This window comes from Streptomyces sp. MGP-P1 (assembly GCF_057766565.1).
The window spans coordinates 2,560,296-2,616,902 of sequence record NZ_JBYMEM010000007.1; the positions used below are offsets into that span (position 1 = coordinate 2,560,296).

Consider the following 56,607-nt stretch of genomic DNA (forward strand, 5'->3'; position numbering starts at 1 on the left):
CTCATCCAGGCGCTCACCCGCAATCCGCTCGCCGACCCCGGAGTCCTCGGCGTCAACGCCGGCGCGAGTTTCGCCGTCACCCTGGCCGTGGCCGTCTTCGGCGTCACGCGCATCGACCAGTACCTGCCCTTCGCCTTCGTCGGCGCCGTCGTCGGCTCGGCGGTGGTCTACCTCGCCGCGAGCGGCGGCCGGGGCGGGCCCACACCGCTGCGCCTCACCCTCGTCGGGGTCGCCTTCACGGCGGTCCTGCTCGGCGTCTCCCAGACCCTCGCCCTGATCGACACGGAGACCTTCGACCGTATGCGGTTCTGGGGAGCGGGCACCATCACCGACCGCCCGACGGGCACCGCCGCCGACATCGCGCCCTTCGTCCTGGCCGGCCTGCTGGCCGCCGCCTTCTGCGCGCGCCCGCTCAACGCGATCGCGCTCGGCGACGACGCGGGGCGGGCCGTCGGGCTGCGGGTCGGCGCGACCCGGTGCGGTGTGGTGATCGCGGTGGCCCTGCTGTGCGGTTCGGCGACGGCCGCGGCGGGACCGCTGATGTTCGTCGGCCTCATGGTGCCGCACGCCGTGCGCTGGCTCACCGGCCCCGACTGGCGCTGGATCCTCGCCTACTCCGCCGTCCTCGCCCCGGCGATCGTGCTGTTCGCCGACGTCCTGGGCCGTCTGATCGTGATCCCGTCCGAACTCCAGGTCGGCGTCATGATGCCGCTCATCGGCGCGCCCGTACTGATCCTGCTGGTGCGCGGAAGCCGGGTGAGGGAGCTGTGAGCGGGGCCTTCGTCCTCAGGGCGGGTTCCCTGAGCCTGCGGGCGACACGCCGCGGGGTCGTGGTGTGCGGACTGCTGTCGGCCGCGCTGCTCGCCCTGTCCCTCTGGGCCTTCACCCTCGGCAGCTACTCGCTGAGCCTCGGCGACCTGGCCGCGGTCATGTCCGGCGACGCCAGGAACAGCGTCCGCACCGTCGTCCTGGAGTGGCGGGCGCCGCGCATCGTCGCCGCCGTACTGTTCGGGGCCGCCCTCGCGATGGGCGGCGCGGTCTTCCAGTCCCTGACCCGCAACCCGCTCGGCAGCCCCGACGTCATCGGCTTCACCACCGGCTCCTACACCGGAGTCGTCCTCACGCTGCTCGCGGGCGCGAGCAGCTACTCGGCGCTCGCGGCGGGCGCGCTGGCCGGTGGCCTCGTCACCGCGCTGGCCGTGTATCTGCTGGCGTTCCGGCGGGGTGTGCGGGGCTTCCGGCTCATCATCGTGGGGATCGCGGTCGGCGCGCTGCTGTCCTCGGTCAACACGTGGTTCTCGGTCAAGGCGGACGTGGACACCGCGCTGAGGGCCGCGGTGTGGGGCGCCGGTTCGCTCAGCGCCATCGGCCGGCCCGCCGTGCTGACGGCCGCCGTCCTGCTGGCGCTGGTCGCCCTGGCGGCCCCGGTGGCGCAACGCCGGATGCGCTGGCTCGAACTGGGCGACGACACGGCCGCGATGCTGGGCGTACGCGTCGAGCGCACGAAACTGCTGCTGGTCGTCCTCGGCGTGGCCGCCACGGCCGCGGTGACCGCCGCGGCGGGCCCCATCGCCTTCGTGGCGCTGGCTGCGCCCCAGATCGCCCGCCGTCTCACCGGCCGCGGAACCTCCGTCGACCTCACCGGTTCGGCGCTCGTCGGCGCGCTGCTGCTGCTCGGCGCCGACATCGCGGCGCAGCACGCGATCGAGGGCGTGGTGCTGCCGACCGGCGCGGTCACCGTGTGCGTCGGCGGGGCGTATCTCCTGGTGCTGCTGGTGCGGGAGTCCCGGCGGGGGTGGTAGCGCTCCGGCCCGCGCGGAGGGCGGAAAAGGGACGGCGGCAAGAACCCGTCGCCCACGGATCCGCGCGGCGACCCGTCGCCCACGGATCCGCGCGGCGTCGTCCTCGCGCGCGTGCCGGTCACGCCGGGGGGACGGCCCGGCCGTGCACATCCATGGCCGACACGGGTACTCCTGGAGTCCGGGGGTGGTCGACGCCCGGCGCCGCCGGTCGGCCGCCGCGGTCTGTCGCGGTCGTCCAAGGACGGCGGAGCGTGAACCCACTATGCTTCCCGGGCGCGCGCAGGCGCACGGAAGTAGGGACGGGGAATGCGACGGCTCGGAGAGCTCGAAGCCGAAATCATGGACTGCCTGTGGAAGTGGGACAGGCCGGCGACGGTCCGTGAGGTGGTCGACGACATCAACCTCCGCCGCCCGGCCGCCTACACGACGGTGATGACCGTGGCCACCATCCTCTACAACAAGGGCTGGCTGACCCGGCAGAAGCAGGGGCAGGCGTGGCTCTACACGCCGGTCCGCAGTCGCGAGGCCTACTCCGCCGCCCTGATGGAGGACGCCCTGGGAACGAGCCGGGACCGCTCGGCGGCGCTCGTGCACTTCGTGGAGCGGATGACGGAGGAGGAAGTCGCCGCGCTCCGCGAGGCGCTCCGTGCCACGGGCCGCGGCGGCGAGCTGTGAACGCCGCGCCCTTCTTCCTCGGATACGCGGCGGCCGTCGGCGTCCTGGCCCCGCGCGCGCTGCTCCGCAGCGGCTGGCCCCAGCGGTCACCGCTGCTGGCGGTCGCCGCGTGGTTCGCGCTGGCCGCGTCCTTCTCCGTCTGCGTCGCCCTGGCCGCCCTGCACCTCACCACCCCGGGCGCACACCTGCACGGAATCCTCTACTCCTGCCGATCGGCCCTGGGCCTCGGCCCGTCCGACGGAGGCTTCCTGCCGGGCCTGGGGCTCGCCGCGGTCGCCGTCCTGGCCGCCGCCCATCTCGCGGGCTTCGCCGACCACGCCGGGCGGGCGTACGCCGCCCGCTCCCGGCACCGCGAGGTCCTGGACAAGGTCGGCCGCCGGTCAGCCTGTTCGCGGGCCACCGTGGTGGAACACACCGAGCCCGCCGCCTACTGCCTGCCCGGCCGCCACCCGAGGATCGTCCTCAGCAGCGGGGCCGTCGGCCTCCTGTCCGGCGGCGAACTCGACGCCGTCGTCGCACACGAGCGGGCCCACATCCGAGGCCGCCACCACCTCGTCCTCGCGGCGGCCCACGCCTTCACCCGCGTCTTCCCCGGTGTGCCGCTCGCCCGCCATCTCCAGCAGCAGATACCCCTGTTGCTGGAGATGGCGGCCGACGACCACGCGCTGCGCCGCTGCCCGCGCGGCGCGCTGGCCGCCGCCATGTTCACCCTGGCCGCGGGCGAGGCGCCGAACGGCACCCTCGCCGCGGGCGGCCGGACGGTGCTGGTCCGCCTCCGGCGCGTGCTGGCTCCGGCGCGCCGCGCACATCCCGCCCTGCGCTGCGCGGTCGGCACGGGCGCCCTGATCACGCCCGTGCTCCCGGTACTGCTGACCTGCCACGCCGGACTGGGGTGACCTCCGCCGGCCGCCGCGAACCGGCCGACGGCCTCAGATCCGTACGCCCCACATGAACGGCATCCCGCTGCGGGCCATCGACTCGTACCGCACCTGGGCGCCGGGCTTCGGCGCGTGGAGTATCTGGCCGTTCCCGGCGTAGAAGCCCACATGGCTCAGGTCGGTGCGCATGATGACGAGGTCCCCGGGCTTGAGCGCGCCGATCGAATTGATCCGGGTGCCGGCGCCTGCCTGGGCCTGCGACGTACGGGGCAGCGAGACGTCGGCCTGCTGGAACGCCCAGGAGGTCAGGCCGGAGCAGTCGAAGGACCCAGGACCGGTGGCGCCCCACACGTACGGCATGCCGACCCGGCTCTTCGCCGCGTCGAACGCCGTGGCGGTGCGGCCGGACGCGCTGGCCTCGTTGCCCGGCTCGCCCTGCAGGCTCGCCAGTTCGGTCCGCTCGCTCGCCCGGTTGGCCCGCTCCTCCTTGGCGACCCGCTCGGCCCGCTCCTCGGCCGTGAGGGTGTTGAGGAGCCGCTGCGCCTCCGCCAGCTTGCCCTGGATCTCCTTCTTCTTGCTGCCCAGCTCGTTGCGGGTCTCCTCGAGGCTGCCGAGCTTCTTCGCGGCCTGGGCGCGCTGCTGTTGCAGAGCACGCTGCTGGGAGAGGAACCGCTGGAGCGTGTCCGACTGCCGGGCGCTGAGCCGGTCGAGGCCCGACGCCTGGTCCAGGTAGGCGTCGGGGTCGGCGGAGAGCAGCAGTTGGAGGGAGGGGTCGAGACCACCGCTGCGGTACTGGGCCGTGGCCGCCGAACCGAGTTGGTGCCGCAGCTCGTTGAGCGCCGCCTGCTTGCGGACGACCTCCTCGTGGAGGTTGTCCGCCTCCTTCTGCAGCTTCCCGGCCGATTCCTTCGCCCCGTTGTACTTCTCGGTGGCCTGGGTGGCCTGCTCGTACAGCCGGTCGATCTGCGCCTGGACACCCTTCTTGTTCGGGTCCGGCAGCGGATCGGCCGAGGCCGACTGCGCCGACAGGGCGACCGTCACCGCCGCGGTCGCGGTGAGCACGGACGTGTATCCGTGGCGGGGCTGCTTGGGACGACGGTGGGACGCCACTGAGGCGGGCTCCTTCTTCCTCGGCCGCTGTCCGACGGTCCATGGGCCGTCAAGTACCGCCGGGGGAAAGCGGCTTCAGCGACACCTCCGCCGGTGACCCGGGCGGGCGACCGGCTGTTCGGAGGCCGAGCCACGCATACTAATCAAGTTAGTGGCCCACATCCAAGCGCGGCCCCAGGAGCGCTCCTCGCCACCTGATCATGCTGTGGCCTGCTCAGTCGCCGAGGATCCGCTCCCACAGCAGCCCGTCCCGCCAGCTCCCGTCGAGGAAGATCGCCGAGTGCGCGACGCCGTACGGGGTGAACCCGTTGCGACGCAGCACCCGTTGCGACGGCAGGTTCTCCAGATTGGTGGACGCCTCGGCGCGGTGCAGGCCGAGTTCGTCCGTCATCACCCGGAGCGCGAGCCCGACGGCGTTCCCGGCATGTCCCTGATTCTGGGCGACGGAGGCGATCCAGTAGCCGACGGAGCCGCGGCGCAGATGCGGCTGCGGCAGGATGCCGCCCACGGTGACCTGCCCGATCACCTGGTCGTCGGCGAACACCACGCCCGGCCAGACGGTGCCGGCCCGGTATCCGGCGAGCAGGCCCTCGATCCGCTCGGCCTGGCCCTCAGGGGTGAAGTAGTCGGCCGGCTGGGCCGGTTCCCACGGTCGGAAGGCCTCGGCGTCCCGCACCCGGTGCGCGGCGATCGGGGCGGCGTCGGTGGGCTCTATCAGGCGGATCCTGGTACTGCTGCGCATGGGGGCGGTCCTCGTCGCGGTGCGTCGGATGGGACGGCCAACCTATGCGAGGGCGTCCGGCCGCCACTCTGTGGCGGGGGACCGGTGGCGGGGGACCGGTGGCGGTCAGGGGACCTTCACCCAGTCGAGGGTGCGTTCCACCGCCCTCTTCCAGCCGGCGTAGCCCTCCGCGCGCTGCTCCTCGGACCACTGGGGCGACCAGCGCTTCGACTCGTGCCACTGGGTGCGCAGCTCGTCGGTGTTCTGCCAGAAGCCGGTGGCGAGCCCCGCCGCGTAGGCCGCGCCGAGAGCGGTCGTCTCGGCGACGACGGGACGGCTGACCGGGACGCCGAGGACGTCGGACTGGATCTGCATGCAGAGGTCGTTGGCGGTGACCCCGCCGTCGACCCTGAGCACGTCGAGATGGACCCCGGAGTCCTGCTCCATGGCCTCGACCACATCGCGGCTCTGGTAGCAGATGGCTTCCAGGGTGGCCCGTGCCAGGTGGGCGTTGTCGTTGTACCGGGCCAGGCCGACGATCGCGCCGCGGGCGTCGGACCGCCAGTACGGCGCGAACAGGCCGGAGAACGCGGGCACGAAATACATGCCGCCGTTGTCCTCGACGCTCCGGGCCAGCTCCTCGCTCTCGGGCGCCGACTTGATGATCTTCATCTGGTCGCGCAGCCACTGCACCGCCGACCCGGTGACGGCGATGGAGCCCTCCAGCGCGTAGACCACCGGACTGTCGCCGAACTGGTAGGCCACCGTGGTGAGGAGCCCGTGCTCCGAGCGGACCAGCTCGGTGCCGGTGTTGAGCAGCAGGAAGTTGCCGGTCCCGTAGGTGTTCTTGGCCTCGCCCGGGGCGAAGCAGACCTGGCCGACGGTGGCCGCCTGCTGGTCGCCGAGGACGCCCCCGATGGGAATCGCGGCGCCCAGCGGCCGGGAGGTGCGGGTGGAGCCGTAGGCCTCCGGATGCGACGAGGGGTTGATCTTCGGGAGCATCGCCCGGGGGACGCCGAAGAAGCCCAGGAGTTCCTCGTCCCAGTCGAGGGTCTCCAGGTCCATCAGCATGGTGCGGCTCGCGTTGGTCACATCGGTGGCGTGGATACCGCCGTTCGGGCCGCCGGTCAGGTTCCACAGGACCCAGGCGTCCGTGTTGCCGAAGAGCGCGTGACCGGCCTCGGCCGCTTCCCGTACGCCGTCGACGTTCTCCAGGATCCACTGGATCTTGCCGCCGGAGAAGTACGTCGCCGGCGGCAGCCCGGCCTTGCGGCGGATGACCTCTCCCTGCCCCGAGCGTTCGAGGTTCGCCGCGATGGCGTCGGTACGGGTGTCCTGCCACACGATGGCGTTGTAGTAGGGCCGCCCGTTGCGCGGGTCCCAGACCACCGTGGTCTCGCGCTGGTTGGTGATCCCGATGGCCTTCAGGTCCGTCGGCGAGAGACCGCCGTGCCGCAGGGCGTTCTGGATCACCGAGTTGGTGCGCTCCCAGATCTCCACCGGGTCGTGCTCCACCCAGCCGGAGCGGGGCAGGATCTGCTCGTGCTCCAGCTGGTGCTTGGCGACCTCGTTGCCGCCGTGATCGAAGATCATGAACCGGGTGCTGGTGGTCCCCTGGTCCACCGCGCCGATGAAGTCAGCCATGATGTGTGTCGCCTCTCCGGCCGGTGTCGTCAGTCCTTGGAAGTCGTCAGCCCTGGGAAGTCGTCAGTCCTTGGAAGGCGCCGGGACGCGTCCGGGCGGTTCGGGTGCGGCGGACGGCAGGAAGCGTCCGATGAAGGCCTTGTAGAGACCCGCGCCGAGCAGGCCGCCGATCAGCGGGCCGAGGATGGGAACCCAGAAGTAGAGATTCCCGTACTGGTCCCGCCACGCGCCCCCGTAACCGGTGAGGAAGCTCGCCAGCCGGGGGCCGAAGTCACGCGCCGGGTTGATCGCGTAACCCGCGTTGGTACCCCAGGCCATGCCGATGGCGACCACGATCAGACCGATGATGAACGGGCCCAGGTTCGAGCCCGGCGGGGTGTTCAGCAGGTCCGTGACGGCCATGATCAGCAGCAGGAGCAGGGCGGTGCCGATGATCTGGTCGCGGAACGCGCCCCACTCGTGGACCGGCAGTGCCGGGTTGCCGTTGGCCGGCAGGGTGGAGAACACGGACTGCGTCTTGATGGTGTGCCCGGGGTCGGCCTTCGCCAGCGCCTCGCTGTAGTTCCACCGGACGAGGAGCGCGGCCACGAAAGCGCCGGCCGTCTGCGCCAGCGCGTACGGAGCCACCTTGCTCCACGGGAACCCCTTGAACGCGGCCAGGGAGAGCGTCACCGCGGGATTGAGATGCGCCCCGCTCAGCCGCGCCGCCACATAGACGCCGAGCGTGACGCCCAGCCCCCACGCCCAGGCGATGCTGTCGTGGTCCCCGAGCCCGCCGGCCGGATCCGTGAGGGCTCCGCCCGCCGCCACCTGGGCGACGACGCCGCACCCGAAGAGGATGAGGATCATCGTGCCCGCGAACTCGGCGGACAACTCGCCGAGCAGTCCGGACTTCCTGCGTAGTTCAGCCATGGGGGCTCGCCCTCCGCCGACGGCGCCGGCTGTCGACTATCCGAGCAGTGTCAGCAGGCTAAGACGATTCACGAGATCAGGCATATCGGGATGTTCGGGGCGTCCGAGTGAAGTGACCCTGGGTGTTCGCTCGCATCATTCGCAACCGAACCTTTCGAATGATGGCTAGAAGTGTCGTCCTCGGTCATCCGGTTTCGTTCGGAGGCATGTCAGCATGCAGGCACGTCGACCGCCGCGGGCACTGCATCGAGCGATGTCGTACGGCCGCCTGGCAGGAGGCGCCCTGTGGACGTACTGCCCGAGGACGGGCAGGAAGGCCTTCTACGTCACGCTACTGCGCGGGAGAAGAGTTCGCCCACGCGGTGACCCGCGCGGCCCTGACCACCTCGGCCTGATCCCCGGAGAACCGGAGTGACCGCATGCCCCTGACCGGCCACCTGTCGGACGTCCTCGTCTACACCCGTACGACGGGCTACCGGCACGACTCCATTCCCGCCGCGCGCACCGCCCTGCGCGAACTGGGCGAGGAGGAGGGTTTCACGGTGGAGGCCTCCGAGGACCCCACGGTCTTCACCGAAGCCTCCCCTGGCGGGACGCGGCGCGGTGGTCCTCCTGTCCACGAGCGGCGACGTCCTCACCGAGGAGGGACGGGCGGCGCTCCAGCGATAGGTCGCGGACGGCGGCGGCTTCATGGGCGTCCGCTCCGCCGCGTGCACCGAGTACGACTGGCCGTACTACGGCGAACTGCTCGGTGCCCGCTTCGGGGGCCACCCCGCCTTCCAGCCCGGCACCGTGCTGGTGGAGGACCGGAGCCATCTCGCGACGGCGGTGGCCCACCGGTCGCGCCCCACCCCGCCTCGGGGGCGCGACCACCGGTCTGAGACGCTGTCCGGCACCTGACCAGGTGTTACGCCCGGCCGTCCCCCGCACCTGACCACCAGGTGTCCCGTCCGTCCGGCGCCCACCGCACCTGACCAGATGTTCCACCCGCCCGGCGCCCACCGCACCTGATCCACCCGCAAGGAAGACATGCAGGGAGTCCTCACCGGCTTCACGGTGATCGCCACCGTCATCGCCGTCGGGTACGTCATAGGCCGCCGCGGATATCTGGGACAGGACGGCCGCACCGTGCTGACCCGGCTGGCCTTCAACGTGGCGACCCCGGCCCTGCTCTTCACCATGCTCGCGGGCGCGGACCTGTCCGTCGTCCTGTCGACACGCCTGCTGGTCACGGCGACGGCCACGGCCGCCGCGGCCGGAGTCTTCGTCGTGGTGGCCGGGCTCTTCCTGCGCTGGGACGCCGGACGGATCACCATCGGCGCTCTGTGCTCCAGTTACGTCAACGCCGGGAATCTGGGCATCCCCATCGCCGTCTACGTCCTCGGAGACGCCTCGCTCGTCGCCCCGGTGCTGCTCCTCCAGCAGATCGTGGTGACCCCGCTGGCCCTGACCGTCCTCGACCTCGGCCGCCCCGGAGAACCGGTCTCGGTCCTCCGGCGGCTGACCACCCCGCTGCGTAACCCGATGGCGATCGGATCGCTGGCCGGTGTCGCCGTGGCCGCGTCCGGCCGGACCCTGCCCGGGCCCCTGCTGGAGCCGCTCGTCCTCATCGGCAACATGTCGGTCCCCGCGGTCCTCCTCGCCTTCGGGATATCCCTGTACGGCGGCGAGCGGCCGGGCCGGGGCGAGGACCGGGGCGCGCTGTACCTGTCCGCCCTGCTGAAGACGGTCGCCCAGCCGGTCGTCGCATGGGCCGTCGGCGCGGGACTGTTCGGGCTGCGGGGCGAGGCGCTACTGGCCGTGGTCGTGATCGCGGCTCTCCCGGCCGCCCAGAACCTCTTCACGTACGCCTCGCACTACGGGATCGCCGAGCGGTTCGCCAGGGAGTCGATCCTGCTGTCCACCCTGCTCTCCGTCCCGGTGCTGATCACCGTCGCCGCGCTGCTCGGGCGGTAGCCCCGCCCGTTGCGTGGGGTCGCGTCCACGGTCGTTCCACCGGCGTGGGGGCGAACCGGAAGGGGGCCGTGCCCACCCGGCTCGTCGCGGGAGGCCTCGGTCCGGTCCCGGCCGGGGCCGGGGGCTCACCCGAAAGTGAAGGCATAGGCCTGGAGGCCCTCGTCCACGCGGAGTTCGAGGCGTGCGGTGCGCGGGTCCCGGTCGTCGGTGAGCCGGTGGAGCGTCGGCGCGCCGCTCACCCGGAGGGTCTTGGTGACCTCGCCGTTCACCAGAACGGTGACCTCGCCGGTGCCGGCGAGGACGATGTTGGCGTTCTTCGCCCGGTAGGTGAAGGCCAGCCGGGCCTCGCGCCCCGCCGTGAACTCCTCGTACCCGGCGGTCCACGTGCCGTCCAACGACAGCTTGCCGAGCGGCAGATCGCCCTTCGGGAAGCGGTAGACGGCCGGCCGGTCGTCCACCAGGGGCGTGCCGACGTAACCGCGGATGCGCAGGTTGCTCAGATAGGTCTCAGGAGTCCGTTCGGAGGCCAGATCGTCCATGGCCCGGTCCGTGGGCTCCGGAAGGACGACGGTGGGATCCGCCTGCCGGAGCAGCTCACGGATCATGTTCTCCGTCCGGTCGTACTGGCCCTCACCGAACTTGAAGTAGCGGACCGTGCCCTCGGCGTCGATCAGATACTTGGCGGGCCAGAAGCGGTTGCGGTAGTTGTCCCAGGTGGCGAGGTCGTTGTCGAGGGCGACGGGCCAGTCCACTCCGAGCTTCTCGGCGCCGGCGACGACGTTGCTCCGCTTCTTCTCGAAGGCGAACTCGGGGGAGTGCACACCGATGACACGCAGCCCGGCGTCCCGGTAGGCACGCTCCCAGTCGCGGATGTGCGGCACAGCGCGCTGGCAGTTGATGCAGGAGTACGTCCAGAAGTCGATCAGCGTGACCTTGCCGCGCAGGCCCTCGAGGTCGACGGGGCGGTCGCCGGGGGTGTTGAACCAGGAGTCGATGCCCTCCAGCGCGGGGGCCGGCCCGCACGAGCGCAGTTCGTCGGCGCCGTCCTCGCAGCGGGAGAGCGCCTTGTTGGAGTTGTCGTACAGGCCGGACAACTGCTGCCGGGCGGCGTCGCTGTCCTCGATCTTCCGCTGGACGCCGGAGGTGTAGTCGGGCAGCGACCGCTGGATGGCGGCGGTGACGTCGAGGGCCAGGGCCAGCGCGAGGACGATCATCAGCGACCCGGCGGCGATGCGCAGCCCCCGGGCACGCCTGCGGAACGCGGCGACGCGGTCGGCCACCCTCCGCCCGGCCAGCGCGAACACGAGCAGCGGCACGGCGGTGCCGACGGCGAAGGACAGGGTCAGCACCACGATGTCGGAACTGATCTCGCCCCGGGCTCCCGCGATGGTGATCGCGGCGAGCACGGGCCCCGCGCACGGCACGTACAGCAGGCCGAGGCCCAGACCGAGGACGAAGGCGCTGCCCTCCTTGTTCACCTGGCGCTGCGGGATACGGGCGAAGGGCTTCTCCAGCAGGCGTTCGACGGGCGGGAAGATCAGACCCAGGCCGATGAGGACGAGCAGTCCCAGGCCCACGTACCGCAGGATGTCCTGCGGCAGACCGAGGGCGGAGATGATCGTCACGCCGAGCAGGGTGAAGAACGCGAAGCTGACGACGAGGCCCGCGACGACGGCGTAGGGACGGCGGTTGCGCGGCGGACGTCCGGGCGCCCCGGGGGAGCGGTCGCGACAGCGCCACCGCCCCCTGTCGTCCCACCGCCACCGCCACCGTCGCCTTCGGTGCCCGGGGGCCGCGCCGGCTTGCCGGCGGCATCGCCGTCCTCGCCCCGCCCGGAGCCGCCGGCCAGGAACACCACCGGCAGGACGGGCAGGATGCAGGGCGACACCGCGGTGATCAGCCCGCCCAGCAATCCGATCAGCATCAGCGTGATCATGACGTACCGCCTCTCGCGGGAGAGAGCGGCGGTGTCCGCGACCCTCACCACGTATTCGGCGCCGGGCGATCACCGGATTGGTGGCCGGGAGAGCGCGGAGCCGGGGCGCTGCCCCGAGCGGACGACCCGGGGCAGCGCGCCCCGCTCCGCGACCAGGCCCTGTTGCGCGGGGCTCCCCGTCAACGCTCCCGCGCGCGGCGCTCCCGTCCCCGTCAACGCTCCCGCGCGCGGAGCGGACCGTCCCTCCTCAGGAGCGGGTGGCGGTCCCGCAGCCCTCCTCGTCGCCCTCCCGCATACGCTCCTCCATCGACGTGCTCCGGTCGTACGGGTCGACCGCGGCACCGTCGCGTGCCTCGGCGTCGGTGCGCTCGGCGAGGAACGCGGGGGTGAGATAGCCGGTGTGGGTGTCGCAACCGCCGTTGGTGGTGTCCACCTTGTAGGAGACGAGGGAGAACGTCCCCGGCTCGGTCACGATCTTCGCCGGGTCGTCCCAGCTCATCACCACCTCGCGGCGCACGATGGTGCGCGCCACCTCGTCGCTGTCCCCCTCGGCGCGCACGACCGGGTAGACGTAGGTGACGTCGGTGGAGACCCGCACCGCACCGCGCTCGCCCTCCCGGAAGGTGACCCGGCCGCGGGTCTTGACCACGTCTCCGGCCGGCCGCACATCGGAGGGCCGGAAGCGGCTGAACAGCAGGAGCGGGTCGTTCTCGCGATCGGGCGCGCGCAGCGCCTTCTTGAGGAAGCCCCGCACATCCGCCTGGTGCGGGTTGATCAGCGCGATGGCCCTGTCCGGCCGCTCGCCGCGCAGTACGGCGGGGTCGAGGCCGGACGCGGCGAGGAAGTCCCGGGTCTTCGCGAGCGCTTCCGCGACCTCCGCCCTGCTCATCCAGCCGGTCGCCCGTGGTTCGGGCAGATGGATGCCCGCCGTTCCGTCGCTCCATCGCGCGGCCGGCGATCCCCTGAACGGCTCGTCCAGGGTGGGCGGCCGGTCCGCGGCCTCCTGCGCGGGCGCACCGGTCGGGCGCTCCGACTCCGCGGCCAGGGGCGTGGCGTTCGCACCGTCGTCGCCGTCGAACCAGCTGCCGATCCCCCAGGGACCGACGGCCACGACCACCACGGCGACGGCGGTCGCCAGACCGAGCGCGGCCCAGCCCCTGCTCCTGCGCCGCCGCGCCGGCGGGTACGTACGCCACCCCTCCGGCGGGCCGGACTCCTCCTGAAGCCGGCGCGCCACCATCCGGGCCCGGGCCGACGGCTCCTCGGGCGCTCCCCGGCCCCCGGCCTCGGACTCCCTCAGGAAACGCTCCCACTCCTCGTCCGGTATGGACGCCCCGCCCTTGCTCAACTCACCGCTCCCGCCGCGTGCGTACGGCCCGGCCCTCCCCAGGTCCGAGCGCTGTCCGGGGCATCATCACACGGCCCGCCGACACCCGGTGGCGGGCGGTCCCGTCAGCGTCCGGGCGCCCCGACGCGCAGTCCGTCCATGACGAGATCCAGCAGCCGGCCGGCCCTCGGCTCCCAGTCCTCGCGCGGATCGATCTGCCAGAGACCGGCGATGGCGAGGAAGAAGTCGTCCGGGGTCACCCCGGGGCGGACGACGCCGGCGTCCTCGCAGGCGCGGAGCAGGGTTCCGGCCGCCTCCATGACCGGGGTGGGGCCGGGCTTGGCGGGTCCGCCCGGCGCGCTGGTGACCAGCCGGATCGCGTCCGCGAGGCCGGCCTTGGTCATGGCGAAGCGGGCGAGGCGGTCCATCCATTCGCGCAGGGCCCGTTCGGGCGGCCGCGTCCGGAGCAGCTCGCCCGCGGCATCGGCGACCTGCTGCATCTCGTAGCGGTAGACCTCCAGGACGAGGGCCTCCCGGTGGGGGAAGTTGCGGTAGAACGTGGCCTGCCCGACGCCCGCCTTCTTGGCGATCGCGCTCAGCGGGGCGTCCGCGCGCAGCGTCAGCTCGACCATGGCCACGCGCAGGATGCGCTCGCGATTGCGCTGCGCGTCGACACGCAGGGGGGCGTCCTTCTTCGGCTGGGACACGGATCCTCCTCGCGGGCTCGTGGCCGAAACCCGTCCTTGTTAACCGGACAGTTGTCCGTTACGTTTTTTCCGTGAACGGACAGCAGTCCGGTTAGGGCTACCTTAGCGCCGGTCGCGTTCGCCGGCCGCCGGATCGACCGGTCCCGGCCGACGGTCCGGATCCTCGTCACCAGAGACCAGAGAAGGCTGATCATGGCCCCAGCGACCTCGTCGACGTCCCGTGCGATCACCCTGAACATCAACGGCGAGAAGCACCACCTGCCCATCGACCACCGCACCACCCTGCTCGACGCCCTGTGCGAGCGCCTCGACCTCACCGGCACCAAGAAGGGCTGCGACCAAGGGCAGTGCGGCGCCTGCACCGTCCTGGTCGACCGGCGACGCGTCGTCTCCTGCCTCAGCCTCGCGGTCGCGGCCGAGGGGCGCGAGATCACCACCATCGAAGGCGTGGCCGAGGGCGACGAACTGCACCCCGTCCAGCAGGCCTTCCTCGACCTCGACGGCTACCAGTGCGGCTACTGCACACCCGGCCAGATCTGCTCGGCCATCGCCGTCATCGAGGAACACGCGGCCGGCTGGCCGAGCGCCGTCACCGACGACCCGGGGCCCGGGGCGGGACCGCCACCGCTGACGCCCGACGAGATCCGCGAGCGCATGAGCGGCAACCTGTGCCGCTGCGGCGCCTACGTCTCGATCGTCCAGGCCGTCGCCCGCGCCGCCGAGTCCCACGCCGAGTCCCACGCCGAGGACCGGACGGCAACCACGAAGGAGACCGCCGCGTGAAGGAGTTCGACTACCAGCGCGCCCACGACGTCACCGGTGCGGTGGCTCTCCTCGCCGCCGACCCGGACGCACGGTTCCTCGGCGGCGGCACCAACCTCGTCGACCTGATGAAGTCCGGCGTGGAGCGCCCCGACCGCCTCGTCGACATCCGCGATCTCCCCCTGGATCGCGTCGAACCCACGGCGGACGGCGGTCTGCGCATCGGAGCGACCGTCACCAACAGCGATCTGGCCGCCCACCCCGAAGTCCGCCGCCACTACCCGGCGTTGACCCAGGCCGTGCTGGCCGGAGCCTCCGGGCAGCTGCGCAACATGGCGACCGTCGGCGGCAACCTCCTCCAGCGCACCCGCTGCGGCTACTTCACCGACGTCTCCAAGCCCTGTAACAAGCGTGCCCCGGGCAGTGGTTGTCCCGCCGTCGCCGGCGAACACCACAACCACGCCGTCCTCGGCGCCTCCGGCCACTGCGTGGCCGTTCACCCCTCCGACATGGGCGTGGCGCTGACGGCGTTCGACGCGGTGGTCTCCTACGAGAGCGCCGACGGGCCCGGCGAGACGCCGTTCACCGACTTCTACCTCCCCGTCAAAGACACCCCGCACCGGGAGACCGCCCTGCCGCCCGGCGCGCTGATCACCCACGTCAGCCTCCCCGCCGCGCCCGTCGCCGCCCGCTCCCGCTACCGCAAGGTGCGCGAACGGGCCTCGTACGCCTTCGCCATCGGCTCCGTCGCAGCGGCGCTCGACATCGAGGACGGCCGCGTGCGCGAAGCGCGCCTCGCCCTCGGAGCCGTCGCCTCCCGGCCCTGGCGCGCCCGTGCGGCGGAAGCCGTGCTGACCGGAGCGCCGGCCGACGGCGCGACCTTCGCCGCCGCGGCCGACGCCGAACTGGCCGCCGCCCGGCCGCTGCCCGACAACGGATACAAGGTGACCCTCATGCGCAACCTCGTGGTCTCCGTACTCACCGAACTCGCCGGAAGGGACGCCCGATGACGACCACCACGCCGGGACCCCGGGCCGTGCGCGGAGCCGTCGGCGTCGCCCACACCCGCGTAGAGGGCCGCGACAAGGTCACCGGCGCGGCCCGCTACGCGGGCGAGATACCGCATCCGGACCTGGCCCACGGCTGGCTCGTGCTGTCCACGGTCACCCGTGGCCGGATCCTCGACGTGGAGACCGCCCCGGTCCTCGACATGCCGGGCGTGCTCACCGTGCTGCACCACGGCAACGCCCCGCGCATGAACCTCGACTACGTCGGCATGCTCGGCACCCCGCCGGACCCGACCTGTGCCGTCTTTCAGAACGACCGGGTGCCGTTCGCCGGCTGGCCGGTCGCGCTGGTCGTCGCCGAGACCTCCGAGGAGGCCCGGGAGGCCGCCGAAGCGCTGGTGGTGACCTACGAGCGGGAGCCCCACGACACCGCGCTCGTCGCCGGACACCCGGACGCCTACCCCGCCGCGAGCCACATGCCCGCCGAGACGGAGAAGGGCGACCTGGAGGACCGGCTGGCCGCGTCCGCCCATGTGGTGGACGCGCGGTACACCACCCCCGAGGAGCAGCACAGCATGATGGAGCCGCACGCGGCGACCGCCCGCTGGGACGGCGGCCGGCTGGAGGTCGTCGACTCCAACCAGGGCGCCGTCTGGGTCCAGAGCGAGCTGGCCATGATGTTCTCGCTCGACGCCTCCTCGGTGCGGGTCCGGTCCGAGCACATCGGCGGCGGCTTCGGCAGCAAGGGCCTGCGCGCCCACCAGGTGTCCGCCGTGATGGCCGCCACCGCCCTTCAGCGCCCGGTGCGCGTGGTGCTGACCCGGCGGCAGACGTTCACCCTGGGCGGCTACCGCAGTCCCACCATCCAGCGGATCAGGCTCGGCGCGGCCCCCGACGGCCGGCTGCTGGCCCTGGAGCACCTCTCGCTGAACCAGACGTCGACGGTGTACGAGTTCGTCGAGCCCAGCGCGGGCGTCGCCCGGGTGATGTACGACGCCGAGGCGCACCGCACCGGCAACCACGTCGTACGGCTCGACGTGCCGTCCCCGACCTGGATGCGCGCACCGGGAGAGGCCCCGGGGTCCTTCGCGATCGAGGCGGCCCTCGACGAGCTCGCCGAACACACCGGTGTCGACCCGATCGAACTGCGCCTGCGCAACGAGCCGGAGGTGGGTCCCGTCTCGGGGCTCCCGTTCAGCAGCCGCAATCTGGCGGCCTGCTTCCGCGAGGGCGCGCGCAGGTTCGGCTGGGCGGACCGCGATCCGCGTCCCGGCATCCGCCGCGACGGACGTTGGCTGCTGGGCACCGGCACGGCGGCGGCCTCCTTCGGCGCCGGGGCCGCCCCGTCCACCGCCCTGGTCACGGCGGAGGCGGACGGTTCGTTCACCGTACGCATCACCGCCGCCGACATCGGCACCGGAGCCCGTACCGCGCTCACCCTGATAGCGGCAGACGCGCTGGAGACCGCACCCGAACGGGTCCGGGTCCGTATTGGCGACAGCGACTTCGGCCCGGCGATGATCGCCGGCGGTTCCATGGGCACCCGCTCCTGGGCCTGGGCCGTCACTGCCGCCGCCGCCGAACTGCGGGAACGGCTCGCGGTGACCGCGAGCATCCCCCCGGAGGGGATCACGGTGCGGTCCGACACCACCGAGGCGCTCGCGAGCCTCGCGCGGAAGGAACGGCACTCCTACGGGGCGCAGTTCGCCGAAGTCGCCGTCGACACCGCCACCGGCGAGGTCCGGGTGCGCCGCATGCTGGGCGTCTTCGCCGCGGGCCGCATCGTCAATCCGCTCACCGCCCGCAACCAGCTCGTCGGCGGGATGACCTGGGGCATCTCCATGGCCCTGCACGAGGAGGCGGTCCGCGACCGGAACAGCGGCGGTCACTACGCCCCCGATCTCGCCGGCTACCACGTGGCCACGCACGCCGACGTCCCGGACATCGAGGCGCACTGGGTGGACGACCACGACCCCGACGACCCGGTCGGCATCAAGGGCATCGGGGAGATCGGCATCGTGGGCGCGGCGGCGGCCGTCGCCAACGCGGTCTGGCACGCCACCGGCGCCCGCCACCGGGACCTGCCGATCCGCCCCGACCGGATCCTCGCGGCGACGGCGCCGGAGACCGCCGGGGGAGCGCCGGATGCTTGACATCGCCGGTGAACTGCACCGATGGATGGCGGAGGGCCGGGAGTTCGCCGTCGGCACCGTCGTCTCCGTCGCCGGCAGCGCGCCGCGCGGGCCCGGCGCGGCCCTCGCCGTCGACAGTGGGGGCACGGCGATCGGGTCGGTCTCCGGTGGCTGCGTGGAGGGCGCGGTCTACGAACTGTGCGCCCAGGCCCTCCAGGGCGGCCGGTCCGTGCGCGAGCAGTTCGGCTACAGCGACGAGGACGCCTTCGCGGCCGGGCTGACCTGCGGTGGGGTCATCGACATCATGGTCACGCCGGTCCGCGCCGACTCACCGGAACGCGCGGTGCTGGGGGCCGCGCTGTCCGCCGCGGTCTCCGGCACGGGGGCCGCCCTCGCCCGGGTGGTGAGCGGCCCGGAAGGGCTCCTGGGGCGGGCGCTGCTCGTCCGCGCCGACGGTGGTCACGAGGGCGGGCTCGGCGGGCGCCCGGAGCTGGACCGTACGGCGGCGGCCGAGGCCTCGGCCCTGCTGGACGCCGGCCGCACCGGCGCCGTCACCCTCTCCGAGGACGGGACGCACTGCCCCGGAGGGCTGACCCTGCTCGTCGAGAGCAGCGTGCCACCGCCCCGCATGATCGTCTTCGGCGCGGTGGACTTCGCGGCGGCGCTGGTACGGGCCGGCAAGTTCCTGGGCCACCACGTGACGGTGTGCGACGCCCGTCCCGTCTTCGCCACCCGGGCCCGGTTCCCCGAGGCGGACGAGATCGTCGTCGACTGGCCCCACCGCTATCTCCGGCGCACCCCCACCGACGGGCGCACGGTGCTGTGCGTGCTGACGCACGAGGCCCGGTTCGACGTGCCGCTGCTCACGGAGGCGCTGCGGATGCCCTCCGCGTTCGTCGGCGCGATGGGATCGCGCCGCACCCACGAGGACCGCATGCGCCGACTGCGCGAGGCGGGACTGAGCGACCGGGAGCTGGACCGCCTGCGTTCGCCCATCGGCCTGGACCTCGGAGCCCGTACGCCCGAGGAGACGGCCCTGTCCATCGCCGCGGAGATCGTGGCGGCCCGGCGGGGCGGCACGGGCCTGCCCCTGACCGGAGGCGCGGACCCCATCCACCGGGAACCGCACCAGGAGCCCCACCGGGGCCCGCGGGTTGTCAGCCGACGCTGAGCCCGCCGCGGATCCGGTCGACGACGGCGGCGGCGTCGCCGCTGCTCCGCCCGGGCTACGCACCCTGCCCGGACCTGAGGACCGCCGGAGGCGCCGGCCAAGGGCCGGACAGCGCACAGGAAGCGTCCTGTCGGCGCACCATCCCGGCGATCCCGACGGGCGCGAACGGGAACGTGCAGCCCGGAGAGGCCGGATAGTCCTCGAGCACCTCCAGCCGCTCACCGACGGAACGCCGGATTCGGCGTACGACGGACCTCCGGCGCACCGCCGGTGTCCCCGGTGCGGCGAGCGGCGCATGTTTGGCGGGGCCGTTCGGGGTCACTCCAGTACAGCGGCGCGAGCCACCGGGAACAGATACGCCCGGATAGCGGACCCTGAGGTGCGCGCCGGGGGCGAGGAGACATGAACCGATCGACGCTGGAACCACTACTGACCGCACAGGAGGACACGATGCGTGACGTACGCAGGATCTTGCGGGCCAAGGTGCTGAAGGCCCGCGGACTGGCCACGGAAGCGGACGGCAAGGCGCTCGACGACCAGGACCGCAAGGAAGCGGGCCGACGCCGGCAGGCCGAGGCGCGCCGCCAGGAGCATCGGGACCGGGCCGACGGGCGTCCCGGCCGTTGAACGGGCCAGAGCTTCGGGTACCCGAGGGCGAGGACGGCCCGACGGCGCGGCAGACCCTGCGCGACGAGTCCAGCAGGGCCCGGCGGCCCGGCGCGCAAGCCCATCGGCCGGGCCGGGTCGTGCGGCTGCCCGGCGTCTACCGGCCACAGACCGACACCCTTCTCCTCGCCCTGGCCATACGCCGCGAGGGGATCGGCCCGGGCACGGACCTGCTGGACCTCTGCACCGGGAGTGGCGCGCTGGCCCTGCACGCCGCCCGGCTGGGGGCCCGCGTCACCGCGGTGGACATCAGCCGCCGGGCCGTCGCGTCCGCACGGCTGAACACCGCGCTGGCCCGCCTGCCCGTCACCGTACGCAGGGGTGACCTGCTCGGGGCCCTGCCCGGCCGCACGTTCGACGCCGTCGTCAGCAACCCCCCGTACGTCCCGTCTCCCGGCCTGTCGGTGCCACGGCACGGGCCCGGCCGCTCCTGGGACGCGGGCCCCGACGGGCGGGCGATCCTCGACCGTATCTGTGACGACGCCTGCACCGCGCTGCGCCCCGGCGGGCTGCTCCTGCTGGTCCAGTCGGGGCTGAGCCGCCCCGAGGAGACGGTCGGCCGGCTTTCCGCGGCCGGACTGGACGTCTCCGTGACCGACCGTGTGACGATCCCGTTCGGGCCGGTCACCCGACGCCGGGCCGCCTGGCTCCGGTCACGGGGTCTGCTGCGGGACCCTCTGGACAGGGAAGAGCTGGTGGTGATCCGTGCCCGGAAGGAATGAGAAGCCGCGCCGCGTGGTGATGAACCGGGAAGGCCCGATCCTGGTGGAAGGGCCGGTCGAGGTCGTGGGCGACGACGGCACGACGGCCCGGTCCGAGCGCTTCGTCGTCGCGATCTGCACCTGCCGCCGCAGCCGCGCCTACCCCTGGTGCGACACCAGCCACCGCCGCCGCCAACCGGCCGGGCCCTCCGCGGCCCCGCCCGGCGGCCGACAGCCCCGGACGGGCGAAGAGGAGTCCCGACCGTGACGACCCCGGAGACCACCATCCCCAGGACCCCCACGACGTCCCCCGGACTTCCCCGGGCGCGCGGCCCCCTGAGCGAGAGCCTCCTCGCCGTGCTGGCGGGCGGCAGGGCTCCTCTGCCCGAAGCCGGGGCGGTCCGCCGCTCCGACCCGTACGGGGACGACCTCCAGCTGCTCCTGTACGTCCTGTACGAGCTCCACTACCGGGGTTTCGCGGGCGTGGACGAGCGCCTGGAATGGGATCCCGCCCTGCTCGCCGTGCGCGCGGCGGCCGAGGACGTCTTCCTGGACGCGGTGCGCCGCGACAGCGGCCCCGGCGGGAAGGACGTGGCGCAGGCCGTCGACGCGCTCCAGCTGGAACCCGTGGGGGACGACGGCCACAGCGTCAGCCACCACCTCCGGCGGGAGGGAGAGCTGTGGCAACTGCGCGAGTACGCCGCCGTGCGCTCCCTCTACCACCTCAAGGAAGCCGACCCGCACGTGTGGGTGGTGCCCAGGCTGAACGGCCGGGCGAAGGCGGCGATGGTCGCCGTCGAGTTCGACGAGTTCGGCGCGGGCCGGGCGGAGGACATCCACGCGCAGCTCTTCGCCGACCTGATGACCGACCTCGGCCTCGACGCGCGGTACGGCCGCTACCTCGACGCCGCGCCCGCCCAGGCCCTGGCCACGGTCAATGTGATGTCCCTCTTCGGGCTCCACCGGCGGCTGCGCGGGGCGCTCGTCGGGCACTTCGCCACCGTGGAGATCACCTCGTCCCCCGGGTCGAGAAGGCTGGCCGAGGCCCTGCGCCGCGCGGGTGCGGGCCCAGCCGCCCAGCGGTTCTACGACGAGCACGTGGAAGCCGACGCGGTCCACGAACAGGTCGTGCGCCACGAGGTGATCGGCGGCCTGCTGGAGGACGAGCCCGGCCTGGCGGCGGACGTCGTCCTGGGCATCGAGGCGACCGGCCACCTGGAAGACCGCCTCGGGGACCACCTGCTGGCGGCCTGGCGTGAGGGGCGGTCCGCGCTGCGCACACCCCTGGACCCCTCGGAGCCCCCTGTCAGGTGAAGTCCCGGGAGCCGCTGGCAGTTCGGGGCCCGACGTTCCTTCTGGATCCAGTGGGCACGACGTGCTCCTCCACTCCCTCGTGGGCGTCGGGCCCTGAACAACCCCCACCGTGGTGCCGCCCGGAGGCGTCGTGGAGCGGCGACTCCGGAGCCGGAGGACGGCGCCGATGGCTGTTTTCCCAACCGGCCGGCGCCTGAGATCCGCGTACGTCGGATACCTGAGGGAGGGGTACCCGCGCAGCGAACGCCAAACATGCCATGCCATGCCGTGTCGTGCCGCTGGCCTACAGCTCCTCGCGGCGCGGGATCACGGACGGGGGCGCAGGCGGGAGCCACCGGGGACAGGGCCGCCGGAGACGCTGCCGACCAATTGCGCGCAGAGGTCACGGAGCTTGACGTTGCGGTGCTGCGAGGCGGTGCGCAGGGTCTGGAGCGCCTCCTCGGAGGTGCAGCGGCGCTGGTGCATGACGATGCCGGCCGCCTGGTCGATCACCGTGCGGGACCGGAGTGCCGCCTCCAGATCGGCGGTGAAGGTCCGCGTGTCCGAGAGCCGCTGGGCCAGGGCGACGGCCCCGGTCGCCTGGGCGGCGAGCGCGCGCAGTCCGCTCAGGTCGGCGTCGGCGAAGCCGTTCTCCTTGGGCGCGTACAGATTCAGCGCGCCCGCCGTGTGGGAGCGCGCCGCGATCGGCAACGACAGCGACGACCGGGTGCCGGCGGCGACGGCGAAGGCGGGGTAGCCGTTCCACCGGCTCTCCTCGCCCATGTCGTTCACGCTGACCTCGTGTCCCTCGCGCAGGGCCTGCAGGCAGGGGCCGTCGTCCTGCCCGTACTGGGCCTCGTCCAGCAGCCGGGCGCTGGTGCCCGCGCTCGCCACGGTCAGGGGGCGGTTCTCACGCTCCAGCGTGACTCCGCAGCCGTCGGCCGTGGGCGACAGGTCCAGCGCGCTCTGGGCCAGGGCTCCGAGGAATCCGTCCAGGGTGTCGGTCCGCAGGAGGAGGGACACGAGGTCCGGCGGCCCCGGAGTGAGCACTCCGTCGTCGTTCATGGCCGCTCCCTTCCGGGCCTGAACCCTGTGACCAGCATCGCACTATACGCGCCGCATCGCGCCGCTTCCCGGGCGTGACCGCCCCCGTCGCGGTGGACCGTCAAGCACCACAGGTGTTGATCGCTGCGGGGCGGGCATGCGCGTACGGAGGTCAGGAAGCGGCCGTGCTCTCAGCCCTGCTTCCGTGGAGTGCTCATGTTCCTGCTCAGCTATCACCTCGACGCCGCGCACCTGGTCGTAGAACTGGGCGCGGTCGTCGACCTCGACAACGAGGCGGCGATCGAGCGCGAGATCGTCCGCCTGCTGCCGTGCTGCGGTCCCCGGGCCCTCATCGTGGACCTCCGCACCCCCCTGCTCACCCCCCGGGCCCTGGGGCTGCTCCTGCGGATACGCGGCCGGTCCGAGGAGCGCGGTGTCCCGATGGTGGTCGTGGCCGGGTACGACACGGCCCGCGAGGTGCTGAGCGCCGCCGGTCTCCACCGCGTACTGAGGGTCGCGCCGACCCTTCAGGGCGCGATGTCACGCAGCCGGGGCTGCCGGCCGGAGTCGGAGGGGTCCGCGGACGGGAAGCGTGGCGACCGGCACGGTGCGGCGTGTCCGGGCGGGCCCGCGGAGGGGCCGGTCGGCCCGTACGCCGACACCTCCCGCCCCCGCTACCCGGGGGAGCGCTGACGGGGCGGACACCGAGCGGGCCGATCGGACGGACAGGCCGGGCCGGGCGGCTCCGGGCGAGAGGGCATAATGAAGGGCTGGAGGTCAGGAAACGGCCCTTGAGAATTCTTCCTGCCTCCGTGGAGTGTCCTGTGAACCTCTGTCCTCGTGCCCGAGCCGCCCTTTCGGCTCCGGCCACCCGCGCCCCGCACGTGTCTGAACGAGCGCCCCGCGGCCGGCCACCCGCGGCGAGGCCCCACTCCGCGGACGTCCCACCGACAGCCGCTGTCCCGGCGGCCGGTGGCGCGCCCGCCACTCGGCGGCCGTCCCGCGACGACGTCTGACCCCCTCACCACCGCCCCACGCCCGGAGCCCGCTCGGCGCCCCGGTGCGTAGGTGGCGGCTGCCCCCGTCCCGGCGGCCCGGACCCGCCGCCCAGCTCTGGCCCGCCCTTTCCGGAGGCGGGTCACCGCCCAGAACGAGATGATCATGACTGACAGGCCCGTGGCCGAGGCGCCGGACACGACCGCGCTGCTCCTGGAAACGACGTCGCTGGACGAGTTCCTGCACGCACTCGCCCGCAGCGCCCTCGCCCTGGTGAAGGAGGCCGACGGCTGCGGTGTCACGCTGGAGCGGAAGGGACGTCCCGTCACCGTCTCCAGCGTGGGAGCCAGCGCCACGAAGCTGGACGAGGCCCAGTACGGCCAGGACGACGGTCCCTGCCTCCAGGCGATGCGCACCGGCCGCGAGGTCAGTGTGCCGGACACCCTGCGGGAGAGCCGCTGGGCCGACTACCCCGCCTACGCAGCGGTCTGCGGCGCCCGGTCGTCACTGTCCCTGCCCATCGCGCCCCACAGTCACACGGCCGGCGCCCTCAACCTGTACGCGCCCCTGCCGCACGCGTTCGACGCGGCGGACCTGACGGCGCTGAGACTGCTCACCGCGCAGGCCACCGGGGCCATCGCGCTCGCCCAGCGCATCGCGGACACCGAGGAGTTCGCCGCCGACCTGGAGGCCGCCCTGCGGTCGCGCACCGTCATCGACCAGGCGATCGGCGTGGTCATCGGCCAGCAACGCTGCTCCCCGGAGAAGGCCTTCGACGTACTGCGCACGGCATCGCAGCACCGCAACGTCAAACTGCGCGAACTCTGTGCCGAGTTGATCGCCAGTATCACCGGTGAGGTGCCGCCCGAGGGCCGGATCCAGCCCCGGGGCTGACTCCCCGGGGCCGCGGCGTGCTCGAACCGAAGTAGCCCTCTTCAGCCCCCTGTTCCATGCCTCGCGTGCTCCATGCCTCGCGTTTGAACTCGCGCGCAGGGGTACACGGCGCAGATCCCGGACGACCTGTACGAAGGAGATCCTGTGCCCCGAGATCGTCGCAAGAACATCTTCGTCATCGGAATGGACGAGGCGAATCTGCGGACCCTGGAGGCTGTTCCGGACGCCGACCGCCACCGTCTCCATCCGCTGCTCAGCATCAAGGAGCTGCAGGAGGAGAACCACACCGTCGAGGAGCTGATGACCCGCGCACGTGCCGTGCTCGACGCCCACGAGGGAGACATCGACGCGATCGTCGGCTACTGGGACTTTCCCGTGAGCACCCTCGTACCCATGCTGAGCAGGGAGTACGGCACCACCAGTACCGGCCTGGAATCCGTGGTCAAGTGTGAGCACAAGTACTGGAGCCGGCTGGAGCAGCAGAAGGTCATCGACGAACACCCCCGCTTCGGCCGGGTGGATCTGCGGAGCGACGATCCGCTACCACCGGACGGCGTGAGCTTCCCCATGTGGCTCAAGCCCGCACTGTCCTACTCCTCCGAGCTGGCGTTCGGCGTCTCGGACATGACGGAATTCCGGACGGCGGTCGAGGAGATACGCGGCGGGATAGCCCGGGTGGGGAAGCCCTTCGAAGCCGTACTCGATCTGCTGGAACTGCCGCCGGAGATGGCGGGCGTCGGCGGGCAGGTCTGTCTGGCCGAGGAGGCCATGACCGGCATCCAGGTGGCCGTCGAGGGATACGTGCACCAGGGCGAGGTCACCGTCTACGGCGTGCTCGACTCGATCAACTACCCCGACTCCTCGTCGTTCCTGCGCCACCAGTACCCCAGCGCCCTCCCGGCCCCGGTCATCCAGCGGCTGCACGAGGTCAGCGAACGCACCATGCGACAGATCGGCATGGACGCGGCGACCTTCAGCATCGAGTACTTCTACGACCCGAAGACCGCCGACATCAGCCTGCTGGAGATCAACCCCCGGCACTCCCAGTCGCACGCGGAGTTGTTCGCGTTCGTCGACGGTGTGCCCAACCACCACCGGATGTTCCGGCTCGCCCTGGGCGGCGACCCGGCCCTGCCGTCCGGCGGTGGCCGCTACAGGGTGGCCGCCAAGTGGTACTACCGCTGGTTCGGCGAAGGGCGCGTCCACCAGGTGCCGACCGCCGAGGAGATCGCCGCCATCGAGCGGGAGATCCCGGGTGTCCACATCGACATGGTCCCTTCCGAGGGCCAGCGACTCTCCTCGGTCAAGGGCCAGGACAGCTACAGCTACGAGGTCGCCCACATCTTCACCGGCGGCGACGACGAGGACGACCTGCGCCGCAAGTTCGACGCGTGCGTCGCGGCCCTCGGTCTGCGTTTCGACGAGACGGAGCCGGGCGGGCGCGGCCGGAATTCTTCGTGACGCCCCGGGTACCCGACCCCACCGGACCCGACGTCAGGAAGGAAGCCGCCGTCCGTATGCGATACGTCGAGCAACTCCCGTACGAAACGGGCGAAGAGAACCACGTCACCATCACCATGACCGACGGGGTGCGCCTGTCGGCCAGGATCTGGCGTCCCGCCTCGTCCGACGCGGAGCCGGTCCCCGCGGTCGTGGAGTGCATCCCCTACCGCAAGAACGACCTCACCTCGACCCGTGACGCCATCCATCACCCCTACATCGCGGGCCACGGCTACGCCTGTGTACGCGTGGACCTGCGAGGGACGGGCGAGTCGGAGGGCGTGCTCCTGGACGAGTACCTGGAGCGGGAGCAGCGCGACACCGAAGAGGTGCTGGCCTGGGTCGCCGCCCAGCCCTGGTGCGACGGGAAGACCGGCATGATGGGCATCTCCTGGGGTGCCTTCGCCGCGCTCCAGACGGCGGCCCGGCGGCCCGAGAGCCTGAAGGCCATCGTCATCGCCTCGTTCACCGACAACCGGTACGCGGACGACATGCACTACCTCGGTGGCGCCATGCTCTCCGACAACCTCGCCGAGGCCGGCACGATGTTCGCGTACGCCACCTGCCCGCCCGACCCCGCGGTGGTGGGGGAGCGGTGGCGGGACATGTGGCGGGAACGGCTGGAAGCCGCCCGGCCCTGGGTCCTCGAATGGCTCCGCCACCCGCACCGGGACGCCTACTGGCAGCACGCCTCGCTCAACGAGGACTACGCGCGGCTGCAATGCCCCGTCCTCGCCTCCAGCGGCTGGGCCGACGGGTACTCCAACGCCGTCACCCGGCTCCTGGCCAACGTGGACGTCCCCCGCAAGGGGCTGATCGGCCCCTGGTCCCACAAGCTGCCGCACCTCGGCGAGCCCGGCCCGGCCATCGGCTACCTCCAGGAAGTCGTCAAGTGGTGGGACCACTGGCTCAAGGGCGTCGACAACGGGGTCATGGAGGGGCCGATGCTCCGGACCTGGATGCAGGACAGCGTCCCGCCCTCCACGTCGTACGAGGAGCGCCCCGGCCGCTGGGTCGCCGAGCCGTCCTGGCCCTCGCCGCGGATCAAGGAAGTGGTGTACCCGCTGCGGGGCTCCGCCATTGTGACGGCGGACGACCGGGAGCCACCGCCGAACGGCCGGACGCGTACGGTCCAGTCGCCGCTCTCCGTCGGCCAGTTCGCCGGCAAGTGGGCGTCCTACAACGCGCCCCCCGACCTGCCCTACGACCAGCGTGAGGAGGACGGCGGCTCCCTGGTCTTCGAGACCGAACCGCTCGCCGAGCGGATGGAGATCCTCGGCTCGCCGTCCGTCTGCCTGGAGGTGTCGGCCTCCGCCCCCGTCGCCCAGATCACCGCCAGGATCTCCGACGTCGCACCGGACGGCCGCGCCACCCGCGTCACGTACGGCGTACTGAACCTCACCCACCGCGAGAGCGACGAGCATCCCCGGCCGCTGGAACCCGGCCGCCGCTGTCACGCCCGGATCCCGCTGAACGGGGTCGCGCAGGCGTTCCCGCCCGGCCACCGTGTCCGGCTCTCCCTCTCGACCTCGTACTGGCCCCTGGTGTGGCCGGCGCCGGCGCCCGCCCTGCTCACCGTCCATGAGGACGGCGGCGAGCTGGTTCTGCCCGTACGCCCCACCGAGGAGCCGGACGGCATGCCGCAGGCGGACTTCGGGGAGCCGGAGGGGTGCCGGCCGCCGCCCGTCACCCGGCTGACCGAACCCGAGCAGGCCTGGAACGTCTCCAGGAGCCTGGTCGACTACCACTCGGCCCTCGACATCGTGAAGGACCGAGGAACACAGCGGTACGAGGAGAACGGCATCGAGGTGGGGCTGCGGGCGTGCGAGAGGTACACCTCCGTGGCCGACGACTTCACCTCCCCGAGCGGCCGGTCCGCGTGGACCATGCGGTTCTCCCGGCCCGGCTGGGATGTGCGGGTCGAGACGAGCACCGTCCTGACCGCGAACGCGGACGAGTTCGTCGTCGACGCCACCCTGGACGGCTATGAAGACGGCCGCCGGGTCTTCTCCCGCACGTGGAACGAGACCGTTCCCCGCGATCTGGCCTGACGACACGACAGGAGGATGACACCGCACGTGTCGATCACCACCGAAGGCGCGGTGTACGCATGCCTCGGCATCGGAGCCTTCCTCGCGGCGGCGCTGCCCCGGCTGCTCTCCCGCCTGCCGGTCTCCGTGCCGATCGTCTTCCTCGCAGCCGGAGTGCTCCTCTACCTGACACCGCTGCCGCTGCCTGCGGTCGACCCGGTCGCCGACCGTGTCTGGGCCCACCACCTCACCGAGCTCTGCGTGATCATCTCGCTGATGGGAGCGGGCCTGGCCATCAACCGTCCCTTCGGGTGGCGGTCCTGGGCCGCCACCTGGCGACTGCTCGGGCTGGCGATGCCGCTGACGATCGGGGCGACCGCGCTGGCCGTCTGGGCGCTGCTCGGCTGGCCGGTCTCCGCGGCGCTCCTGGTGGCCGCGGTCCTCGCGCCGACGGATCCCGTGCTCGCGTCAGAGGTGCGGGTGGGGGAGCCGTCCGCCGAGAAGGAGGACGAGGACGAGACCCGCTTCGCGCTGACGAGCGAGGCCGGACTCAACGACGGCCTCGCCTTCCCGTTCGTCCTCGCGGCCGTCGCCCTCGCCGCCGCCGGGGAGAGCTGGACCGGGGGATGGCTGACGCACTGGGCCTGGAGCGACGTGCTCGTCCGGATCTCGGTGGGCGTGGCCGTGGGCCTCGCCATCGGCCTCCTGCTGGGGCGGGTGCTCTTCCGGTCCCGCGCCAGATCGCTGCGGCTCGCCGAACAGGGCGAGGGGTTCGTGGCGCTGGCGGCCACCTTCCTGTCCTACGGCGTCACCGAGGCTCTGCACGGGTACGGCTTCCTCGCCGTGTTCGCCACGGCGTGCGCCCTGCGCAGGTCGGAGCACAGCCACGGTTACCACCAGGTGATGCACGCGTTCGTGGAGCAGATCGAACGCCTGCTGATGGCCCTGCTTCTCTTCGGTGTGGGCGCTTTCGTCGCCTCCGGCGGCCTGGCCGCGCTCACCTGGAGGGGCGCGGCGGTCGGTGTGCTGCTGCACCTCATCATCCGCCCGGCCGCCGGCTGGCTCGCCCTGCTGCGGGGCCCGGGCCGCCCGAACGAGCGCGCGGCGGCCGCCTTCTTCGGGATCCGGGGCATCGGCTCGCTCTTCTATCTCGCCTACGCCCTCGGGGAGGGCGAGTTCGGCTCGTACGAGAGGGAGATGTGGGCGGTCGTCGTCTTCGCCGTCCTGATCTCCGTGGTGGTCCACGGGGTGGCTGCGGCCCCGGTGACCTCCTACCTCGACCGACGCTCGGCCGAGTCCTCCCGACGCGACGCCCGCGGGGGCCCCGGCCCTGAGCCCGGGTGAGCCGTGTCTCACCGGGGCCCCACGACTTGTCTATGCAACGAGTTGCATAGAAGGATCGCGGTATGGCCCTCGACCACGCGATCCTCGTCTCCCTGCTGGAGAAGCCCGGCTCCGGCTATGAGCTGGCCCGGCGGTTCGAACGGTCCATCGGGTACTTCTGGACCGCCACCCACCAGCAGATCTACCGCGTGCTCGGGCGGATGGTGACCGACGGCCTGCTCCTGGTCCGCGAGGTGGAGCAGCGGAGCCGGCCGGACAAGAAGGAGTACTCCGTGACCGGGACCGGTCGCGCGGCCCTCGCCGCGTGGCTGCACAAGCCGATCGAACCGGAGAGCCTCCGGCACGACCTCGCCGTGAAGATCCGGGGCGCCGCCTTCGACGACCCGGCCGCCCTGATCCGCGAGGTCGAGCGGCACCACCGGGCGCACCGGGACCGGCTCGCGCACTACCTCGCCGGGGAAGTGCGCGACTTCACCGGCCCCGACGCCCCCGCGCCCGCGGACGCGGGCCAGGAACTCCAGCACGTCGTGCTGCGCGGCGGCATCGCGTACGAGCGCATGACGATCGCCTGGCTCGACGACGTACTCGACACCCTCAACCGGCTCGCGGCTTCGGGGCCGGACGCCTGAACGGCGCCCCGACCGCCACCTCCGTAACCACCACGACGACCCAAACCCTTCCCGGAAGGCACCGCCATGGCTGAGTCCCCGCTGTTCAACCCGCGTACCTACGACCCCGAGCACTTCGACCCGGAGACCCGCAGGCTGCTGCGCGCCACCGTCGACTGGTTCGAGGAGCGCGGCAAGCGCCGGCTGATCGAGGACTACCGCTCCCGCGCCTGGCTGGGCGACTTCCTCGCCTTCTCCGCGAAGGAGGGGCTGTTCGCCACCTTCCTGACCCCGGCCTCCGCCGCGGGAAACGAGGACCAGCGCTGGGACACCGCCCGGATCGCCGCACTCAACGAGATCTTCGGGTTCTACGGTCTGGACTACTGGTACGCCTGGCAGGTGACCATCCTCGGTCTCGGCCCGGTCTGGCAGAGCGACAACACTGCCGCCCGCGGCCGGGCGGCCGGACTCCTCTCCCGGGGCGAGGTGTTCGCCTTTGGTCTCTCCGAGAAGACCCACGGCGCCGACATCTACTCCACCGACATGCTGCTGGAGCCGGACAGCGAGGTCGACGGCGGCTTCCGCGCCTCCGGCTCCAAGTACTACATCGGCAACGGCAACGCCGCCGGTCTCGTCTCCGTCTTCGGCCGGCGCACGGACGTCGAGGGCCCCGACGGTTACGTCTTCTTCGCGGCCGACAGCCGCCACGAGGCGTACCACCTGGTGAAGAACGTCGTCGACTCCTCCAAGTACGTCAGCGAGTTCCGCCTCGCCGACTACCCGGTGGCCCCCGCCGACATCCTGCACACCGGCCGAGCCGCGTTCGACGCCGCGCTCAACACCGTCAACGTCGGCAAGTTCAACCTCTGCACCGCCTCCATCGGCATCTGCGAGCACGCGATGTACGAGGCCGTCACCCACGCGAGCAACCGCGTCCTGTACGGCCGCCCCGTCACCGCCTTCCCGCACGTGCGACGCGAGCTGACCGACGCCTACGTCCGGCTCGTCGGGATGAAGCTGTTCAGCGACCGCGCCGTCGACTACTTCCGCTCCGCCGGGCCCGAGGACCGCCGCTACCTGCTCTTCAACCCGATGACGAAGATGAAGGTGACCACGGAGGGCGAGAAGGTCATCGACCTCATGTGGGACGTCATCGCCGCCAAGGGCTTCGAGAAGGACAACTACTTCGCCCAGGCCGCCGTCGAGATCCGTGGCCTGCCGAAGCTGGAGGGCACGGTCCACGTGAACCTCGCGCTGATCCTCAAGTTCCTGCGCAGCCACCTGCTGAACCCGGTCGACTTCCCGGCCGTCCCGACGCGCCTGGACGCCGCCGACGACGCGTTCCTCTTCCAGCAGGGACCCGCGCGCGGCCTCGGCTCCGTACGCTTCCACGACTGGCGCCCCGCGTTCGACGCGTACGCCGAGGTGCCCAACGTCGCCCGCTTCCGCGAGCAGGCGGACGCGCTGTGCGCCTTCGTCGAGACGGCCGCCCCCGACGAGGAGCAGAGCCGCGACCTCGACCTTCTCCTCGCCGTCGGCCAACTGTTCGCGCTCGTCGTCCACGGCCAGCTGATCCTGGAGCAGGCACGCCTGACCGGCCTCGACGAGGAAGTGCTCGACGAACTGTTCGCCGTGCTCGTACGCGACTTCTCCGCACACGCCGTCGAGCTGCACGGCAAGGACTCCGCCACCGAGGACCAGCAGAGCTGGGCGCTCGGAGCGGTACGCCGCCCCGTCATCGACACGGCCCGCTCGGCGCGGATCTGGGAGCGCGTCGAGGCGCTGTCGGGGGCGTACGAGATGGCGGAGTAGCCCGCCGCGGACGACCGGGACGGGGGGAGGCCCAGGGGCCGCACGGACCATCGTCGCCGGGGGGCGGGCCAGGGCGTCAGGGACCGACGAGCTCGCCGTCCCGGGCGACGATCCGCCCGCCGCGCACCACCATCTCGCGGCGCGGCAGGTCCACCACGACCTGCGGGAGGCACTCCCCGCGCACCAGCAGGAAGTCGGCCGGCGAACCGGGCTTCAGGTCCGCCTCCGGCAGCCCCAGAAGCTGGGCCCCGCCGTCGGCCCCCGAGCGGAAGGCCGCCTCCAGCTCCTCGTCGAGGCGGGCGTCCTGCACCTGGGCCAGCAGGTGCGAGCGGTGCAGCATGTCCGCGTTGCCGAACGGACTCCACGAGTCCCGTACGCCGTCCGATCCGAGGCCCACGTGGACCCCGTGCTCGCGCAGTCGGCCGATCGGCAGCACCAGGTCCGACGAGGGCGCGACGGTCGTCAGGGAGATCCCGGCGTCCGCCAGGTCCGCCGCCAGCCGGTCGAGCTCCCGCTCGGGCAGTCCGGGCACGCAGAAGACATGGCTCACGGTCACCTTGCCCTGCAACGACAGCGCCCGGGTGCGGTCGATGATCGCGCGCAGCGACTCCAGCCCCGTCGCGGCCCGCTCGTGCAGATGGATGTCGACGCCCACGGTATGCCGGTCGGCGATGCCGAAGACCACGTCGAGCTGTTCGTCGAGCGCCTCGTCGAACCCGATCGGGTCGATGCCGCCGACCCGGTCGACCGCCCCGGTGCGCGCCGCCTCCTCCAGCAGCTCCTCGGTGCCCGGCGTACGGATCACCCCGTGCTGAGGAAACGCGACGATCTCCACGTCGAGCGCGTGTCGCAGGGCCCTGCGAGCGGCTCCGACGCCCTCGACGCCCACCAGGTCGTAGGCGGGAGCGACGTCTACATGGGCCCGCATCGCGCGGGTGCCCCGGGCGACGGCGTGGCCCATCAGGCGCTCCGCGCGCTCCTTCAGGGGAGTTTGCAGCGCGTGGTAGAGCTTCACGTCCTCGGCGGTGTACTCCGCGATGGAGCCCGCCGGATTCCGCGTCACCCAGGGCTCGCCCCACGCCGTCTTGTCGGGATGGATGTGCGCGTCGACCAGGGTCGGCAGCGCGATCCTCCCCTTGCAGTCGACGATCTTCGCGCCGCGCGGCGCGGGCTCCGCGGAGACGACGCCGTCGACGACGGTGAGGTCGACGGGCGTCGCCGCCCCGTAGGGCCGCAGGTTCTTGAACACCGTGGCGCGCGCGTGACCGCCCGTGCGGTGCGGCTGCTCCGTGATCCGGTCGGCGGCGGACGCCGACGTTCCGCCGGGCCGGGGCGCGGCCGCGGCCTCGGCCCCCGGCGCGTTGACGGCGGCGGTGGTGCCGGCGAGGGCGGCGGCGCCGGCCAGCATGGAGCGCCGGGAGAGACCGGCGGTGGGGGAGGCGGGGGAATCGGCGTGCATCGGGGCTCCTTCGGAGGGGGAGTGGGGGAGAGCGGAGGACGGGGCAGGAAGAACGCGGGAGCCGCCGGGCGGCCGAGGGTGCGGCGCGGTCAGGGGGCGGTTACGGGGAACCCTGCCCGCACCACGCGCGCCGGGCGGCTCAGCACGCCGAGGTCGGCCGACGGGTCGCCGTCCACCACCAGGACGTCACCCGCGAAGCCCCGCGCCAGGCGGCCGGCCGTGGAGTCGAACCCGAGGAGCCTCGCGGCGCCCGTGGTCGCCGTGCGGATCGCGTCCAGGGCGGAGAGCCCGGCCGAGTGCATCAGCTCCACCTCGCGGCCGATCGGGTCGACCGTTCCGCCCGAGGAGTCGGTCCCCGCGGCGAGGGGGACGCCCAGCTCGTGCGCCGCGAGTACCGCCCGCTTCAGGACGGGGAGATACGTATCGCCGCGCTCCGCCAGGACCGGGTCCGAGGACTCCGCCAGCCCGGCGATGGCGGTGAGCGTCGGCGTGAAGTACGTTCCCCTGCGGCGCATTTCGCGCAGAGTGCGCTCGCCGACGAACGCCCCGTGCTCCAGGGACCGGATTCCGGCCGTGACCGCGTCGTGGCAGCCCTTCTCGCTGTAGCTGTGGCAGAGCACCCCCTTTCCGCCGCGCCGCGCCGCCGCCACGATCGTGGACAGCTGCTCGTGGTCGTAGACCTGGACGAGCGGGTCCTGCTCGGGCAGCCCGGCACGCTCGTTCACCCGGGTCTTGATGGTGTCGGCCCCCCGTGCGAGGTTGACCTCGACCACCCGGCGCAGTGCCTCGGTCGAGCGCACCCCGTCGCGCAGCCGGGCGAGCGGCGCGAGGTCCGGATCGGCGAGGATCGTGTCGCCGAGGTCCGGGGTGACGAAGATTCCCGCAGCCCGGAGCCGGGGGGCCCGCTCGGGCGCCTGGCGAGCCAACTCCCGTACGGCGACGTCCTGGTAGAAGTTGGTCGAACCGCTGCGCGCGCTGGTCGCGCCCTTCAGGACCGCGTCGCGCGCCTCGGCGGCCGTGGTGAGGTGGATATGGGCGTCCACCAGGCCGGGCAGGACCCACTGCCCGTGGGCCCGCAGCACCGGCACGCCGGAAGGCGTCCGCGTCCCGAGGCGGCCCCGGGGCCCGGCCGCGCGGACGACGCCCCCGATGATCACGACCACCGCGTCCTCGGTGACCTCGCCCGTCAGCGGGTCGAGCAGCCTGCCGCCGTCCACGACCAGATCGCCGCCCCGGCCCGACGAGCCCCGACCCGACGAACCGCGGGTCGCGGCGGACGCCTCGGGAGCGGCCCGGGCCAGGACGGCGGAGGTGCCGGCCAGGGCGGCGGCGCCCGCGAGGACACCTCGCCGGGTCAGCCGGGAGGAGGGTGGCGGGGTGTTGTCGACGCACATGGGGAGGCTCCTTCGGCCGCGGCAAGCGGAAGCGAACGTGGGAGCACTTTGTATACCAGGACGGTTATCGGTCTGGGAAGGAGTGATTCCGCTCTGCGCGGGTGCGGAAAACGTGCAGCTCCACGGCGCATCAAGTGAAGGCGGAGCACGTGTGCGGGACCCGCTCCTGTGCGGAAGCTCTTTTGGTATACAAAATCTAGGCGTCGTCGGCGACGAACAGGGACCGCAGAGCCACGGCCCGGCTGTCCCGTACGTGCAGCAGCGTGCTCGCCGCCGCGGACTCCTCGTCGCCCGTCGTGATGTACCGGAACATGACCGCGTGCTGGGCGCGCATGTGCTCCGGCTCCTCCCGCATCCCGAACAGCAACTGGAGCTGTCCGCTGAGCTGCTCCATGGTGCGGGCCAGCATCGGGTTGCCGCTCAGGGCGACGATGTCCTCGTGGAAGGCGGTGTGGGCCGCCACCTCGCGCGCCCCCTCGCCGTCGGACGCCGCCTGCTCCGCCCGGTCGAGGGAGATCCGCAGCGCGGTGACGCCCGGCGGCTCCGCGGGGGCGGACCGCGCCACCCGCCGGGCCGCGAGCCGGGAGGCCTGGACGGCGAGCGGCTCCCACACCTCGTACAGGTGCTCCACGTCGGCCCGCTCCATCCGCCGCACCCGGACCCCGCTGTGCGGCAGCAGCTCCAGAAGCCCCTCGCCCACGAGGGCGCGCAGCGCCTCCCGGACCGGGACGCGGGACATCCGGAGCTCCTCGGCGACCTCGCGCTCCACGAGGCGGGCGCCCTGCGGGTAGCGGCGGTCGACGATCCGCTCCCGGACCGCGTCGCGTGCGCGGGCGCTGAGCGATGTGCGCTCCGCGGCGCCGACCCGCGCGCTCCCGGGACCGTCCGGTCGTGCCCCGTCCCGCCCTGCGCTGCTGCCCGCCACGTGCGCCATCCTCCGTTGTGCATGCCCCCGGGCGAGGATACGCGGGGCCCGCATCCGTCAGGCCGTGCCCGGGGTCCGTCCGTCCGGCAGGAAGAGCACCGAGTTGATGTACCGCTCCCGGTGCGGGACGAAGGCCCGGCGCAGCAGGCCCTGGTGCACCAGGTGCTCCGTCCGCGCCTGGTGGGCCACCAGGTCGAACCCGTCGAGCGTGATCCAGCGCCGGCCCGCCAGCAGCCAGCCCGCGTAGCCCTGGCCGGTCAGCAGGTCGACCGCCGGTGCGATCGGGCCGAGCCGGCTCTCCAGCTCGATGAGCAGCGCCGGACGGTCCTCGCGCAGCAGCTCCGCCGCACCGAGCAGCGCGGCCCGCTCGCCGCCGTCGACGTCCATCTTCACGAAGCCGACCCCGCGCAGTCCGAGACCGTCGACGGTGATCGACGGAACCTCCAGGCAGTGCGCGTGGATGTCGCGGCGGGCCAGCGACGACACCCCCCGGTCGCCGCTGTCGCCCTCCGGGAACCACAGCTGCGCCGTGCCCGCCCGGTCGGTCGCCGCGCCCTGGACCACCCGGGCGTTCGACGGCAGCGTCCGGCGCAGGTGTTCGGCCAGATGCGGCACGGGCTCGATGGTGACCACCTCGGCGCAGCGGGCGGCGAGCCGCCGCGACCAGGGGCCGTACCAGCCACCGATGTCGACGGCGATACCGTCCGGCGGACAGAAGTCGGCGAGCCGTCGGAGCTCGGGCTCGAAGCGCGGATACAGGGCGACGGCGGCCGAACCGACGAGGCTCCCGGGCAGCCGGGACGCCACCGCCGCGGCGAACGTGGTCACGTGGCCGAGGCCTTGAGCCGGGTGAGCAGCCGCTCGTGGTCGTCCGCCCCGACCTTCCTGCCCGATGAGGGCAGCAGCTGTGGGATGCCGTCCACGATCGGGTAACTCAGGCGCAGCCGGGGGTTGTAGAGCGCCTCCTCCTCGGCCAGCAGGGACAGCGGGCCCTTGTCGAGCGGGCAGGCCAGCAGGGCCAGCAGCGGGTCGTCGGGGTTCATCGGGTGGCTCCTCGGTCTCGGAGGTGTCGGAGGTGTAGGAAGGCAGAGGCGGCGGGAGTCGCGGGAGTGTCGGTGGTGCCGGATCCGGGGTCAGGACGGGGCGGTGGGCTGCGGATCATGGCGCGGCATGACCAGCAGGACGGAGAGGGCGAGCGCCGTGCCGCCCACCCGCAGGGCCAGCAGCAGCGGATCGTCGGGCAGCGTCTCGCCGAAGGCGAGCGTCCCGAGGACCGCGGTGAACAGGCTGGTCACCGTGGTGCACACCGGCACGATGAGGGAGGCCCGGCAGCGCTGCAACGCCGTCTGCGACATCACCAGACCGGCCCCCGCGGTGAACAGCAGCAGATACGGATACGGGGACCCCAGCAGCGACCATGCGGCCTCGCCGAGATCGGTGCCGGTCAGGCGGCTGGACGTACCCTTGATGGCCAGCGAGCTGACCCCGTAGAGCAGGCCCACCGCCACCCCGTACCCGATACCGGTGGTCGGGACCCGGTGCCGTTTGGCGGCCCGGCTCTCGACCCGTACGTACAGCCAGACGCCCGCCGCCAGCGCGGGCACGCAGACCAGGAGCACCAGCGCCCACGGCGCGCCGCCGCTCACCTGGTCCTCGCCCTCGCGCACCGAGGCGACGACCATCAGCAGGGCGACCAGCACCCCGCCGAGCGCGTAGCGTTCGCGGCCCGTCGACTCCTCGCCGAGCACGGCCGAGGACAACAGCAGGAGCAGCACCAGACCGGAGACGAAGATGCCCTGCGCCGCCGCGATCGGCAGCGCCCGGTAGACGATCAGCTGGGCCCCGAACCCGGCCGCCAGCGCCAGCGCGCCGACCATCCACAGCGGGCTGGTCAGCAGCACGCGGACCACCCGCAGCGGCCGGCCCGCCGAGAGCGCGGGCAGCGAGCCCAGGGCCCGCTTCTCCACCACGAACCCCACGCTGTACAGCGCGTTGGCGATCAGCGCCGCGCCGACACCCCACCACATCGCGCTACCTCCGCCGCGCGTGGGCCAGCAGGATGGAGGCGGCCCCGGGCACGGCGCACGCCGCCCGGTCCAGCAGCCGCAGCGGACGCGGCACCCCGTGGAAGGGGGCGCCCGTGATCCTCACGTCGTCGAAGCCGGACGCCGCCAGGAACGAGCGCAGTGCCCGGGCCGTGTACAGCCGCAGATGCCCGACCACCTCGGAGCCGGGGCGGCCGTGGATGCCCCGCAGACTGACCTCCGAGAACACCGGCTGCACCCCGGCGAGCAGCAGCGCCCGGTTGTACCAGGCCGCCAGGTTCGGCGTGGACAGCATCAGATGGCCGCCGGGCCGCAGGACCCGCCGCAGCTCGTCCAGCGCCTGGTCCGGGTCGACCAGATGCTCCAGGATCTCGCTGAACAGCACCGCGTCCGCGCACCCGTCGGCCAGCGGCAGCCCGCCGTGCTCCAGTTCGCCGCGGACCACGAGACCCATCCGGGGCCGGGCCCTGCGCAGGGCGTCCTGCGACCAGTCGACGCCGATCAGCCGGTGACCCGCGAGGACCGGGGCCGCCGTGGCCGCCGCCGTGCCGTCGCCGCACCCGATGTCGAGGATCACCTGCCCCGGCGCGCCCAGCGCGTCGGCCAGCAGCCGGGCCTGCCGCAGGGTGCGCCCGTCGCCCGAGGCGACGGGAACGGCCGGGTTCTCGTAGAAGTCCCGCAGCCCGCGCGGGGGAGAGGTGGTGCCGGTCATACGGTCTCCGAGGACGTCGAGGCCAGGTGACGGGTGAACAGCTCGCGCAGGCGTACGCCGTCCTCGTCGCCCAGCAGGGTGCGCGACCAGCGCAGCGTCAGATGCAGCCGGCCGCCCGTGGACGCCGTGGTGAACGTCAGCCCCCGGGGCATCCGGGCGGGCGCGGAGAACCAGACGGCCGTCGCCCGGCCCGCCTCCCCGAAGTCCAGCGGATACGGCACCCGGCCGATGTTGCTCAGCAGCGTCGTCGAGGTCCACGGCCCGGCCAGCACCCGCAGCCCCCGGGTGAGGGCGGCGCGGGCGGCCACCGGCAGCAGCGGCGCGGTCAGCAGGGAGGCGGAACGGCCCAACGGGGGACGGGGGCGCGCCTTGAGCGCCCGGGTGCGCTCCGCGGTCGCCCGCAGCAGTGCCGGGATGTCCGCCCCGGGCGCCGGCTCGGACGCGGCGAAGCCGACCTCCACCAGCCGCGTGCCGTTCCCGATCGGCATCTCGGGGCCCCGGGTGCGGTCGTCGACCGGCATGGTGATCCGCAGCGGCCGGCGGTCGGCCCCCGGCCCGCCCCGCTCCCGGTTCCAGTCGGCCACCGTGAGCGCGGTGGCCACCATCAGCTGGTCGTTCACCGTGTACGGCGCGCCGGACTCCCGCTTCGGGACCGGCAGTTCGACCAGCAGCATGGCGTTGCCCGGTACCGGCGACGGCCCCGGCGAGCCCGCCGCGATCCGGGCGGGCCGGGCCAGCGGCGCCGCCGGGGACTCCCCGACGAGCGGCTCGGACGCCGGCCGCGCGGGTGCGGGGGCCGGCGGGGTGCGGTGCGCCCCGTAGACCTCGGCGGTCGTCGCCGCCAGCCGCATGCAGGCCGGTCCGTCGAGAGCGGTGTGGTGCACGGCGAAGAGCAGCACACACCCCTCGGTGCCCGGCTCCTCGACCACCGTGAGCCGCAGCGGCGGCGACGCCGTCAGCGGCGGGGCCTCGTCCAGCGCCCGCGCCCGGGCCCGGGCGAGCGACCCGGGCGCGGACGGCGGGAAGGAGAGCGGATCCGTGTCGGGACGCCCGGTCAGCTCCCACTCGTAGCGCCGGGCGAACGGTGACCGGGGGCGCTCCCGCATCAGCGCCCGGGGGTGCCGGGCGAGCGCCTCGCCGAACGCGGCGCGCAGCCGCGCCTCGTCCACCCGGCCGGGCAGATGGATCTCGATGTGCACGGTGTTCGGCTCGGCGTCCTGCGCACAGTGCCGGGCCACCTCGTCGACCACCGGGAACGGCACCCGGCCCGGGGCCCCGGGCCGGGGCGTACCGCCCCGTGCCCGGGGGTGCTGCGTGGTCGCCATCAGGCGCCCCTTCCGGGACGGGACGGCGGCGGCTGCTGACCGCCGGGCTGCTGCGTCGGGCCCTCACCGCCCTGGTTGTCACTGCCATGGCAGTCACCGCCCTGGTCGTCGCCGTGGCTGCTGCTTTCGCCTTCGCCTTCGCCCGCGCCGGATCCGTACCCGAACCCGGGCGCGGGAGGTGGAGTTCCCCGCGGACGCTTCGGGTCGGTGGACAGCGTCCGGCCCGCAGCGGCGGCGGCCTGCGCCGGAACCGTGGGCGCCTCGCCGTCCGCGGCCGTGCCCCGGCCCCCGGCGGCCCGCCTGCCGAGCGGCTCGCGGCCGACCGTGACCAGGGCGGCGAACAGGCCGACCAGCGCCAGGAACTGGGCCGTCGCGCCGAACGCACCCTCGCCCGCCGCCGTGGTCTCCCCGGTGCCCACGGCCGCGACGACACCCGCGGCGGCCATCGCCGCGAACGCGACGGGCGCGAGCAGCCTCGGCCGGAAGTGGGCGAGTACGGCGAGGACCGGCACCGCCAGGGCGAGCGGCCCCGCGATCACCACCCCCACCAGGGTGAGCGCCACCGTGCCCAGGACCAGACCCGGACCGGGCGCGACGGGCTGCTCCTCGGCCGCGTACGGCTCGGCTCCCCGCCGGCGCACGAACGCGAGCCCCACGAGCGCCAGGAGCAGGACCCCCGCGCCGATCAGACCCACCTGGTAGATCCGGGCCGGCTCGTACTCCAGGGTGACCTTGCCGCCCTCGCCCTCCGGGATCAGCCAAGCCTGCTGCCAGCCGTCGATCCGCAGCGGCGTCAGCTCCTCGCCGTCCAGGGTGGCCTTCCAGCCCTTGTTGTGGTTCTCGTGGATCTGGAGGTAGGAGGCCTCGCCCGCGCCGACGGCGATCGAGCGCCGGTCGCCGTCGCCCTGCTCGACGTCCACCGAACGCGGCGTGCTCGCCGCGGCCTCGGTGGTGCCCTCGCTCAGCGTCACGTCCGTGATGGCGAGCGGTCCCGCGTCACCCGCTTCCACGGTGGTGGACGAGGCGGCCAGCTCCACCGTGCCGCCCTCGGTGCACGGTGTGACCTCGATGGGGCGGCGCTGCGTCAGGTCCCGCACCAGGCCCTCGGCGCGGGTCTCCAGGAACGTACCGCCCACGGACAGGACAGGTCCCTTGCCGCAGGCCAGGCTGAAGGTCTTGTCCGGCTTCGGCTGCGGCGAGCGGTACTCCTCCAGGGCCGGGACGTAGACCTCGCTCAGCCCCACAGGCAACTGCAACTGGTCGTCGGCGACCGGGTTGTGCACGGTCAGCGGAGCCTGGCGCGAGATGGTGATGTCCATCCGGTCGGTCCTGATGGGCGAGAAGCGGGCCATGCCGTTCTCGTCCACGGAGGCCACCGCCGTGCCCTCGGGGGAGCTGATCTGCACCTGCTCGGGGCGGGTGGACAGACCGCCGGCCGCCGCGAAGACGATCTCCCCGATCTCCTTCTTCTCCGGCCAGGACAGATGCAGTACGGGGCGTTCGCCCGCGATCCACGCCGTGGTCAGATCACCGTCGGTCAGATTGCGCGGAGTGAGGCTGGTGCCCAGCCGCGCCGTGGAGTCGGCGCTCACCTCGATCTTGTCCCGCTCGCCCGTCAGCTCGTGGAGCAGCTTGTCCAGCTCCTCGCCGGGCACCGGCACCGCGCTGGCGGACACCTTGTACGGGCCCGCCTCCTGGGCGGTGAACTGCCGGTGCAGGCCGACCTCGGCCGCCACCGAGGACAGACCGCCCGGGTCGTTGCCCCGCCGCAGCGAGTAGACCGAGGAGTCCGCGCCCTCACGGGGCGCGTCGGCGGGCAGTTCCAGCATCCGGGTCACCTGCACCCCGGGAATCGTGATGTCGGTGAAGCCGGCGCCGGTGAGTCCGGGACGCCCCTGCTGGGACTCCAGGATCGTCACCTTCAGCCAGGACGCCTGCCCGGTGGGCGCCGCCACCGTCTGCGCCGATCCGTCCGGCTTCAGCGGGCTGTCCTTGAAGCCCCGCTCGGTCTCGACCCGGACGACGGTCGGCGCGGCCCGCACGTTCACGCTGGGCAGCGGCGTCACCTGGAGCGAGGCCGGAAGCTCCGTCGGAGTGGTGAAGTCGATCCGCACCCACTCGTCCTCCGGAGAGCCCGGGGACCCCTCGGCCCAGCCGGTGTCCGGGTTGCCGTCGAAGGCGTTGACCGGGTCGTACTGCGGCAGATGGAACAGCCAGTTCCCCACCGACGAGGCGCTGACCTTCTTGGCGCCCCGCAGCACGGCCGTCGTCTGGTGCTCCGCGCCGGAGGTCGGCAGGATCTGCCGGGGGCTCCGGTCCGGATCCTGCGTGGCCTCCACCGCGTTGCGCTCACCGGCGGTGTACGTGTACGAGGTGTTGGAGTTGACCAGACCGAACCGGGTGTCGGCGCGCCGCAGCCCGTCGCCCGCCGCGTACAGCGAGGGCCGTCCCAGACCCGGGTGCGCGTCGCCGGCCAGCACGGCCGGCCGGCCGTTCAGCGCGCCGCTCGCCGACAGCGGCAGCAGGGACTCGGGCCCGCCGCTCACGACGGCCGTCGAGGCCACCGGGGCCGTGGTCGCCCGCCCCGGACGCTCCGTCCCGGCGGGCGGCTCGTAGATCTCCACGGCCCGCTGCCGCGGATAGAGGCCCTCGACCTGCACGGGGGTGTCCGCCGCGATCCGGCCGCCGGTCATCACCGGACCGAAACCGGTCACGCGCCGGTACCCGGACGCCTCCAGGGTGCGCTTCACCGTGGCCGTGGGGACGTACCCCAACTGGTCGGGATCCAGGTCGTTGCGGACCACCACATGGTGCAGCCCCGCCCGGTTGAGGTACTCGCTGAGCCCGGGGACCTCGCCGCCGGTGGTCAGCGCCTGCTCGACGGCGTCCATCGCCCGCCGGTTGCCCGGCGTACCGAACGGCACGTAATCCCGTTGCGCCCAGGGCGAGTTCGCCAGCACGTCCAGCGGCTGGTCGATCGGGGAACCCCAGGTGTAGATGCCGTGCGCGGTCGCGGGGACCACCAGGGCGCGGTCGTCGGCCGAGTTCTTCCTCAACCAGCTCCCGGTCGTCTCCCAGTACGTGGGCAGCTGCTGGAACGAACCCGTCTGGAGGATCGAGCCGTTGACGTACGGCCAGGCGAGACCCGGCAGCACGAGCGCGGCCGCGATCACCGGCACGAGCCGGCGGGCGCGCACCGCGCTGCCGCCGCCCCGCGCCGCCGCGGCGACGGAAGCCACCGCCGTGAGGTGTGCGAGACCCAGGGCCAGGGCCAGGGCCAGACCCGTCTGGAACTTGTAGACGTTGCGGAACGGCACCAGCCAGCCGTCCAGCCAGTCCTGCACGGTCCCGTGGAACAGCCCGCCCAGCGCACCGCCGTAACCGGCGAGCGTGATCAGCGCGACGCTCAGCACGGTCAGCACCAGCCAGCGGCGCTCGGGCAGATCACGGCGGGCCAGACCGGCCAGGCCCAGGGCGGCGGCGAGCGCCGAGCCCAGGATGGTGACGGTCGCGGTGGCGACGGTCCAGCCGGCGGGCAGCCAGGCCTCGCCGAAGTTCAGATAGCCGACCCAGTTCCCGCCGCCGCGCAGCACCTCGGTCGCCGACATGGTCGTCGTGGTGGTGTACGAGGACTCCACGTACGGCATGAAGTTCTCGCCGAAGACGCCCAGCAGCAGCAGCGGAACGATCCACCAGGCGGTCGCCAGGATCACGCCCGGGATCCACCACGCCAGCAGGGCGCGCTTGCGCGGCCCGCCGGGACGGGACAGCAGATACAGCCCCACCGGCAGCAACGAGGCCAGTGTGGACGCGGCGTTGACGCCGCCCATCAGCGGGATCAGCAGCGCGGAGCGGGCCGCCGCGATCCTCGGCGCGAGGCGCGGGTTCGTCAGCGGCAGCAGCACCCACGGCAGCAGGGCGCCCGGCAGGGCCGCCGCCGAGGTCGAGCCCACGACGATGGTGTACGTCGGCCACAGCGCGTACGCGACCGCGGCCGGCAGCCGGGTGGCCGGGGAACCCACGGCCAGCCGCTCCGCCAGCCGGAGCGCACCCCAGAAGGCGGTCGCCACGATCAGCGACAGCCACAGCCGCTCCGCGAGCCAGACCGGTAGGTGCAGCAGGTCGGCGGCCCCGTAGTACGGCAGCATCGGGATGGCGTAGCCCACGTACTGGTCGGCGATCCCGCCGAACCCGGCCCGGCTGTGCCACAGCTCGCCCAGGTCGCCCAGGAAGCGCCAGGGGTCCGCGACGACGCCGAGCTTGGTGTCGAACGTCATCCGGCCGGGCGACACCGCGAGGAAGGCCGCGAACACGGCGGCCCAGAAGCCCAGCAGCCAGCGCCGTGAACGGGGCGTGGGCGGTCCGTCGGCGGGACCGGAGGGCGCGGGAGGCGCGCCCTGGGGGGCCGTGGACCGGGGTGGGTGGACAGCGCTGGTCATGAACACCGCCGGAGGATGAGGAGGAGGTTCCAGGTGGCGAATTCCCGCAGTACGGGGATGCGCGGTACGAGCTGGGGAAGGACGGGCCAGTAGCGCGAGCGTGCGGAGACGACGGTCACGTCGGAGCGGCTCCGGACGTGGCGCAGGGTCTCCCCGACGCCGATCTTGAAGAGGTTCTCGCCGAGGCGGTGCTTGGCCGGGCCGCCGGTGCGCCGCTCGTAGCGGCTCCGGGCGCGTTCGGCGCCGAGGTAGTGCCAGGGCGCCCACTCATGGCCGCCCCACGGGGAGAGCCAGTTGGTGTACGAGACGTAGATGAGACCGCCGGGGCGGGTCACCCGCGCCATCTCGCTGAGGAAGGTGTGCGGATCGGCGACGTGCTCCAGCACGTTGGAGGAGAAGCAGACGTCGGCCGCGCCGTCGGCGAGCGGCAGCAGATAGCCGTCGGCGACGACGGTGTCCGCGCGCTGCCCGGGGCCGATCTCGCTCGGATCCGGTTCGAAGAGGTAGCTGTGCGCACCGCGCCGCCGGAACTCGCGGGTGAAGTAGCCGTCGCCGCCGCCGATGTCCACGACGACCTTGTCGCGGAGCGGGCCGTGCCGCTCGACCTGGTCGGCCGCGTCACGGGCCAGCAGGGTGTACGCCGTGGCGGGGTCGCCCTGTTCGCGCAGGAAGGCGCGGAACAGGGCGGCCGACCGCCGGAACGAGGGGTCCTTCACGCGCTCGCGCCGATCACCGGGGCGCTCGGGCCGCCCGCGGACCCGGCGGTCGCCTCGGCGGCGACCGCAGCGAACCGGCGCACACTGACGGTCCACCGGTAGTCGGCGGCCCGTTCGCGGGCCGCCCTGCCCATCGCCTCGCGCCGCTCGTCGTCCAGCGCGAGCGCGCACCAGGAGGCGGCGAAGGACGACGCCCCGGGGGCGAGGATCCCGGTGACCCCGTCCTCGACGGAGTCGCGCAGCCCCGGCACGTCGAAGCCCAGGGTCGGGGTGGACCGGGCCGCGGCCTCCGTGACGACGAGACCCCACCCCTCCACGGCCGCCGGGTGCAGCAGCATCCACGCGGCGCAGAGCAGCCGGTGCTTCTCCGCCTCGGTCACATGACCGGCGAACTCCACGCCGGGACCGGCGAGCTGTTCCAGCCGGGCCCGCTCGGGGCCGTCGCCGACGATGACGAGCCGACCGCCGGTGACCGGCCGGACCCGCTCCCAGAGCTGGAGCAGCAGGTCGATGCGCTTGTAGTCGACGAGCCGGCCCAGTGCCACGAACAGCGGTGTGGCGGACCGCGCACCCTGCGGGCTCGGCTCCTGGACTCCGTTGTGCACCACCCGTATACGCCGGTCGGGCACGCCCAGGTCGCGCAGGGCGCCCGCCGTGGACGGGGACACCGCGATCATCAGGTGGTCGCGGTAGGCCCGGGACAGGGCCCAGTGTTCGAGCTTGCGCCCGGCACGGGCCACCGGCGTCGGGAAGCGCATGTCCCACAGGTCGGTGTGCACGTGGTTGACCAGGCAGACCGTGGGGCCGCGGTGCCACAGCGGGGCCAGGTACGGCATGCCGTTGCAGACCTCGACGAGCAGGTCGCACGTGCCGATGCGCCGGGCGAAGGCGGACCGCGCGCCGACGTAGTGCCCCAGGGCGGAGCCTGCCGAGACGACCCGGTAGGGCCGGCGGGCGGCCGGTCCGCCGCACAGCAGCGTGACGTCGTGGCCCCGCTCGGTGAGGCCCAGGGCGAGCTGGTCAACCAGTAGCTCGGAGCCGCCGGCGGCCGGATTGCCCAGGTCGCGGTGGGCGAGGAAGACGATGCGCCCGGGGGTCGCGGGGATCGTTGCGGGCGCCGGGCCCTGACCCGGACGCGCGACGGCGTCAAGCAGTGGGGGAGGGACGTGCTGGGGCATGGGTGCTCCAACTCGGCTCGGGGGGCGGGGACGGGGGGAGCGGCCCTCGGGGCGAGGGCCGCTTGGAGCGGGGACGTACCGGGGGGCCGGGACGGGGGCGCGCCGGGGCCGGGGAACCCGGCTGCGGGGCGAGGGATCGAGAAGAGGGTGATGAGACTGATGAGACTGATGAGGGTGCTGAGGGTGCTGAGGGTGATGAGGAAGTGAAGAGGAGAAGGACGGACGGGACGAGACCGGGGGGCCGTGCTCTGGTGGGGATAGACAGTTTTCGGCACGGGTACGCGCCCGGCTACTCACCGGTGCAACAACTTGCCGGTAACTCAGGTGTGCGGAATCGTCATCATGTGAGTGTTCGGCGCTTCCGGCTCCGTCCGGCGGCCCCGGACGACGAGCACGACGCCCGCCAGGGCGAGCACACCGCCCAGCCCCGCGGCCCCGGCCGGCGCGCTCGTGCCGAGCATCGCCAGCCGGTCGCTGTCCGCCGACGCCAGCTCGACCTGCTTGAGCTGGGTCTCCTCGGTGAACTCCACCCGCTCGCTCTCCAGGAGCACGACGGCGTCCTTCTTGGAGCCGGGGGCGCGCAGCGTCTTCCTCGGGCCGATCGCCGCGTTCATGATCCGGCCGGTCCGCCGGTCGACCACCAGCTCGATGCCGCTGTTGGAATACCACTCCTCGGCCAGCACCTGGGGAATCTTCTTCTTCCCCACGAGCAGTCCGGGCACCTGGCGCACCCCGGTCCTGGTGGGCTCGACCTCGCCCTTGAAGAGCAGGCCGGAGTAGCCCTGAACCTCCTGCTCACCGGCGTAGGAGAGCCGTACGACCCCGCCCAGCGTGCTGTCCCACCAGCGGTAGGAACGCTTCTCGACGTCGAAGGGGAACTTCAGATAGGCCTCCCCGTCGAAGGTCGGGGACTCCTCGCAGCAGTGGACCGGCTCGTTCGTGACCCGGTCGGTCACCCAGCGCTCCAGGGTCCACTGGAGGGCGTCACGGGGGTCCGAGGCGGGCAGGGTGTCCTGGTGGTCGACCGAGGTGGAGACGTCCCACACGGCGTTGCCGCTCTTCTCGCTGTCGGCCACGTCCCCGCGCACCTGCCGCGTGATCGTGATCGCTCTGTCCTCGACCGTCTCCACCTCGGACGTGTCGAAATAGCTGCCCGTCCCGGTGAAGACGGTGGTGGTGTCGATGTCGACGGGGGTGCGCTTGGCATGCGGCTGGACGTACCAGACGAGCAGCGGCGCGAGGACGAGCAGGAAAACCCCTGCCCCCAGCAGGACAAGCGACAGGGGTGAAGCGTTGTGGCGCATCCGGGCACTCCTGGGTCGAATCTCTTCGCGGAGGTGCACGGGCCCGGGCCGGTCAGCCCTTGATTGGCGTGAACTTAAGCAAGCCCTTGACGGAATGTCAATGTGCTGTCGACACTGTGTCCCAGCCGGAGGGGCCCGGCTGACGGGGTGGGGATCGCCTCCAGCAAGGAGCTGACCCGACCATGCGCAGACTCATCGCCGCCGCTGTCACCGTTCTGGTGGCCGCCACACTCGCCGTTGGTGCGGCGGTCGGTGTCGTGGCACTGCTCGACGCCACTCCCGACCAGCCCAATACGCCCCTGATCAGCTATGACACCGCCCCGGCGGTTCCGTGACCCGCCCCGCCTGGCAGGACGTCCCCCGGTCGAAGCTCGACCGTTTCGAGGCGATCGCCCGGTCCGAGGCCCCTGAGCTCGCTCAGTCCATCCTGTTCCAGATTCGCCAGGAATATCCCTATCTGGAGCTGGTCGAGGACGAGTCCGGTGAGCCGCTGGCCCTCGTCGGGATCCGCCGCGCCATCGAAGGCTTCGTCCACAACCTCACCGCCGGCGCCCACCCCCGGGTGCCGCCGGAGATGTTCCAGGAGTTCGGGCGCGGCGAGGGTCTTGAGGGCCGCAGCCTCGACGCGCTCCAGGCCATCTACCGCCTCGGAGTCCGGCTCACCTGGCGCAGGCTCGCCGAGATCGGCCAGCAGGCCGACATCCCCGCGCCCGCCATGTACGAGCTGGCCGAATCGGGATTCGAGTATCTGGACGGGCTCGTGGAACAGTCGGTACGGGGCTACGCCGAGGCGGCGGCCCGGCGCGCCAGCGAACGGCTCCGCCTCCAGCGCCAGCTGATCGAGCTCCTCCTGGTGGAACACCGGGGCGATGTGTCGGTGGCCCTGTCCGAGCGGGCCGCCCGCATCGGCTGGGAGCTGCCGGAGACGATCGCCGTGGGTGTGCTCATGCGCCCGGCCCGCGAGGCCGTGGCCCCGGCGGTCGGGCAGGGCATTCTGCTGGAGATGGAGAGCGAGCAGCCGCGCATCGTCATTCCGGACCCGGACACGGCGGGCCGTGCGGAGATCCTGCGGCGTGCCACGGCCGGCTGGTCCGGGGCGATCGGCCCGGCGGTCCCGCTGGCGGCCGCGGCGACCTCGCTGCGGTGGGCGGAGACCGCGGTCCAGCTGATCAAGAAGGACCTGCTGCCGCAGGGCGAGGTGCTGTACTGCACCGAGCGGACGGAGGAACTGCTGCTGCTTCCCGCCCAGGAGCTGATCGACGCGTCCGCCCGCCGCTGCCTCGCCCCGCTGGAGGGCCTCGGCCCGACCCAGGCCCGGCGCCTGGCCGAGACGCTGCTGGCCTGGATCGAGACCCCCGGCGGCGCCCCGGAGGTGGCCGCCCGCCTCGGCATCCACCCCCAGACGGCCCGCTACCGGCTGCGGCAGATCCGCGAGCTGTGGGGTGACGCCATCGACGAACCCGATCAGCGCTTCGAGATGCTCCTGGTGCTCCGCGCCCGGCGTCTGCGGGGTGACCCGGCCGCCACCGCGGGCTGAACGGCGACCGGGCGGCCGGACGTCCGCGAACGTCCGGCCGCCGGTGCCGTCGGCAGGCCGGGACGGCCGGCACGCTCCGGATCAGACCGGGGTGACGTACGCCCCGGCGATCCCGCCGTCGACCAGGAAGTCCGTGGCGTTCACGAACGAGGAGTCGTCGCTCGCGAGGAACGCGACGGCGGCGGCGATCTCGGTCGGCTCGGCGAACCGGCCGACCGGGATGTGCACCAGACGCCGGGCGGCCCGCTCCGGATCCTTGGCGAACAGCTCCTGGAGAAGCGGGGTGTTGACCGGGCCCGGGCACAGGGCGTTGACGCGGATGCCGTCGCGCGCGAACTGCACCCCCAGCTCGCGCGACATCGCCAGGACCCCGCCCTTGGACGCGGTGTACGAGATCTGCGAGGTGGCCGCGCCCATCCGGGCCACGAAGGACGCCGTGTTGATGATGGACCCCTTGCCCTGCTCGCGCATGTAGGGGATCGCCGCCTTGCAGCAGAGGTACACGGAGGTCAGGTTGACCTCCTGCACCCGCCGCCAGGCCTCCAGGCCGGTGTCCAGGATGGAGTCGTCGTCCGGCGGGGAGATCCCCGCGTTGTTGAACGCGATGTCGACCGAGCCGTAGGTGTCGAAGGCGGCCTTGAAGACGGCGTCCACCTGGTCGGCGTCGGTGACGTCGGTACGGACGAAGAGCCCGCCCGCCTCCTCGGCGGCCGCCTTGCCGCTCTCCTCGTCGACATCGGCGCAGACGACGTGCGCACCCTCGGCGGCCAGCCGCCGGACGGTGGCCAGGCCGATGCCGCTGCCGGCTCCGGTGACGACGGCGGTACGGCCGACCAGGCGGCGGCAGACGGAAGAAGTGTCGGTCATGGTGCTCAGGCCTCCGTGCTGATGAAGACGTTCTTGGTTTCGGTGAAGGCGGCCAACGCGTCCGGGCCGAGCTCGCGGCCGAGGCCCGACTGCTTGTAGCCGCCGAAGGGGGTCGCATAGCGCACGCCGGCGTGCGAGTTGACGGAGAGGTTGCCCGCCCGCAGCCCCTGGCTCACGCGCAGCGCGCGGCCGACGTCCCGGGTCCAGACCGAGCCGGCGAGTCCGTAGTCGGTGGCGTTGGCGAGGCGCAGCGCGTCCTGCTCGTCCTCGAACGGCAGGACCACGGCGACGGGCCCGAAGACCTCCTCGACCGCCACCGGCGCCTCGGGCGAGACCCCGGCGAGGACGGTCGGCGGGTACCAGAACCCGGGACCCTCGGGGGCCGTCCCGAGGATGGTCCGTACGCCGTCGGCACCACGGTCACCGTCGACGAAGCCCCGTACCCGGTCGCGCTGGAGCGCCGAGATCAGCGGCCCCATCTGCGTCTTCTCGTCGGCCGGGTCGCCCACCACGACGGCGGACACGGCCGGGACGAGCGAAGCGAGGAAGCGGTCGTACACGGACCGCTCGACCAGGATCCGGGTGCGGGCGCAGCAGTCCTGACCGGCGTTGTCCAGGAAGGACATCGGCGCGGCAGCCGCGGCGGCCTCCACATCGGCGTCGGCGAAGACGATGTTGGGACTCTTGCCGCCCAGCTCCAGGGTGAGCCGCTTTACGCGCTCCGCGCAGCGGGTCATGATGTGCTTGCCGGTCCGGGTGGAGCCGGTGAACACGATCTTCGCGATGCCCGGGTGCTGGACCAGGGCGCTCCCGGCCACCGGCCCCTCGCCGGGCAGCACCTGGAGGAGACCTTCGGGAAGCCCCGCCTCCAGGGCGAGTTCGGCCAGCCGGAGAGCGGTCAGCGGTGTCGTCTCGGCGGGCTTGAGGAGGACGGCGTTGCCCGCCGCGAGGGCCGGGGCGAGGCCCCAGGCGGCGATCGGCATCGGGAAGTTCCACGGGGCGATGACCCCGACGACGCCCAGCGGCTCCAGGACCGTGAAGTCGATGCCGCCCGCCACCGGGATCTGCCGGCCCAGGAGCCGTTCGGCGCCGCCCGCGCTGTAGTCGAGGAGATCCCGTACGTTGCCGGCCTCCCACCGGGCGTTGCCGATGGTGTGTCCGGCCTCGCGGACCTCCAAGCGGGCCAGTTCCTCGATGTGTCCGTCGACGACGACGGCGAAGCGGCGCAGCAGCCGCGCCCGGTCGGCGGGCGCGGCGGCCGCCCAGCGCCGCTGGGCGGCGGCGGCACGGGTGACGGCGGCGTCCACATCGGCGGCCGAAGCAGCCGGGACGGTGGCGATGACCTCGGCGGTCGCCGGGTCGAGGACGTCCAGGGTGGGTTGTGACACGTACGGACCTCGATCGGGAAGTGGTGGTCAGAGGCGTTCGAAGGAGCGGCGCAGTTCCCAGTCGGTCACCGCGGAGTCGTACGCGGTCAGTTCGACGCGGGCCATGTTCAGGTAGTGGGCGACGACCTCCTCGCCGAACGCCTCCTTGGCGATGGGGCTGGCCTCCCACAGCTCGGCGGCCTCGCGCAGCGTCGTCGGCACCCGGTCGTAGTCCCCGGTGTAGGCGTTGCCCGTACAGGCCTCGGGCAGCTCCAGCCCGTGATCGACCCCGTACAGTCCGGCGGCGACGAGACCGGCGACGGCCAGGTGCGGGTTGACGTCGCCGCCGGGCAGCCGGTTCTCGAAGCGCATCGAGCGCCCGTGGCCGACGACCCGCAGGGCGCAGGTGCGGTTGTCGACGCCCCAGGCGACGGCGGTGGGGGCGAAGGAGCCGGGCTGGAAGCGTTTGTAGGAGTTGATGGTGGGCGCGTAGAGGAGGGAGAAGTCCCGCAGGGCTGCGAGCTGTCCGGCCAGGAAGTGCCGCATCAGCCCGGACATGCCGCCCTCGCCGTCGCCCGCCATCATGTTCGCGCCGTCCGCGTCGGTCAGCGAGAGGTGGATGTGGCAGGAGTTGCCCTCGCGCGCGTCGTACTTGGCCATGAACGTCAGCGAGACGCCCTCCTGGGCCGCGATCTCCTTGGCGCCCGTCTTGTAGACGGCGTGCTGGTCGCAGGTGGTGAGCGCCTCGTCGTAGCGGAAGACGATCTCGTGCTGGCCGGGATTGCACTCGCCCTTGGCGGATTCGACGGTCAGCCCGGCCTCCTGCATCTCGTTGCGGATCCGGCGCAGCAGCGGCTCGATGCGGCCGGTGCCGAGGATCGAGTAGTCGATGTTGTACTGGTTGGCCGGGGTCAGCCCGCGGTAGTCGCGGTCCCAGGCCTCCTCGTAACTGTCCCGGAAGACGATGAACTCCAGCTCCGTGCCGACCTGCGCCGTGTATCCGAGCTCCGCCAGCCGGTCGAGCTGGCGGCGCAGGATCTGGCGCGGGGCCGCCACCACCGGACTGCCGTCGTGCCAGGCGAGATCCGCGATCAGCAGGGCGGTCCCCTCGTGCCAGGGGACGGGGCGCAGGGTGGCGGGATCGGGGACCATGCCGAAGTCGCCGTAGCCGTTCTCCCACGAGGACATCGCGTAGCCGTCGACGGTCCGCATCTCGGTGTCCACGGCCAGGAGGTAGTTGCAGCCCTCGGTGCCGTGCTCCAGCACCTCGTCGAGGAAGAACCCGGCCGCGAACCGCTTCCCCTGGAGCCTGCCCTGCATGTCCGGGAAGGCCAGCACCACGGTGTCTATCGACCCGTCCGCGACCCGTGAACGGAGCTCGTCGACGCCGAGCGGGGGTGTGCGGTCTGCCACGGGATGCCTCCTTGGGTGAACCGGGAGGCTTAAGGTATGGCAGGGAACCATTGCTTGGGAAGGGGATACGCGAGTGGCCACCAGGAGGAGAGCCGACGACACCCGTCCGGCGGTAGAGGCGGTGGCCGCGACGGAGGTGGTGACGGCGGCGGTCGACGCCGCCGGGGGCGGGAGCGACACCGTGACCGGCCCGCCGGCCTCCGTGCTGCGGCCCGTCCGTGCGGGCAACGGCTTCGAGGAGGCGCTGGAGCAGCTCCTCCAGACCCTGCGCCTCGGGCTGGTCCCGCCCGGCGAACGGCTCCCCTCCGAACGCGAGTTGTCCCAGCATCTGGGGATCAGCCGGGTCACGCTGCGCGAGGTCCTCAAGGTGCTCCAGGACCAGAGCCTGGTCGAGAGTCGCCGGGGCCGCTACGGAGGAACGTTCGTCCTGCCGCGCACCGCGGCCCCCGACGGCGGGGGCGAACTGCGCCGCCGCATCGCCGCCGTCGACGTGGAGGACACCCTGCGCTTCCGCGAGGTGCTGGAGGCGGGAGCGGCGGGCCTGTGCGCCGAATGGCTCCCGGCGGACGGCGGGGCCAGGCTGCGGGCCGCGCTCGACGCGACGCGGGGCGCCCGGCTTGATGACTACCGCCGCCAGGACACCCTGCTCCACCTCACGCTCGCCGAACTCTCCGGCTCCCGCACGCTCGCCGCGCAGTACGCCGCGGTCCGGGCCACCCTCAACGAACTGCTCGACTGCATCCCGCTGCTGGTGCGCAACCTGGAGCACTCCCAGCAGCAGCACGCGGCCGTCGTCGAGGCGGTGCTCGACCGGGACGCGGACGCGGCCCGCGAGATGATGCGCGAGCACTGCGGAGGCACGGCGGCCCTGCTCCGCGGCTTCCTCGCCTGAGCCGGTCCCGCGCCGCCGAGGTGGCGAGGCGGATCCGTAACCACACTCCGCATCAGTAACCACGCCCCGCATCCGTAGCCACACCTCGAATCCGTAACCACTCCTTAACGCACGCCCCTTGCGCTTCCCCCGGCGTTCCACAAAGGTGTGCCGACGGACCTTTGGTCGAAGCAGTTCCCACGATGAAGTCGACACACATCTGGAGCGCCTCATGGCTCAGGGAACCGAAACACCCGCCGGACCACCCGGTGACGCGAGCCCGGGGGTGTCCGGCACGGACGCGTATCTGCACCGCAGGACCCTGCGCCGGGGCAGTGCCGGCTGGCTCCTGCTGACCGGGCTCGGCGTCGCCTACGTCGTCTCCGGCGACTTCTCCGGCTGGAACATCGGCCTGTCCAAGGGCGGCTTCGGCGGACTCGCCGTCGCCATGGTCCTGATGGGCGTCATGTACGCGTGTCTGGTCTTCGCGCTGGCCGAACTCTCCGCCATCCTGCCCACGGCGGGCGGCGGCTACGGCTTCGCCCGGCGGGCGCTCGGCACGTGGGGCGGCTTCCTCACCGGCACGGCCATCCTCATCGAGTACATCCTCGCGCCCACCGCGATCGCGCTGTTCATCGGCGACTACGTCGAATCGCTCGGCCTCTTCGGCCTCACCTCCGGCTGGCCCGTCTACCTCGCCTGCTTCGCGGTCTTCATCGGCATCCACCTCTGGGGAGTCGGCGAGGCGCTCCGCTTCAGCCTGGTGGTGACCGCCATCGCGGTGGCCGCGCTGCTGATCTTCGCCGTCGGCGCGTTCACCGAGTTCGACGCGGGCCGGCTCAACGACATCCCCGCGGACCCCTCCGCCTTCGGCTCCTCCTCCTGGCTGCCGTTCGGACTCCTCGGGATCTGGGCGGCCTTCCCGTTCGGCATGTGGTTCTTCCTCGGCGTGGAGGGCGTGCCGCTCGCCGCCGAGGGGCGAAGGACCCGGTCCGCTCGATGCCCAAGGCCCTGGCCATCTCCCTGGCCGTGCTGGTCCTCCTGGCCGTCATCACCTTTATCTCCGCCACCGGCGCCCAGGGCGCCGACGCCATCAAGGAGGCCGGGAACCCGCTCGTGGTGGCCCTGCAGGGCACCGGTGAGCCGACCGCCCTGAGCCGCTTCGTGAACTACGCGGGCCTCGCCGGACTGGTGGCCTCCTTCTTCTCCCTGATCTTCGCCGGATCCCGCCAGCTGTTCGCCCTCTCCCGGGCCGGGTACCTGCCGCGCTTCCTCTCGCTGACCAACCGCCGCAAGTCCCCCTACCTCGGCCTGCTGATCCCCGGAATCATCGGGTTCGCGCTCGCCGCCTGGAGCGGCGACGGCGGCCGGATGCTGAACGTCGCCGTCTTCGGCGCCACGATCAGCTACGCCCTCATGGCCCTCTCCCACCTGGTGCTGCGCCGCCGCGAACCGGAGCTGCCGCGCCCCTACCGCACCCCCGGCGGAGCGCTCACCTCGTCCGTGGCCTTCGTTCTGGCATGCTCGGCACTGGTGGCGACCTTCCTGGTGGACCGCGACGCGGCGTTCATCGCCCTCGGCGTGTACGCGGTGGCGCTGGCCTACTTCGCCTTCTACAGCCGTCACCGGCTGGTCGCGGGGGCCCCGGAGGAGGAGTTCGCCGCACTGGCGGCGGCCGAGGCCGAACTCGCCCGCGACTGAGCCCCGCACCCTTTCCGTCCGGCCCCACCGATCCAACGAGGAGCACGTTTCATGTCCCGGCCCGTCATCGGCATCAGTACCTACCAGGACCCGGCCCGCTGGGGGGTGTGGGAGATGCCCGCGGTGCTGCTGCCCGCCGGCTATCCCCGCCTCGTCCGGGCGGCGGGCGGGCTCGCAGTGCTGCTGCCGCCCGACGACGCGCGGGACGCGGCCCGGGACACCGTCGCCGCCCTCGACGGGCTGGTGATCGCCGGGGGAGCGGACGTCGAACCGGCGCGCTACGGGGCGGTCGCCGATCCCCGTACCGGCCCCCCGGCCCGCGAACGCGACGCCTGGGAGCTGGCGTTGATCCGGGCCGCGATCGAACGGGAGGTCCCGCTGCTCGGCATCTGCCGGGGCATGCAACTGCTGAACGTGGCCCTCGGCGGCACCCTGCACCAGCACCTGGACGACCACACCGGCGGCCCCGGCGTCTTCGGCAGCCACCCGGTGACCCCCGTGCCCGGCACCGCGTACGCGGACGCCGTCCCGGAGACCGCCGTGGTGCCCGCCTACCACCACCAGGCGGTCGACCGGCTCGGCGGCGGTCTGGTGGCCTCCGCCCACGCCCCCGACGGGACCGTGGAGGCCCTGGAACTCCCCGGGCACGGGAGCCTGGTGCTCGGGGTGCAGTGGCACCCCGAGATGGGCGAGGACACCCGGGTCATGGCCGCTCTGGTCGGGGCGGCCGGGGCGCGGGCGGCGCTGAGCCCTCGAACCCAGGACCGGAGAAGTCGGGCCCCGCGAACGCCGGTGGGCTGAAACGGGGGCCGAGGCCCTCGCCGGCACCCGGCGTGGGCTTCGTCGCGCCGGCCAGCTCCTGGAGGAGGAACGGCCTGATGCCCCGGTCGCGCAGCGCCGCGAGCCAGGCCTCACGGGCGTCCTCGACGGCGGGAAACCGGTCGGGCACGGTCGCCGCGCCGTCGGCCGACTGCTTCGCCGCCGTGCGGTACAGGGCGACGACGCTGACCAGGGCCGTGACCGCCGCGACCACCAGAGCGAACCAGCCGACGCCGACGAGGGTGCCCGCCAGGGAGGGCAGCGCCCCGGCGAGTCGCAGACCGTGGCCCAGCAGCAGGAACGTCGCCGCGGCCACGGCGGCGAGCACCGGCGTCAGCACCCCGAGGACTGCCAGCACCCCGGCCCCCGGCCGCTCCTGAGAGCCCGGTCCGGAGAGCGGCGGGCTTCCGGCGCCCTGCCGTACGCCCCGGGCGCGCCGCCGCAGGGCCGCGTAGCGCCGGTACTCGGCGTCGGCCGCGGGCGTCGTGCGTGCCACGGCCGCCAGGCCCCGGACGCGCAGCCTGCCGCCGTGGACTCCCGTGTGTTCGAGCAGGCGTTGGATCTCCGGGGAGGCGATCACCTCGTCGAGTGCGCGTCCGTAGTCGGAGCTGTCCTCGTCTCCGAGCCGGGTAGGTCTGCCCATGCTGTCCCTCGGTCGACACAGGTGTGCCGACACCTGTGTGGTGGGTGTTCCGTCACCGCACCGCGGGGGCGCGCACGTGCCGCGTGCGCACCTCCGCGGCTGTCCGGTGAGGCGTTCGAAGCGTCCGGAACGGTGTTCCGGAGGGTGTCTAGAGGTGCTGCGTGACCGCGGGCATGAGGTCCTGGAAGGTCCGCCCGTCCGCCGGCGCCCGATCGCGGTCATCTGCCAGCCCGAGCCGGAGCGCTGGACCTTGGCCATGATCTG

49 protein-coding genes and 3 pseudogenes (2 of these 52 running past the window's edge) are annotated in these 56,607 nt (G+C 72.9%); 26 read left to right on the forward strand and 26 right to left on the reverse strand.

Annotated elements, in window-relative coordinates:
• The 4 genes from AC3CH1_RS33055 to AC3CH1_RS33070 form a co-directional block, all read left to right on the forward strand.
• Positions 1-771, forward strand: the 3' portion of a protein-coding gene (locus AC3CH1_RS33055; RefSeq protein ID WP_488466228.1) for an iron chelate uptake ABC transporter family permease subunit. The gene continues 288 nt to the left of window position 1, outside the view; only the last 771 of its 1,059 coding nucleotides appear in the window; the start codon falls outside the window, past its left edge; its stop codon occupies positions 769-771.
• Positions 768-1,802: a FecCD family ABC transporter permease gene (locus AC3CH1_RS33060; RefSeq protein WP_488466229.1), complete on the forward strand. Its 1,035-nt coding sequence runs from the start codon at positions 768-770 to the stop codon at positions 1,800-1,802. The genes AC3CH1_RS33055 and AC3CH1_RS33060 overlap by 4 nt, the downstream gene beginning before the upstream one ends.
• A 306-nt stretch (positions 1,803-2,108) precedes the next feature.
• Positions 2,109-2,477: a BlaI/MecI/CopY family transcriptional regulator gene (locus tag AC3CH1_RS33065; RefSeq protein WP_215102035.1), complete on the forward strand. Its 369-nt coding sequence runs from the start codon at positions 2,109-2,111 to the stop codon at positions 2,475-2,477.
• Positions 2,474-3,373, forward strand: a complete 900-nt coding sequence (locus AC3CH1_RS33070; RefSeq protein ID WP_488466230.1) for a M56 family metallopeptidase — start codon at positions 2,474-2,476, stop codon at positions 3,371-3,373. Before AC3CH1_RS33065 ends, AC3CH1_RS33070 begins: the two co-directional genes overlap by 4 nt.
• Before the next feature lie 33 nt (positions 3,374-3,406).
• Here the strand turns inward: AC3CH1_RS33070 and AC3CH1_RS33075 are convergent, their stop codons facing one another.
• The 4 genes from AC3CH1_RS33075 to AC3CH1_RS33090 form a co-directional block, all read right to left on the reverse strand.
• Positions 3,407-4,465, reverse strand: coding sequence for an NlpC/P60 family protein (locus AC3CH1_RS33075; RefSeq protein ID WP_488466231.1), 1,059 nt, complete (start codon positions 4,463-4,465; stop codon positions 3,407-3,409).
• A gap of 214 nt (positions 4,466-4,679) precedes the next feature.
• The gene (locus AC3CH1_RS33080; RefSeq protein ID WP_488466232.1) at positions 4,680-5,207 is read right to left on the reverse strand and encodes a GNAT family N-acetyltransferase; all 528 of its coding nucleotides are present in this window, start codon (positions 5,205-5,207) and stop codon (positions 4,680-4,682) included.
• A 105-nt stretch (positions 5,208-5,312) separates the two neighbouring features.
• Positions 5,313-6,830 carry a glycerol kinase GlpK gene (glpK, locus tag AC3CH1_RS33085; RefSeq protein ID WP_488466233.1) on the reverse strand — a complete coding sequence of 506 codons (1,518 nt, stop codon included), beginning with the start codon at positions 6,828-6,830 and terminating at the stop codon, positions 5,313-5,315.
• A 63-nt stretch (positions 6,831-6,893) separates the two neighbouring features.
• Entirely contained in the window at positions 6,894-7,742 is an 849-nt protein-coding gene (locus tag AC3CH1_RS33090; RefSeq protein ID WP_488466234.1) for an MIP/aquaporin family protein, read from the reverse strand.
• A gap of 419 nt (positions 7,743-8,161) precedes the next feature.
• Between AC3CH1_RS33090 and AC3CH1_RS33095 the strand changes: the two are divergent.
• Together AC3CH1_RS33095 and AC3CH1_RS33100 are read left to right on the forward strand one after the other, a co-directional pair.
• Positions 8,162-8,567: pseudogene (locus AC3CH1_RS33095) on the forward strand (ThuA domain-containing protein); the annotation flags it as partial.
• 204 nt (positions 8,568-8,771) lie between these two features.
• Positions 8,772-9,698, forward strand: coding sequence for an AEC family transporter (locus AC3CH1_RS33100; RefSeq protein WP_488466235.1), 927 nt, complete (start codon positions 8,772-8,774; stop codon positions 9,696-9,698).
• 125 nt (positions 9,699-9,823) lie between these two features.
• Here AC3CH1_RS33100 and AC3CH1_RS33105 read toward each other — a convergent pair whose 3' ends face one another.
• The 4 genes from AC3CH1_RS33105 to AC3CH1_RS33120 all read right to left on the reverse strand — a co-directional run bounded on the left by AC3CH1_RS33105 (position 9,824) and on the right by AC3CH1_RS33120 (position 13,668).
• Positions 9,824-11,323, reverse strand: a complete 1,500-nt coding sequence (locus AC3CH1_RS33105) for a cytochrome c biogenesis protein DipZ (RefSeq protein WP_488466236.1) — start codon at positions 11,321-11,323, stop codon at positions 9,824-9,826.
• Positions 11,320-11,634, reverse strand: a complete 315-nt coding sequence (locus AC3CH1_RS33110; protein WP_488466237.1) for a hypothetical protein — start codon at positions 11,632-11,634, stop codon at positions 11,320-11,322. The genes AC3CH1_RS33105 and AC3CH1_RS33110 overlap by 4 nt, the downstream gene beginning before the upstream one ends.
• 247 nt (positions 11,635-11,881) lie before the next feature.
• Positions 11,882-12,982, reverse strand: a complete 1,101-nt coding sequence (locus AC3CH1_RS33115; protein ID WP_488466238.1) for a hypothetical protein — start codon at positions 12,980-12,982, stop codon at positions 11,882-11,884.
• 104 nt (positions 12,983-13,086) lie between these two features.
• Positions 13,087-13,668 carry a TetR/AcrR family transcriptional regulator gene (locus AC3CH1_RS33120; RefSeq protein ID WP_488466239.1) on the reverse strand — a complete coding sequence of 194 codons (582 nt, stop codon included), beginning with the start codon at positions 13,666-13,668 and terminating at the stop codon, positions 13,087-13,089.
• Positions 13,669-13,860: 192 nt separating this feature from the next.
• On the opposite strand from AC3CH1_RS33120, the gene AC3CH1_RS33125 reads away from it, so the two are divergent.
• The 8 genes from AC3CH1_RS33125 (at position 13,861) to AC3CH1_RS33160 (ending at position 21,421) form a co-directional block, all read left to right on the forward strand.
• Positions 13,861-14,451 carry a (2Fe-2S)-binding protein gene (locus tag AC3CH1_RS33125; protein WP_488466240.1) on the forward strand — a complete coding sequence of 197 codons (591 nt, stop codon included), beginning with the start codon at positions 13,861-13,863 and terminating at the stop codon, positions 14,449-14,451.
• On the forward strand, positions 14,448-15,440 hold the full coding sequence (locus AC3CH1_RS33130; protein ID WP_488466241.1) for an FAD binding domain-containing protein: 993 nt from the start codon (positions 14,448-14,450) through the stop codon (positions 15,438-15,440). The genes AC3CH1_RS33125 and AC3CH1_RS33130 overlap by 4 nt, the downstream gene beginning before the upstream one ends.
• On the forward strand, positions 15,437-17,590 hold the full coding sequence (locus AC3CH1_RS33135) for a xanthine dehydrogenase family protein molybdopterin-binding subunit (protein ID WP_488466242.1): 2,154 nt from the start codon (positions 15,437-15,439) through the stop codon (positions 17,588-17,590). Before AC3CH1_RS33130 ends, AC3CH1_RS33135 begins: the two co-directional genes overlap by 4 nt.
• Positions 17,583-18,740 (forward strand): XdhC family protein, encoded by a 1,158-nt coding sequence (locus AC3CH1_RS33140; RefSeq protein ID WP_488466243.1) that lies wholly within the window; start codon positions 17,583-17,585, stop codon positions 18,738-18,740. Before AC3CH1_RS33135 ends, AC3CH1_RS33140 begins: the two co-directional genes overlap by 8 nt.
• 402 nt (positions 18,741-19,142) lie before the next feature.
• A complete protein-coding gene (locus AC3CH1_RS33145) occupies positions 19,143-19,367 on the forward strand; it encodes a hypothetical protein (protein WP_488466244.1) in 225 nt (74 codons plus the stop codon).
• A complete protein-coding gene (locus tag AC3CH1_RS33150) occupies positions 19,364-20,128 on the forward strand; it encodes a HemK2/MTQ2 family protein methyltransferase (protein WP_488466245.1) in 765 nt (254 codons plus the stop codon). Before AC3CH1_RS33145 ends, AC3CH1_RS33150 begins: the two co-directional genes overlap by 4 nt.
• Positions 20,129-20,141: 13 nt before the next feature.
• Complete coding sequence (locus AC3CH1_RS33155; RefSeq protein WP_488466796.1) at positions 20,142-20,375, forward strand: CDGSH iron-sulfur domain-containing protein; 234 nt, start codon at positions 20,142-20,144, stop codon at positions 20,373-20,375.
• Entirely contained in the window at positions 20,372-21,421 is a 1,050-nt protein-coding gene (locus AC3CH1_RS33160; protein WP_488466246.1) for an iron-containing redox enzyme family protein, read from the forward strand. Before AC3CH1_RS33155 ends, AC3CH1_RS33160 begins: the two co-directional genes overlap by 4 nt.
• A gap of 306 nt (positions 21,422-21,727) precedes the next feature.
• Here AC3CH1_RS33160 and AC3CH1_RS33165 read toward each other — a convergent pair whose 3' ends face one another.
• Positions 21,728-22,465, reverse strand: coding sequence for a GAF and ANTAR domain-containing protein (locus AC3CH1_RS33165; protein ID WP_488466247.1), 738 nt, complete (start codon positions 22,463-22,465; stop codon positions 21,728-21,730).
• Positions 22,466-22,660: 195 nt separating this feature from the next.
• On the opposite strand from AC3CH1_RS33165, the gene AC3CH1_RS33170 reads away from it, so the two are divergent.
• From AC3CH1_RS33170 to AC3CH1_RS33200, 7 genes are all read left to right on the forward strand, one after another.
• On the forward strand, positions 22,661-23,137 hold the full coding sequence (locus AC3CH1_RS33170) for an STAS domain-containing protein (protein WP_488466248.1): 477 nt from the start codon (positions 22,661-22,663) through the stop codon (positions 23,135-23,137).
• A gap of 468 nt (positions 23,138-23,605) precedes the next feature.
• Entirely contained in the window at positions 23,606-24,334 is a 729-nt protein-coding gene (locus AC3CH1_RS33175) for a GAF and ANTAR domain-containing protein (protein ID WP_488466249.1), read from the forward strand.
• Between the two features lie 144 nt (positions 24,335-24,478).
• Positions 24,479-25,795: an ATP-grasp domain-containing protein gene (locus AC3CH1_RS33180; protein ID WP_488466250.1), complete on the forward strand. Its 1,317-nt coding sequence runs from the start codon at positions 24,479-24,481 to the stop codon at positions 25,793-25,795.
• Between the two features lie 56 nt (positions 25,796-25,851).
• Positions 25,852-27,885, forward strand: a complete 2,034-nt coding sequence (locus AC3CH1_RS33185) for a CocE/NonD family hydrolase (RefSeq protein WP_488466251.1) — start codon at positions 25,852-25,854, stop codon at positions 27,883-27,885.
• Positions 27,886-27,900: 15 nt separating this feature from the next.
• Positions 27,901-29,208: a cation:proton antiporter gene (locus AC3CH1_RS33190; protein ID WP_488466252.1), complete on the forward strand. Its 1,308-nt coding sequence runs from the start codon at positions 27,901-27,903 to the stop codon at positions 29,206-29,208.
• Between the two features lie 62 nt (positions 29,209-29,270).
• The gene (locus tag AC3CH1_RS33195) at positions 29,271-29,837 is read left to right on the forward strand and encodes a PadR family transcriptional regulator (RefSeq protein WP_488466253.1); all 567 of its coding nucleotides are present in this window, start codon (positions 29,271-29,273) and stop codon (positions 29,835-29,837) included.
• Positions 29,838-29,903: 66 nt separating this feature from the next.
• On the forward strand, positions 29,904-31,628 hold the full coding sequence (locus AC3CH1_RS33200; protein WP_488466254.1) for an acyl-CoA dehydrogenase family protein: 1,725 nt from the start codon (positions 29,904-29,906) through the stop codon (positions 31,626-31,628).
• 76 nt (positions 31,629-31,704) lie between these two features.
• On the opposite strand, the gene AC3CH1_RS33205 is transcribed toward AC3CH1_RS33200, so the two are convergent.
• The 12 genes from AC3CH1_RS33205 to pgfA form a co-directional block, all read right to left on the reverse strand.
• Positions 31,705-33,087: an amidohydrolase family protein gene (locus tag AC3CH1_RS33205; RefSeq protein ID WP_488466255.1), complete on the reverse strand. Its 1,383-nt coding sequence runs from the start codon at positions 33,085-33,087 to the stop codon at positions 31,705-31,707.
• Between the two features lie 89 nt (positions 33,088-33,176).
• Positions 33,177-34,481, reverse strand: a complete 1,305-nt coding sequence (locus AC3CH1_RS33210; protein ID WP_488466256.1) for an amidohydrolase family protein — start codon at positions 34,479-34,481, stop codon at positions 33,177-33,179.
• Positions 34,482-34,677: 196 nt separating this feature from the next.
• Entirely contained in the window at positions 34,678-35,415 is a 738-nt protein-coding gene (locus tag AC3CH1_RS33215) for a GntR family transcriptional regulator (protein WP_488466257.1), read from the reverse strand.
• A gap of 48 nt (positions 35,416-35,463) precedes the next feature.
• Positions 35,464-36,234 carry an FkbM family methyltransferase gene (locus AC3CH1_RS33220; protein WP_488466258.1) on the reverse strand — a complete coding sequence of 257 codons (771 nt, stop codon included), beginning with the start codon at positions 36,232-36,234 and terminating at the stop codon, positions 35,464-35,466.
• On the reverse strand, positions 36,231-36,449 hold the full coding sequence (locus AC3CH1_RS33225; protein ID WP_007453982.1) for a Trm112 family protein: 219 nt from the start codon (positions 36,447-36,449) through the stop codon (positions 36,231-36,233). Before AC3CH1_RS33225 ends, AC3CH1_RS33220 begins: the two co-directional genes overlap by 4 nt.
• A 90-nt stretch (positions 36,450-36,539) precedes the next feature.
• Positions 36,540-37,433 carry a hypothetical protein gene (locus AC3CH1_RS33230; RefSeq protein ID WP_488466259.1) on the reverse strand — a complete coding sequence of 298 codons (894 nt, stop codon included), beginning with the start codon at positions 37,431-37,433 and terminating at the stop codon, positions 36,540-36,542.
• A 4-nt stretch (positions 37,434-37,437) separates the two neighbouring features.
• The gene (locus tag AC3CH1_RS33235; RefSeq protein ID WP_488466260.1) at positions 37,438-38,163 is read right to left on the reverse strand and encodes a class I SAM-dependent methyltransferase; all 726 of its coding nucleotides are present in this window, start codon (positions 38,161-38,163) and stop codon (positions 37,438-37,440) included.
• Positions 38,160-39,488 (reverse strand): condensation protein, encoded by a 1,329-nt coding sequence (locus AC3CH1_RS33240; protein WP_488466261.1) that lies wholly within the window; start codon positions 39,486-39,488, stop codon positions 38,160-38,162. Before AC3CH1_RS33240 ends, AC3CH1_RS33235 begins: the two co-directional genes overlap by 4 nt.
• On the reverse strand, positions 39,488-43,927 hold the full coding sequence (locus tag AC3CH1_RS33245; RefSeq protein ID WP_488466262.1) for an alpha-(1->3)-arabinofuranosyltransferase domain-containing protein: 4,440 nt from the start codon (positions 43,925-43,927) through the stop codon (positions 39,488-39,490). Before AC3CH1_RS33245 ends, AC3CH1_RS33240 begins: the two co-directional genes overlap by 1 nt.
• On the reverse strand, positions 43,924-44,643 hold the full coding sequence (locus AC3CH1_RS33250) for a class I SAM-dependent methyltransferase (RefSeq protein WP_488466263.1): 720 nt from the start codon (positions 44,641-44,643) through the stop codon (positions 43,924-43,926). The genes AC3CH1_RS33245 and AC3CH1_RS33250 overlap by 4 nt, the downstream gene beginning before the upstream one ends.
• Entirely contained in the window at positions 44,640-45,821 is a 1,182-nt protein-coding gene (locus AC3CH1_RS33255) for a glycosyltransferase family 4 protein (protein ID WP_488466264.1), read from the reverse strand. The genes AC3CH1_RS33250 and AC3CH1_RS33255 overlap by 4 nt, the downstream gene beginning before the upstream one ends.
• Before the next feature lie 320 nt (positions 45,822-46,141).
• On the reverse strand, positions 46,142-47,125 hold the full coding sequence (pgfA, locus tag AC3CH1_RS33260) for a cell envelope lipid trafficking protein PgfA (protein ID WP_488466265.1): 984 nt from the start codon (positions 47,123-47,125) through the stop codon (positions 46,142-46,144).
• Between the two features lie 182 nt (positions 47,126-47,307).
• Here pgfA and AC3CH1_RS33265 point away from each other — a divergent pair, with 182 nt between their 5' ends.
• Both AC3CH1_RS33265 and AC3CH1_RS33270 read left to right on the forward strand, forming a co-directional pair.
• Positions 47,308-47,460 (forward strand): hypothetical protein, encoded by a 153-nt coding sequence (locus tag AC3CH1_RS33265; protein WP_003970781.1) that lies wholly within the window; start codon positions 47,308-47,310, stop codon positions 47,458-47,460.
• Positions 47,457-48,662, forward strand: coding sequence for a PucR-like N-terminal domain-containing protein (locus AC3CH1_RS33270; RefSeq protein ID WP_488466266.1), 1,206 nt, complete (start codon positions 47,457-47,459; stop codon positions 48,660-48,662). The genes AC3CH1_RS33265 and AC3CH1_RS33270 overlap by 4 nt, the downstream gene beginning before the upstream one ends.
• A gap of 81 nt (positions 48,663-48,743) precedes the next feature.
• On the opposite strand, the gene AC3CH1_RS33275 is transcribed toward AC3CH1_RS33270, so the two are convergent.
• The 3 genes from AC3CH1_RS33275 to AC3CH1_RS33285 are packed head-to-tail and all read right to left on the reverse strand — an operon-like array spanning position 48,744 to position 52,309.
• The gene (locus AC3CH1_RS33275; protein WP_488466267.1) at positions 48,744-49,529 is read right to left on the reverse strand and encodes a 3-oxoacyl-ACP reductase; all 786 of its coding nucleotides are present in this window, start codon (positions 49,527-49,529) and stop codon (positions 48,744-48,746) included.
• A 5-nt stretch (positions 49,530-49,534) separates the two neighbouring features.
• On the reverse strand, positions 49,535-50,917 hold the full coding sequence (locus tag AC3CH1_RS33280) for an aldehyde dehydrogenase family protein (protein WP_488466268.1): 1,383 nt from the start codon (positions 50,915-50,917) through the stop codon (positions 49,535-49,537).
• Between the two features lie 27 nt (positions 50,918-50,944).
• Entirely contained in the window at positions 50,945-52,309 is a 1,365-nt protein-coding gene (locus tag AC3CH1_RS33285; RefSeq protein ID WP_488466269.1) for a glutamine synthetase family protein, read from the reverse strand.
• A gap of 139 nt (positions 52,310-52,448) precedes the next feature.
• Here AC3CH1_RS33285 and AC3CH1_RS33290 point away from each other — a divergent pair, with 139 nt between their 5' ends.
• The 3 genes and pseudogenes from AC3CH1_RS33290 to AC3CH1_RS33300 all read left to right on the forward strand — a co-directional run bounded on the left by AC3CH1_RS33290 (position 52,449) and on the right by AC3CH1_RS33300 (position 55,682).
• Complete coding sequence (locus tag AC3CH1_RS33290; protein WP_488466797.1) at positions 52,449-53,201, forward strand: FadR/GntR family transcriptional regulator; 753 nt, start codon at positions 52,449-52,451, stop codon at positions 53,199-53,201.
• A gap of 211 nt (positions 53,202-53,412) precedes the next feature.
• Positions 53,413-54,881 (forward strand): annotated as a pseudogene (eat, locus tag AC3CH1_RS33295) (ethanolamine permease).
• A 51-nt stretch (positions 54,882-54,932) separates the two neighbouring features.
• On the forward strand, positions 54,933-55,682 hold the full coding sequence (locus AC3CH1_RS33300; RefSeq protein ID WP_488466270.1) for a gamma-glutamyl-gamma-aminobutyrate hydrolase family protein: 750 nt from the start codon (positions 54,933-54,935) through the stop codon (positions 55,680-55,682).
• Here AC3CH1_RS33300 and AC3CH1_RS33305 read toward each other — a convergent pair.
• Together AC3CH1_RS33305 and AC3CH1_RS33310 are read right to left on the reverse strand one after the other, a co-directional pair.
• Complete coding sequence (locus AC3CH1_RS33305; protein ID WP_488466271.1) at positions 55,585-56,343, reverse strand: hypothetical protein; 759 nt, start codon at positions 56,341-56,343, stop codon at positions 55,585-55,587. The two genes, AC3CH1_RS33300 and AC3CH1_RS33305, sit on opposite strands and share 98 nt — an antisense overlap.
• 148 nt (positions 56,344-56,491) lie before the next feature.
• A pseudogene (locus AC3CH1_RS33310) lies at positions 56,492-56,607 on the reverse strand (TerD family protein) (it continues 465 nt past the right edge of the window).

Excerpts from the sequence above, each read along its gene's own strand:
- AC3CH1_RS33215 (WP_488466257.1), bottom strand. The coding sequence starts at position 35,415 with ATGGCGCACGTGGCGGGCAGCAGCGCAGGGCGGGACGGGGCACGACCG.
- AC3CH1_RS33135 (WP_488466242.1), top strand. The coding sequence starts at position 15,437 with ATGACGACCACCACGCCGGGACCCCGGGCCGTGCGCGGAGCCGTCGGC.
- AC3CH1_RS33255 (WP_488466264.1), bottom strand. The coding sequence starts at position 45,821 with ATGCCCCAGCACGTCCCTCCCCCACTGCTTGACGCCGTCGCGCGTCCG.
- AC3CH1_RS33140 (WP_488466243.1), top strand. The coding sequence starts at position 17,583 with ATGCTTGACATCGCCGGTGAACTGCACCGATGGATGGCGGAGGGCCGG.
- AC3CH1_RS33205 (WP_488466255.1), bottom strand. The coding sequence starts at position 33,087 with ATGCACGCCGATTCCCCCGCCTCCCCCACCGCCGGTCTCTCCCGGCGC.
- pgfA (WP_488466265.1), bottom strand. The coding sequence starts at position 47,125 with ATGCGCCACAACGCTTCACCCCTGTCGCTTGTCCTGCTGGGGGCAGGG.
- AC3CH1_RS33210 (WP_488466256.1), bottom strand. The coding sequence starts at position 34,481 with ATGTGCGTCGACAACACCCCGCCACCCTCCTCCCGGCTGACCCGGCGA.
- AC3CH1_RS33230 (WP_488466259.1), bottom strand. The coding sequence starts at position 37,433 with ATGTGGTGGGGTGTCGGCGCGGCGCTGATCGCCAACGCGCTGTACAGC.
- AC3CH1_RS33165 (WP_488466247.1), bottom strand. The coding sequence starts at position 22,465 with ATGAACGACGACGGAGTGCTCACTCCGGGGCCGCCGGACCTCGTGTCC.
- AC3CH1_RS33190 (WP_488466252.1), top strand. The coding sequence starts at position 27,901 with ATGACACCGCACGTGTCGATCACCACCGAAGGCGCGGTGTACGCATGC.
- AC3CH1_RS33200 (WP_488466254.1), top strand. The coding sequence starts at position 29,904 with ATGGCTGAGTCCCCGCTGTTCAACCCGCGTACCTACGACCCCGAGCAC.
- AC3CH1_RS33275 (WP_488466267.1), bottom strand. The coding sequence starts at position 49,529 with ATGACCGACACTTCTTCCGTCTGCCGCCGCCTGGTCGGCCGTACCGCC.
- AC3CH1_RS33100 (WP_488466235.1), top strand. The coding sequence starts at position 8,772 with ATGCAGGGAGTCCTCACCGGCTTCACGGTGATCGCCACCGTCATCGCC.
- AC3CH1_RS33225 (WP_007453982.1), bottom strand. The coding sequence starts at position 36,449 with ATGAACCCCGACGACCCGCTGCTGGCCCTGCTGGCCTGCCCGCTCGAC.
- AC3CH1_RS33235 (WP_488466260.1), bottom strand. The coding sequence starts at position 38,163 with ATGACCGGCACCACCTCTCCCCCGCGCGGGCTGCGGGACTTCTACGAG.
- AC3CH1_RS33305 (WP_488466271.1), bottom strand. The coding sequence starts at position 56,343 with ATGGGCAGACCTACCCGGCTCGGAGACGAGGACAGCTCCGACTACGGA.
- AC3CH1_RS33185 (WP_488466251.1), top strand. The coding sequence starts at position 25,852 with ATGCGATACGTCGAGCAACTCCCGTACGAAACGGGCGAAGAGAACCAC.
- AC3CH1_RS33245 (WP_488466262.1), bottom strand. The coding sequence starts at position 43,927 with ATGACCAGCGCTGTCCACCCACCCCGGTCCACGGCCCCCCAGGGCGCG.
- AC3CH1_RS33195 (WP_488466253.1), top strand. The coding sequence starts at position 29,271 with ATGGCCCTCGACCACGCGATCCTCGTCTCCCTGCTGGAGAAGCCCGGC.
- AC3CH1_RS33065 (WP_215102035.1), top strand. The coding sequence starts at position 2,109 with ATGCGACGGCTCGGAGAGCTCGAAGCCGAAATCATGGACTGCCTGTGG.
- AC3CH1_RS33080 (WP_488466232.1), bottom strand. The coding sequence starts at position 5,207 with ATGCGCAGCAGTACCAGGATCCGCCTGATAGAGCCCACCGACGCCGCC.
- AC3CH1_RS33110 (WP_488466237.1), bottom strand. The coding sequence starts at position 11,634 with ATGATCACGCTGATGCTGATCGGATTGCTGGGCGGGCTGATCACCGCG.
- AC3CH1_RS33125 (WP_488466240.1), top strand. The coding sequence starts at position 13,861 with ATGGCCCCAGCGACCTCGTCGACGTCCCGTGCGATCACCCTGAACATC.
- AC3CH1_RS33145 (WP_488466244.1), top strand. The coding sequence starts at position 19,143 with ATGAACCGATCGACGCTGGAACCACTACTGACCGCACAGGAGGACACG.
- AC3CH1_RS33090 (WP_488466234.1), bottom strand. The coding sequence starts at position 7,742 with ATGGCTGAACTACGCAGGAAGTCCGGACTGCTCGGCGAGTTGTCCGCC.
- AC3CH1_RS33240 (WP_488466261.1), bottom strand. The coding sequence starts at position 39,488 with ATGGCGACCACGCAGCACCCCCGGGCACGGGGCGGTACGCCCCGGCCC.
- glpK (WP_488466233.1), bottom strand. The coding sequence starts at position 6,830 with ATGGCTGACTTCATCGGCGCGGTGGACCAGGGGACCACCAGCACCCGG.
- AC3CH1_RS33300 (WP_488466270.1), top strand. The coding sequence starts at position 54,933 with ATGTCCCGGCCCGTCATCGGCATCAGTACCTACCAGGACCCGGCCCGC.
- AC3CH1_RS33175 (WP_488466249.1), top strand. The coding sequence starts at position 23,606 with ATGACTGACAGGCCCGTGGCCGAGGCGCCGGACACGACCGCGCTGCTC.
- AC3CH1_RS33170 (WP_488466248.1), top strand. The coding sequence starts at position 22,661 with ATGTTCCTGCTCAGCTATCACCTCGACGCCGCGCACCTGGTCGTAGAA.
- AC3CH1_RS33265 (WP_003970781.1), top strand. The coding sequence starts at position 47,308 with ATGCGCAGACTCATCGCCGCCGCTGTCACCGTTCTGGTGGCCGCCACA.